This is a genomic window from Burkholderia sp. HI2761 (assembly GCF_002223355.1).
Classification (GTDB): Bacteria; Pseudomonadota; Gammaproteobacteria; order Burkholderiales; family Burkholderiaceae; genus Burkholderia.
The window spans coordinates 340,584-397,991 of record NZ_NKFN01000004.1; the positions used below are offsets into that span (position 1 = coordinate 340,584).

Genomic DNA, 57,408 nt, shown 5'->3' on the forward strand with positions numbered 1-57,408 from the left:
GCGTGATCCATCGTGGCCAGTATTGAAGCGGCGCAGCATGTCGCTTCTCCGCGAAACTGCGCGCCGGAGCTCATTGGCGCGGGCGATGGTGTTTTGGGTGCGGGATCGCCACCCGCGACTTTGGGCGAGGCTCGCGCCGCTGGCGGCCCCTCGCTTTGCCGCAGCGCAGTCCATTTCGGTTACACGTTGGAAGGAAGGGAGCGTCTCTCGCCGGAACTACGCTGAACTCGTTGCTGCGCGCGCGCCGCAATGTGATCGAGCCGCCATCGAGAGCTTTCTTGACTCAGACATGAGAGGCGTCGACTCCCGAAAGCTCGCCGGACGGCTGGCCGAAATCTGTGCCGCTACCGTGGCGGGGCGCGACGGCGGACCGACTGCGCTGTGATGGCGACGGAATCAGATAGCAGTTCTTACATCATGCACAACGGAGTAACACGCGCAGTGGGTTCATCAAACACCGGATTGGAAATCATGGCCGACATCGAGGGTAAGTCGTTCCCTGCATACTCACAGCGAACGGGCGCCATCCATCAGTTTCATTCCGGAAGTGCGGTTGCGGATGCTGTGACCAACAGCATGTTCATGATCCAGGCGCTGCTGCGTGAGTTGGGTTTCGAGTCCGATATCTTTGCCGAACACGTTGCACCGGAACTGACCGGCAGTATCCGCTATTTCAGGGAGTACGCCGGATCCAAAGAAGACGTGATGCTGTTGCATCATTCGATGGGGCATGATCAGGACGAGTGGGTCACGAATCTGCCGTGCACGACCATTTTGGTCTACCACAACATTACGCCCGAATCGTTTTTCGATGAGCGCTCTCCTTTCCGACATTATGCTGCCAAGGGTCGCGCCCAACTGGACGCGTTTCGTGAGCACTTCGCGGCAGCAATCGCGGTGTCCGATCTCAATGCGCGAGAACTTGCAGAGTGCGGCTACGGAAAGGTTACGACGATTCCACTCCTGATCGATGCGGCAGCGATTCGCTCGGCAGAATGGAACGACATGCTCGTTCAAGAACAGTCACAGGTGATGACGGTCTTGTTCGTCGGCCGCATTTCGCCGAACAAGGCGCATCGCGACCTCGTCGAAGCAGCGGCCCAGCTTCGGGCAATGATGCCCCGGCCGTTCCAGTTCGTGTTTGTCGGAGGGTACGGAGAAGATGAGCCATACTATCTCGAACTGCGGCAACTAATCGATGAGCTTGAACTGGGCGAGATCGTCCGGTTTGCGGGGAAGGTGTCTGATGCCGATCTCTATGGCTGGTACCGGGCGGCAAGTGCGTTCCTGTGTCTCAGCGATCATGAGGGTTTTGGCGTTCCACTAATCGAGGCGATGACTTTCGATGTGCCGGTGATCGCGTATGCGAGTAGCAATATCGAATCGACCCTCGGCGGTGCCGGATTGCTCATTCACGACAAGCACCCGCAAGCTGTAGCAGCGCTCTTGCGCGCCGTATCCGAAGACCGCGCGCTGCGTCGCGCCATAGTTGTCGAGCAGCGCAAGCGGGTTCGACAATTCGAGCGCCCGGCGCTGCTGGAGCAATTGCAGCAGTTCCTCCGCCAGCAAGGTATCGAGATTCCGCAGCCGGTCGACACATGCACTCGTACCGATGTGGAGCGTTCGCCACACTATCAAGTCGAGGGGCCGTTCGAGACGTCATACAGTCTCGCGCTGACCAATCGCGAACTTGCTTTCGCACTTGATCGTGCAAACCCAGGTGAAGTCGGCTTGTTTGCAACCGAGGGGCCGGGCGACTATGCGCCTGACGTTCAAAAAATCAGTGCGATACGCGGGCTTCCCCAGCTTGCGGCGCGTGGCAGCAAGCGCAGTGGTGCGGACGTCGTTGTCCGCGACCTCTATCCGCCGCGTGTTCACGACATGGACGGCCTGTACAATTTCCTGCACTTCGCATGGGAAGAGTCAGAACTGCCCGCTGCCTGGATCGGTGCATTCAATGAGCATCTCGATGGAGTGGCCGCGATCTCGACGTTCGTCGCAAAGGTCATGCGAGACAACGGCTATGCCGGGTTGCTTGCTCCGGTGGGCAACGGTGTCGATCATGTCGCCCGAGCCGAGCGGCTCGAGTATCGCGGCCCGCTCGGAAAGGGCTTTCGTTTTCTGCACATCTCGTCGTGCTTTCCGCGCAAGGGTGTCGACGTATTGCTCGACGCGTTCGCGAAGGCCTTCACCGCTCGTGACGATGTATCGCTGATTATCAAGACGTTTCCTAATCCGCACAACACGGTTTCAGCCCAGATCCAGGCTTTGCGCCGGCGCTACCCCGAATGTCCGGAGATCATCCTCATCGAGGAAGACCTGGACGCGGGCGTGATCGTGGACCTCTACCATCGGTGCCACGCGTTCGTTGCGCCGTCTCGAGGAGAGGGTTTTGGTTTGCCCATGGGCGAGGCGATGTGGTTCGGTCTCCCCGTGATCACCACGGCATTTGGCGGCCAAGCCGACTTCTGCACAGACGAGACTGCGTGGCCGGTCGACTTTACGTTCGAGCGCGCCAAGACGCACCTTGGGTTGTTCGACTCCGTCTGGGCGGAGCCCAATGTCGACAGTCTCGTCGCGCAACTGAAAGCGGTGCGCGAAGCGACGGCCGAAGCACGTGCCGAAAAAGCGGAGCGCGGCCGTGCGCTGCTCGAATCGCGCTTCACGTGGGACCGTTGTGCCGAACGACTGATCGCGCTGGAAGCGTCGGCCCAGCGTCTGGAGCCTGCGTCCGCGCGGCGAGTGCGGCTCGCATGGATTTCGTCGTGGAACACGAAATGCGGAATCGCGACCTATTCATCATTCCTGGTCGGTAGTCTCGATCCGGCATGGTTCGATGTCAGGATTCTCGCATCGCGTGATCCTGCCGTCATCATCGAGGACGGTCCGGAAGTAACGCGGTGCTGGACGGATCAGCGTGGCCGCATCGACGACTTGCTGGCAGAACTCGATCGGTGTCGGCCGGACGCGATCATGTTGCAGCACAACTTCGGCTTCTTCAGCATGCCTTCGACGGCCCGAATCGTCGAGTATGCGAACGCACATGACATTCCCATCGTGATTACGTTTCACTCGACCAAGGATGTCGATGCGTCGGACTATCGAGCCTCGCTGTCGGAAATCGCCGACGCGCTGCGTGGCGCAGACCGCCTGCTAGTGCATAGCATCGACGACCTGAATCGGCTGCGGATGCTGGGTCTAATTGATAACGCGACGCTGTTTCCGCATGGTGTGCATGCACGCGATTCGTCCGACCGGCTTGCATGTAGGGCGGCGCTGAACATTCCCATCGATGCTCCGGTGATTGCTACATACGGCTTCCTGCTTCCGCACAAGGGCTTGGAAGAGATCATCGAAGCGTTCTCGACGATGTCAAAAGAACTACCGCAGGCACGTCTGTTAATGGTCAACGCGCTGTACCCGGTTCGCGACTCGGAATTGACGGCAGAGCGATGCAGAAGCCTCATCAAGACGTTCAATCTCGAAGAGCGGGTGCAGATGATTACCGACTTCCTTCCCGATCGCGAGAGCTTCGCGTATCTGGACGCGGCCGACCTTATCGTGTTCGCGTATCAAGATACGGCCGAATCGGCGAGTGGCGCCGTGCGTTACGGATTGGCTGCCAATCGACCGGTTGCCTGCACCCCGATCCCGATTTTCGATGATCTCGGTGAGCTTGTGCATCGGTTTTCCGGCACCGATGCGCGCGCGATTTCTGCTGATTTGGCGACATTGCTCGGCGATTCCGCGCTACTGCGAAGCAAGGCCGATGCTCAGGCAGCGTGGATCCACGCTCGGTCGTGGGACGAGATGTCCTTGCGGCTGGGCGGAATTGTCCGCGGGCTCGTCGGCGAGCGGTCGTCTGTCCGCCGAGGCGGCTGATAAAATGGCGGGTTTGCCAAGCGGGAGCGGGGGCGCGGGAGGTGAGTCACCGCTGTTGATCGCCGTCCCAACGGGCGCGATGTAAACGGGCTAAAAGGTGCCTGAGTTCGTCGCGTAACAGGGATGGCCAGGGCGTGTCATTCGAGTCCGCCGTCGAAGGGACTCTAATTATTTGGGTATCGAAAACCGATGCAGGACAAAGCACATCACTCCGTTGGGAGTTCACTGAGGTTGGCGTGGATGCTCGCGAAGCGAGATCTGAAGAATCGCTACGCCAGCTCGTACGCGGGTACGGCATGGAACGTGGGCGTACCGCTTCTTTATTCGCTCATCAACGTGGTCGTGTTCTCGATCCTGATGCGGGGACGAATGGGGGCGCAATACGGTGACATTCCGTTTGCACTTTTCTATTTCGTGCCGTTCTCGCTTTGGACAGTCTTCACCGAAGTGACGGGACGAAGCACTGGCATCCTGCGGGAATACAGCTATCTCATCAGCAAGATTGCGTTTCCGGTCTGGGTCTTGCCGTTGATTCCGCTCACGTCGGCGTTGATCAGCCAGGGCATCATTTTCGTTTTCGTAATCGGCCTGTTGATCATCAAAGGCGTCGTGCCGGGAACCATGATCTGGATGTTTCCCGTTATCTGGGCGCTCTCGCTCGCGATCTCGATTGGTTTTGCCTATGGCATCTCGGCCATTTCGGTCTATGTCCCAGATATGGTGCCGGTTGTTCCGTTGTGCACGAATATTATTTTTTGGCTCACGCCGATCCTGTATCCGGCGACGATGGTAGAAGCATCACGCATGATATGGATGCGCAACATCGTCATGACGCTTAATCCGTTCTACTACATGGTGGAGACGTCACGGCAGGCCGTATTTCCAGGGATCCCGTTTAATTGGGAATACATCGGGATTCTAATTGTTGTGGCGGCAGGTACCGTTGCGATCGGTGCATATATTTTTCGCAAGCTGAAGCCCGGCTTCGCAGACGTCCTTTAAGGGTTAGAGTTAGTTCATGTCGACACAAGATCGCTCCAAGGTTATCGAGCTAAGCAATATCAGCAAGATCTACCGTTCGTATTCTTCGCCGCGACATCGCTTGCTCGAGCTGATGTCGGCAGGCAAGAGGCAATATTTTCGCGAAACCCGTGCGCTGGACGACGTTTCCTTCTCGCTTGAGAAAGGCGACCGATTTGGTGTGGTGGGGGAAAACGGCAGCGGCAAGAGTACGCTCCTGAAGATCCTGGCAGGCGTACTCAATCCGAGTACCGGTCTGGTTAATGTCTCCGGGCGCGTATCGGCGTTGCTGGAACTGGGAGCAGGGTTTAATCCGGAACTGTCGGGCCGTGAAAACATTGTCCAGTTCTGCATGCTGCATGGCATGCTGCAGGAGCAGGCGATTGCCGCTCAGCCGGAAATCATCAGGTTTAGTGAACTGGGCGATGCCGTCGATCATCCCGTCAAGACATACAGCAGCGGGATGGCGGTGCGGCTCGGGTTTGCGTGCGCAGTCTACGTGCAACCGGACATTCTGATCGTTGACGAGGCATTGAGCGTCGGCGATGCGTACTTTCAGAACAAGTGCCTGCACAAAATTCGCACGATGCTTGATGAAGGGACGACGTTCATTTATGTGACGCACGCGGCGGATTCGGTACGCGCACTTTGCAATCGAGGTCTCTGGCTCGAGAAAGGGCGCGTTCGCCTGCTCGGCAATTCGAAACAGGTCGGCGCTGCATACCAGAGCGAAGTGTTCAGCAGGATGGTGCGAGCTGGCATCGACGTTACCGAAGTCGATGACGACGAAGAAGTTCCGGCGGATACGCAAACCACGGCCGGCGAAACGGTGACCGCGCATACGCGTGTGCGCCCTGACAAGGCCCGTACCCGCGCATTTTCCTCGCGTGTCGAGCCGTTGCGTACCGGCACCGGCGAGATCCGGATTGACGATATCAGCGTGATCGATCCGGAGGGCAATGAGTGCGACACAGTCGACATCGAGAAGAAGATGCGGGTTCGCGTTTTCTTTCACGTCGTATCGCCGCCTCCCGAGCGTAGTTCGCTTGCGCTTGGCATCACCGATTCATCGGGGCGACAAATCCTGCATTTCAGTTCCGCCGTACAGGACGTGTTTCCGTCGGAGGCGACACCGCATATCCAGCATATGCTGGAATTCACCTTCGCGAATCCGCTGTGTCCTGGCGAATATGGACTGATCGCGGGGGTTGGGGTGACTACGGAGCATCCCGAAAATCGTGGGCAGAGTCTCGTCACGAACGTGATCGATTACTGCGTAGGTGGCGCACGGTTCGCAGTGCGATTCCCCGATGAAGTAGTGAAGCGGGATTTGTGGGGTGTTGTGCATGTGGACTACGATGTTTCGATGCATTCGCTCGATTGAGCGATCGCGTCGTTTTCAGTCGGATATGCACATGTTCCAGCGCCTTAGAACAAGAATCCGGGAACGACTGATTGAGGCCGTGACCGGTCGCGTGGTCTCGCGTCTTGCTGAATCGGAGGACTTCATGACCCAGGTTGCTCGACGCGTGGCGGCGGAGCGGTCGTCCAACACGCCGCAATCCGGGTCATGGGAGTCGGATTCTGCCGTCGAGCGGCTCATTGAGCGCATCACGCCGGGAATCGCGCAGCGGCTCGTCATGACACCGGTGCTGTTCGGCGGTGAATGGGACCGCGTGTCGCTCGGAGAGGGCGTGCAATTGGTGAACACGCTGATGAATGTGTCGTCGGGACACATCGTCATTGGCGATCAGACGTTCTTCGGTCACAACGTCAGCCTGATTACGGGCACGCATCCGTTGACCGAGCAGATGTCCGCCCGGCACGACTACCCGCGGGAAGGGCGCGATATCGTGATTGGACGGGGGGTTTGGATTGCATCCAACGCGATCGTCACGGGCCCCTGTACGATCGGCGACCACGCAGTGATCGCTGCAGGCGCAATCGTGACGTGCGATGAAGTCGAGGCGGGATGGCTGTACGGTGGCGTTCCCGCGCGCAAGATCCGGAAGTTGATTTGAGTGTACGCACGGAGCATCAGAGCGACCTCGATACTGCAGGGCTATCGCACTGTCGAGCGGAAGTCGAGGACGAAAGCTTCGTGAGCACCGCGCCTAGATCGCGGCAGAGAATCATTGAGCGTATTTTGAGAGTTGATTGAATATGAAGGCTGAAATTAGAAAGGTGGTGCGAGTCGTTGCGAACTGGCCGGTAGTGGGCCGACTCGTACGTATCGTGGTAGCCGCGATACGGCTCCCCGAGTTCCGCGCCGACGTCATGCACCGTCAGAGCGTATACGAACGAGATCAACTGCCGATGCTCTTGCGCACGTTGTCGGAGCTGAACGATCGTCAACGACTGATCGATAACGACCAGGACAATCTCGTGCGTTCGGTGCCCGTTGCGTTGCGACGGCTTCATGGGGACATCAAACAACTGAAGGTCGTGCTCGAAGAACGCAAGGCGTCGGAGCATGAGGCATTGGCGAAGCAGCGCGAACACACGGACGGCCGCCTGTCGGAAATCGAGGAGCTTGCACGTCGTTTGGATGAGCGTTTGGGCGGCATGGACGACTCTGTCCAGTATCTGCTTGGCCGCGTGGAATTCGTTCGCCGGGAACTGATGTTCGAAATGCGCTACGGCGCTTCGTCGCCGGGCGAAAAGGAAGACACGCTCAAGGCGAAAACAGAAATCATCGCGAAGGAGAAAGTAGCCGCGGCAGCCAGTAACGGTCAATTGCGGCTTAACCTGGGTTGCGGCCATATCGCGCTGGACGGCTATTTGAATGTCGACCGTCGAGCGTTGCCAGGTGTCGATATCGTCTCGGAGGTCGACGAACTGCCGTTCAAGAATGGCGAGTTGGCTGAAATTTTCTCTGCGCACTTGCTCGAGCACTTTCCCCAAGAGCAGATGGCTCGCGAGTTGTTGCCGTACTGGTTCAGTCTTCTGAAGCCTGGTGGCGAGTTCCACGCGGTCGTACCCGATGCACAGGCGATGATGAAGAACTACATCGACGGTGACTATCCATACGCGTATCTACGCGAGGTGACATTTGGTGGCCAGGATTACGACGGTGATTTTCACTTCAACATGTTCACTCCTGAATCGTTGTCGGCCGTTCTGAAAGAGGCGGGGTTTGTCGATATTTCGGTGATCGAGACCGGGCGACGCAACGGAAACTGCTACGAATTCGAGATCGTGGCGAAACGCGCGATGCTGGCCTAATGCAACGTCTGCGATGGAGCGCCGTCGTTGCTCGCCCTTCGTTCGGTCAGGCCCTCGATGGCCGTCACGAAAAGAAACGGAAAGCATTCGAGCCCTCGAATGTGCGAACCGCGTCGCTTTGTCGAGTATCACCATCAAACACAGTACCGAAAGATCGAGGTAACCCATGTTGAGCTTTTCGATTGTCATAAATACGCTCAATCGCGCCGCATTGCTGCAGAAGACGTTAGAGAGTTTTCGCTGGATTCGGTACGCCGGTGACTTCGAAGTCATCGTAGTCAATGGACCATCGACTGACGGGTCGGCGGAAGTGATTTCGTCCTGGTCGTCATTCATCCGCGCCGGGACTTGCCCGGTCGCGAATCTGTCGGTTTCTCGAAACGTCGGCATCTGCATGGCGGAAGGTGACGTGGTTGCTTTTATCGATGATGATGCGATTCCCGAGCCGGAATGGCTCACGCAACTAGCGGCAGCTTACGACTCGCCGGAAATCGGCGGTGCGGGCGGGCTCGTGTTCGATCAGACGGGTTACACGTTCCAGTATGAGTACAGTACTGCCAATCGCCTTGGAAATTCGAACTGGGCTGCGAAGAAGAGCGCCGAGCATTTGTGCTTTCCGGGGTCCTATGAATTTCCTTACCTTCAGGGGACAAACGCATCGTTTCGTCGGTCGGCCCTGATGGAGGTGGGCGGTTTCGACGAAGAGATCGAGTACTACCTCGATGAAACGGAGCTGTGCTGCCGATTGGTCGACGCCGGATACGTCATTCGCCAGTTGCCGAATGCGTACGTGCACCACAAATTTGCGCCGAGCCATGTTCGCGACGACCACAAAATCACGCGTTACCGGTATCCGGTGATCAAGAACAAGGTCTATTTCTCGCTCAAACACGCACGCAAATATCTGCCGCTGGACGAAATCTTCGACGACAACCGGAAGTTTTCGCAAGGACACGAAAACGATATTCGTTTCCATATAGACGGCGGCCGTCTCGACAAGTCGGAACTCGATAAATTCAAGGAAGAGAATGCTCGCGCCTGGGATACCGGCGTTGCTCATGGGTTGAGCGGCCACGCGGAACTGATCACCGCCGAAAAGAAGGCAAGTGTCGCCGGTGAATTCAAAAAATTTCAGACGTTCGGCGATTCGAGTCAGGCCGCAATCGTGCTGATCGCGCGCGATTATCCGCCGGCGCAAGCAGGTGGAATTGCCACGTTCAACAAGGATCTCGCCGAAGGGCTTGGCTCGGAAGGCCGAATCGTTCACGTGATCACACAGAGCCCCGATTTCAATCGCGTCGATTTCGAAAATGGGGCATGGATTCACCGTATCGTAACGAAAGAGATGGCGCGATCCAGCGAGGCCATCGAGCGGAATATTCCAGCCCACATCTGGAACTGGTCGGCAACGGCACTCGAGGAAGTGGAACGCATTGCCTCGCATCGCAAGATTGGTGTGGTCGAAGCGCCGATCTGGGACTGCGAGGGATGCGCATTCCTGTTCGACGGCCGTTGGCCGGTGGTGACGAGTTTGCATACCACGCTGCACTTCTGGATTCAGACGCATCCTGAGTACGCCGCTGATGCAGCATGGATGAAGTCGTTCGGCAAGCAGATGCTCGCGCTGGAGCAGGAAATGATGACGCGCGTGAATGCGGTTCGCGCCAATAGTCGCGCGATCGTGACCGAGATCGAGACAGCATACGGATTCAAATTCGATCAACGGAAAACGATTGTCGTGCCGCATGGCCTCGCGGCAAATGTGACCGTGTCGGAAGGGCGGCCCACGTCGAACTCCGACGATGTCACTCTGCTGTTTGTCGGCCGGCTTGAGCCGCGTAAAGGAATCGACGTGTTGTTGGAGGCGCTTCCTGAGGTATTCGCAGCAACACCCAACCTGAAGGTGCGCGTGATCGGTGATGACACACTGCCGGGCCCGACAGGACGTTCCTTCAAGGACGTTTTTATCGATTCGGAAGCTGGGCGCAAGTGGGGCGATCGTTTATCGTTCGAAGGCCGTGTGCCGGATGGCGTGGTCCGCGCAGCTTATGCGGAATGTGATGTCTTTGTCGCCCCGAGTCGATTCGAATCGTTTGGTCTCGTGTTCCTGGAGGCCATGCGAGAAGGAAAACCGGTTATCGGATGTGCCGCGGGCGGGATGCCGGAGGTGGTTTCGCACGATGTCACTGGATTGCTGGTGGCGCCGGGCGATGCGAAGTCACTGGCGCGAGCAATTCGGCGGCTTGTCGAATCGCCCGAACTGCGTGAGCGTATGGGGGCTGCCGGAAAACAGTTGTTCGCGGAGCGATTTACCGCAAAGCGCATGGCATCCGAGAGCTCCGCACTTTATTCGCTGGCGATCAACAACCATCTCAATTCGGTTGCGCAATGAAAGTCTCATACGTGAACGGAATTTGCGTGAAGAATGACGCGATTTCCAACAGCATCCGAGACGAAGTACGCGCGCTGCGCAAGAGCGGTGTCGATGACGTTCGCTTGTACGCGTACGCATGCGAGTATGACGACATTCCCTCCACGGTGGTATGTGATGTCAGGGATATTGCGTTCGATCCGCATTTTTTGGCGAGTGATCTCGTCATCTTTCACTTCGGCATCTACTACCCGCTGTTCGACCTGTTATCGATCGTTCCGGCGAACGCGCGACGTTTGGTTGTGTTTCACAACGTCACACCGCGAGAGTTCGTCAAGCCAGAAAGTCGTGCACTGATTGACAAGTCCTTTTCGCAGATGTCGAATATTGCGTGGGCAGATCATGTCATCTGCGTGAGTGATACGAATCTCGAGGTGCTCCGCAAGGCCGGTATCAGCACACCTGCCACGGTGTTGCCGCTTGCCATTCACTCGATGTCGCACCCCCCATCAAGAAAGCCGAGCGTCGTGGACAACATCGTGCGCGTCGCGTTCATCGGCAGGTTTGTGAAGTCGAAAGGACCACATGAGTTGCTGATGGCGCTTAGCAACGTGTTGGCATCGAGCCGGACATGCAGACTCAAGGTCGATATGGTCGGCAATCTGTTGTTTTCGGATCCCGAGCTTCTGGCGCAGATCGATGCCATTATTGCCGCGCTGGCGCGACAGTATGGCCGACGCATCGACGTCAAAATTCATGGCAACGCTTCGGAAGAGCAGAAGCACGAGATACTGCGGGATGCGGATCTGTTCGTCTTGCCGACCTATCACGAGGGATTCGGCGTACCGATTGTCGAGGCGATCTCCAACGGATGCTACGTTATCGCCTACGACAACTCGAACGTACCATCGGTAACGAATGGCTTCGGCCGACTGGTCGATACGGGCTGCATTGACAGTCTTTCCGCAGAGCTTGCTCAGGCCGCGGAGAAAGTCGTGTCGGCTGCATGGCGCGGGCAGGGTGACGAGAGTTATGAGACGTTTGTCAGACACGCGATCAAGTATGCGGAGCAGTTTTCTCCGAACACGGTGGCCCGGAATTTCGTCAATCTCGTAAGCAAGATCCAATAATCCAAGGCGGCCTGCTCGGGCGGGATATCGCTCGGGTAGTGATAATGGCCCTACTTTTAAGATAAATAGCAATGGCGAGTGCGAAGACAGCCTATTTTCCGTATATCGACGGCCTGCGTGCATTGGCGGTGTTGTCCGTCATGCTTTTCCATCTGAACGCACATTGGCTTCCCGGCGGTTTTTCGGGGGTCGATATCTTTTTCGTCATCTCCGGTTTCGTCGTCAGCTCTTCGGTCGCAAATCTCGGCTCGATCTCGATCGGGCGATTTCTGCTGCTGTTCTACGCACGACGGATGCGGCGAATTTTGCCTGCGCTGATCATCGTGCTGCTTGTGACGGGGCTCGTTTCCGCATTGTTCATCCCGTCGTCGTATCTGAGTGATAAGAGCCAAAAGACCGGACTCTATGCGTTTTTCGGCCTGAGCAATTTCATTTTGGGCTCGGTGGGCAACGATTACTTTTCTCCGACCGCCGAATTCAACCCCTACACGCATACTTGGTCGCTTGGCGTTGAGGAACAGTTCTATTTGGCCTTTCCGTTTTTGTTCTGGGCTTGGCTCGCCCGAAAGAACTGGCGCCATCTGTCAGTGATTCTGATTGCTGCCGGGTTCGGTGCATCCTTCGTTTGGGGGCACTGGCTCGGACAGGCAAACCAAACGCAAGCGTTCTACTTCATTTTTGGTCGATTTTGGGAGTTGGCCGCCGGCGTTTTGCTGTACCAATGTTTCGTGCTCTCTGGATTCGTCACGAATGAATCGACCCGAGCGCCCGCGACAGCGGGCATCAAGATCGGGGCATGGTTATCGTTGGCGATCGTGGTGGTCGGGCTCGTGATTTCGAAGTCGGATCATTATCCGTTCCCGGGCGCGATCATTCCCGTGATCGGCACTGTCGGCCTGCTGGGATTCTTATATCGCCGTGAGCACGCAGGTTTCATCTCGACGATCCTTGAAAGTGGTCCAGCTCGTTTTGTCGGGCGAATTTCCTATTCGCTCTACTTGTGGCACTGGCCAATTTACGTGGTGCTGCGTTGGACGACGGGGCTTGAGTCGCCGGTTGCAATCGTTTGTGCCGTCGTGATGACGTTCGCGTTGGCGATGGCGTCGTACCGTTTCATTGAGGAACCATTCCGCCACGGCTTGTCGACAACCCGGATTCCGCGGCTCGTCATCGTTGGATGCGGGCTTTGCTTGATGATTGGCGGCGCGGGGCTGTCGTCGATGATGGCTGAAGCTCAACCCAAATTTTCACTGAGCACCGTGACGAGACACGGAGACGATTGGTATCCGTACGGAACCGATACGAATCCTGCTTTCCCCGGTTGTCATACCGACGTCGCGCCTCAGGACGTGCAAGGCGGGCAGCTCTGGGTCTATTCGCGCAAGAGTTGCGATCTGCCGGTGAAGAGTTCGCATCGGATTTTCGTGATTGGCGATTCTCATGCGATGGCCTATTCGGGCATGTTCAAGCAGTTCGTCGTGCAAACAGGTGTCACGGTCTATGCTTACAACAATGCCGGTTGTCCATTTCTTAGTTTGCAGCCGTGGCGCGAGGAAGGTAACCCGGTTTGTCATCAGTACGGCGATTCGGCGTTGAAGGATATGCTGACGAAGCTACAGCCTGGTGACGTGGTTTTCTTGCCCTCATTACGTTTGCCCCGAATGATCGATCAATGGGCTTACTTTGGCGACGAGACTGCGCGGAATCAGTTGTTTGGTGACGAGGCAGTCAAAGGCCGGACTCGATCAGTTGAAGAGGCCATCCCGATATTGCTGGATATAGAGAAGCATGGTGCCAAAGTCGTACTGGAAGCGCCGAAGCCGATTTTCCGCATGGTTCCATATCGTTGCTCGGACTGGTTCAATCGGCACAATCCGATTTGCGAGCGCGGGCCGTTGATGAATCGCAGTGAAATCGACGAGATGCGAGCGCCGATTCTGCAGTCATATGCGCAGATGGAAGCAAAAGTGCCGAATGTATATACTTGGGATCCGTTGCCAGGGCTATGTTCGGATAAAACGTGCTCAGCATATGACGGCAAACGACCGCTGTTCTTCGATGGTGATCACATTAGCGGATATGGCAATTTGCGCGTACTGCCTGGCTTCGAATCGCTTATGTTGAAGTTGCTGTAATAAAATCGAGGCAGCGAATTTGGGCCACGCGTCGCGCGTATCGGAGGTGCTGGCAATACGCGCGACGTGGCGGTAAAGGGTGATCGACGGAAATTATGGCCACTGTTTCTGAGCGCGGAGCTCGCATTTCTCGCCTTGCTGAGATCAACGGACTGCGCGGAATTGCCATTCTTGCAGTCGTCTGGCATCACTTGAGTTTTGTTCTTGTTCCGACGCCACCGCGCCTTTGGGGCATGCCTACCGAGCCGATATTGTGGAGTGGTTGGATAGGCGTGAACCTGTTCTTCATCCTTTCGGGTTTCGTGCTCTATTTGCCGTATGCGGCGGGCAAACGAAGCTTCGCCGGGTGCGAAGAGGTCGTTCAGTTCTACAGGCATCGCTTTCTTCGTCTGATGCCCCTTTATTTTTTTGTCGTGGTGGCGACGTTCGCTCTGAGCGGACAAGGCGTTAATGCAAATGAACGGACAATCCGCGAGATCGTCCGCTGCCTGACTTTTACATTCCCGTTTTTTCCGACTACGTACTCGCCGTCTTCCAATTGGGCGCTCTGGTCCGTAGGAACGGAAGTACTCTTCAGCCTGATATTTCCGCTCTTGGTTACGCTTGCGGAGCGGATCGGTTTGACACGGCTGCTTGGCTTCACAATTGTCTTTTCGTTGTGTGTCCGGCTACTCCGGAGAATTTACTATCCGGTGTTTTTCGGACCAGATTGGGTCATCGACGCGCTTCTCATCGGCCGACTCGATGAGTTCGTTATTGGCATGTGGCTTGCGCGTTCTTATGTGGCCGGACAATGGCCGCACGGTCGCCGCGTTCTGCCTCTTGTGGCGACGGCGCTGCTCGTCGTGGCCTCTTGCGGTTTTGCCGGGTGTCTCGACAAACAGATTCGGGCCGAATGGACTGCCGTCCTGAACAACGTGCTCGATATTGCGTTGGTGTTGTTTGTGGTCGCTGCCCTTAGCAACGGGTCTCTGTTTGGAAGGTTATTGCGTTTTCGCGTGCTGCAGGTATTCGGCATGGGGTGCTACAGCGTATATCTCTGGCATCTGCCGGTATTGCGCGCGTTGCAGATCGATCTCGGCGGAGCAGGAGTCATACGGATCGCCTGCTTCATTGGGGCGACGGTATTTCTTTCCGCGATGACGTATCGTTTCGTGGAGTTCAGGAATGTCAATTCGTGGCGACAGCTCTTTCTTGCTGAGCCGCGCAAAGATCAAATGCGCTCATTGATCAAGGGCGCGGGAGGGTGAACGCACTATTGCGCCGGTCACAGCGTACCCGCGTACCGGTGGATATCTCGCTTATTGAGGATCGTCGATTCTCCAGCGCTGGTTGCCGAAGAAATCGACCCAGCGCTCTAGGCCTGCACCGAGCCTTGCACGGTTATCACGCCGTCCGATGCCGAGAAAATCTTCCGTAAAGCGTTCACGAATGTCTCGATAAACGTCGCTCATTCGGTCGGATATCTTGTCCAGACCACCGCTGCTGCTCAAATGTGTACTGGTGATTTCGTGCGTAGGAACGTTCAGATGATCTGCCATCGCCGTAAAGAACTTGGACGGCGAAGCTGTCAGCGATTCATATGTCATGCGCAACGGTTTGATACCGGTCTTGTCGAAATAGGCGTCCCAGTTAGCTTCATGTGACAAAAGCATCATCAGCTTCGTCAGAATTGCGAAGAAGTCGTATCGAATCTCCGGGGGAGACGTGCCTGAATCATCGCCTGCCGGCATGTGCCATACACCGGTTTCGTCTGCAATGTAGAGAGATACAGCTTGCTTGATCGAATTTTCTCGCCGGATATAAACCCATCGGTGATTGGGCAAGATGTCGTCCAGCGTTACGTAGCCGTTAACGCTGCTTGCCAACCAGTCATCAAGGTGTGCACGATGATCGTGCATGATCTTTGAACCAAAAACACCATTGGCGCTTCGATCAAGTACCAGCGCTTCAAAATTTTCTTCGAATCGCTCCGTGGGCGTTACCCCAAATGGCGACTGCTCGGAGTAGGGATACTGGAAGTACTCGGTGGGACGCCCAAGGCCCGCTCCGGTCAGCGCATTGGATAAGACGGTGCTGCCACAGCGAGGGGTAAATGCAATCGTAAAGGTCCTCTTTATGCCGGCTTCTTGCAGTCGGCTCAGGAGCGTTGTTTTATCAATGCGCTGCGACATCGTTTGCTTGCAAGGGTAATGATTGTCATGAGTCGACTCGGCCTCACGGGTGCCCCCGGCGTCGCCTGCCGCACCCCTTTACCGAGACAATTGATGGTAAAGATCGACGTAGCGGTCAATCATCTGTCCGGAAGTCAAATTTTGCTCGAATCGCTCACGCGCGTGTTTACCAAGTGTTGCAGCCAGCTCTGAATCGCTCCACAGCCTCGTCATCGCAACGCGTAGGGCGGCGGGATCGTTTGGGGGAACAACGAGTCCCGTTCTGTCCGCGATATTCACGTACGAGGTACCCGTACCAATCTCGGCGGAAATCAACGCTTTGCCGAACATGGCCCCTTCGACCAGCGAAATGCCGAATGCCTCGGCGCGGAGATGCGACGGAAACGTGAGGCCGTGGCACGTGCTGAGAAGGGCAACCTTGTCTTCGTCGGACACGGCACCGACGAATATCGCACGATCACCTAGCCCGAGGCGTGCGGCCTGCGCCTTGAGTTCGCTCTCGACCGGCCCGGCGCCGACGATTACCACCTTCATCGACGTGTCGACGAGCGCATCCAACAGGATGTGCAGGCCTTTGTAGTAGCGCAAATTGCCGACGAACAGAAAAAATTTCGAACCTACCTGGTTGTGCCAATACGCCACTCGCTTTGGGTCGACTGCAGGGTAGCGAGTTTCATCGAGACCAATCGGAATAACATCAACCTTGTCCTTGAATTGACGCAATACGGGACTTGTCTCAAGGTAGTTGGGTGATGTCGTGACGATTCGATCGACGTCGCGTAGAAAGAGGCGCTGCAGGGGTTTGTAAGCCTGAAGCAGGACCTTCTGCCGCGTGATGTCGGCATGGTATGTGACGACCGACGGTTTCCGACAACGCGTTGCGAAATGGACGACATCCATGAAAGGCCACGGGAAGTGGTAATGGATGACATCGGCCTGTCGGGCCAGTTCGGCAAAGCGCCGGAACGCCGCAACCGAGAATGGAGAAGACGCAATTTGGATGTTCACCTTGGCTCGATGGTGAACATGGTCACCAAAGTCCACAGAAGTCGTGTCCGTGCTTACGGTCAGGACTTCACTGGTGATTCCGTGCTTGCTGGCGCCTGAGCATACCTGGCCGATCAGTTCTTCTACCCCTCCCATCGAGTCCGGGCGGTAGGTTTTGTAGAAATGTAAAACGTGCATATCGCTTCAGGTCACCAAAGAAGCGCAAACGGCAGGGGGCGATATCGTATCGCCCCCTTGAGTATCGCGCCGCTTGGTGTCAGGTTGCAGGCGCCCGCCCGTAGACGTCCTCGAAGCGGACGATATCGTCTTCCCCGAGATATTCGCCGCACTGTACTTCGATGAGTACGAGGTCGACGACACCCGGATTAAGCAGACGATGTTTGTGCCCAGCAGGAATATATGTCGACTCGTTCGGTTGTAGCGAAATGATGCGTTCACCATTGACGACGTCTGCACATCCGCGCACGACAATCCAATGTTCACTTCGATGGTGGTGCATCTGCAACGACAACGACGCGCCGGGCTTGACGACGATGCGCTTCATCTTGAAGCGATCGCCCTCTTCGAGCACCGTATACGTGCCCCACGGACGATGAACCGTGCGATGGATCCGATAGGCGTCGTGGTTCGATTGCTTCAACTGCGAGACAATTTGCTTGACGTCCTGCGCGCGGTCGCGCCGGGCGATCAACAGCGCGTCCGGGGTGTCCACGACCACCAGGTCCTCTACGCCCACGGCACCGATCATCCGGTCTTCGGAACGGAAATAGCAATTCGATGTGTCGTGCAGAAGGGCGGCGCCCTCAATCCGGTTTCCCTGGTCGTCGGGCTGGATCAGATCACTGATAGCGAGCCAGGAGCCGATGTCGCTCCACCCGATGTCGCAGGGTACGACTGCCGCCTTGTTCGTGCGCTCCATCACGGCGTAGTCGATCGAGATGTCTTTTGCCATTTCGAATGCTGCACGCGTTAGTTCCACGACGTAATCCTCGCCGGCCGAGGTCCAGCTTCCGTCAGGAATGGCTTGCTTGACCGGCTCGGCAACGTCGGTCGCCAGCGTTTCCATTTCGTCGAGCATCGTCTGGGCAGCGAAACAGAAAATACCGGCATTCCACGCATGCTGACCGTCAGTCGCGAGCTTTGCAGCCACTTCGGCGTTCGGTTTCTCGACGAAGCTGACGATGTCGCAAGCGCCACTTTCTTCATGCGTGCCGCCTTCGTACTGGATATAGCCGAAGCCGGTTTCAGCGCGGGTCGGCTTCACGCCGAACGCCACCACCTTGCCGGCGTTGGCTGCGTCCGATGCCTTCAAGACCGCCGCATTGAATGCTGCGAGATCGTTGATCAAATGGTCCGCTGGCATGACGAGCATGACCGCTTCCGGACCATGGCGCTCACGCACGACCAGTGCAGCGGCTTCGATCGCTGCCGCGGTATTGCGCGATGCCGGTTCGAGTACGAACCCCATCTTGACGCCGTCTTGGCGAATTTCAGTGCATTCGTCCTTGGTCAGGAAATATGTTTCGCGATTCGTGACGAACACGATTTCCTCGATGCCAGGAATGCCGCACGCGCGAAGATAAGTCTTTTGCAGGAGTGATTGACCGTCCGCCAGCTTGAGCAGAGGTTTCGGAAACGCTTCACGCGAGACCGGCCAAAGGCGGGTGCCCGCGCCACCGCAGATAATGATGGGAACAATGCTCATGTGAACTTAAGCGGCAGGAATCTATGGTGCAATAAGTGATTCTAGCCGAGATTCGTGCGGTCCCCGCCTCATCCAACGCAATAGGTTACAAATTTTTATGGCTCGCCGCCAGGGGTGGCGCTTGGACCAGCGCCACAGGGCTATGCCGGATTACTTCGGCGGCTTCAGTGTTGGCGCAGAACCAGGATGCACGGGCTCGCACGATCTTGGCGACATAAGAGTGCCACTTCGAGCCTGAACCCGCGCCGCGCGTACGTGCGCGGGTCCACAGCTCCAGAAATGGGGGCGTGGCGCAGTACGCGGCAGTGGGGCACGCAAGCGGACTGTCGCGCGGGCGCTTCACGGCAGGCGAGTGTTAAGCTATTGCCCCCTGTCCGTGGCTGACATGACATCCGTATTCCGCGTGTTCCAGTTCCTACCGGCTGAATCCGTTGCGGGGTGCGGCGCGACGAGGGTCTCGCGATCGAAGCAAACGCGTGGTCGATGTCCAAGTGCCGCCCCGGAAAGAATCCAACAGTCTTACCAATCAGTCGTTAGTGGACCGCATGAAGCTCGTTTTTGATCTCAATTCGCTGCGGCCTCCGAGGAGCGGCGTCGGCTACTACACCCAGCATTTGCTGGAAGGACTGCGAACTCAACGGGATATCGAAGCTTTGGCAGGATGGGTCGGCCAGGCAGTCTACGAAGGCGCTAGCCTCGGCGAATTGATGTGCGACAACGCCGCACTGAGAAGGGCAGCTCGGGTTACCCGCGGGCCGCTAGCGTCTGCAGTTCGTGCGGCTCGGAATGTTCCAGGGGCCTATGAGGCGCGCACATTGCTCAGAGGATTGGCTTCGGCGCGGCCGCGCAATGATTTTGCCGCTCGCGGCTATATTTACCACGAAACGAATTTCATCGCGTCCCCGTATCGCGGGCCGACGATCGTTACGATTCACGATCTATCGCATCGCCGCCACCCGGAATTTCATCCGAAAGTCGCCATTAAATACCTGAACGACGGACTACCCCGGACTCTGGAGCAGGCGCGGGCCGTGATTGCGGTGAGCCACTACACGAAGCAGGCTATTCACGAGATCTACGGTTTGCCGGATGACAAGGTGTTCGCGATCCATCTTGGCGTGGAGTCCTGTTTTAGGCCTCAGGCCCAAGACGAATGCGAGCCGATGCTATCGCGTTTCGGATTGCGCTACGGGGGCTTCGTGCTGTCGGTATGCACGCTTCAGCCCCGGAAAAACCTACGCCGCCTAGTGGAGGCGTTCTCTCGCCTGCCGATTGCAGTCCGCCAGGCGTTTCCCCTCGTTTTGATCGGCGCTGACGGTTGGATGAATTCGGCTCTGATGCGGGAAATCGAACCGCTGGCAAAGGCCGGTCAATTGATCGCGCCCGGATATGTGTCTCGTAACGAGCTAGTGCAGTTGTTCGCATCGGCGGCGGTATTTGCGTACCCCTCGCTTTACGAAGGATTTGGTCTGCCGGTCGCGGAGGCGATGGCGAGCGGCGTGCCGGTGCTGACCTCAAACGTCACTTCGTTGCCCGAGGTGGCCGGAGGGGCGGCATGGGAGGTCGATCCGTATGCGGTCGACGCCATCTCGGATGGTCTTGAACGCATGCTGAACGATGAGTCGCTGCGTGGCGAACTGGTTGCGAAGGGCTTGCGTCGGGCCGCCGAGTTTACGTGGTCCGCAACGGTCGAGAAAACTTGCGACGTGTACCGTTCGGTGGCGGCGTGAATACTGCAATGGCGCGACATGCAGTCGCGCCGTTCATTGAAAGGTACGCATGATGCGAATTGCGATTAGCGGTGCAAACGGATTCGTGGGCCGCGTTGTCAGTTTACGTGCACACGTACAAGGCAATCACGTGATTGGACTGGTGCGCCGGCCCGGCGTATGCGAATCCTACATTCATGAATGTGTGGTTGGTGACGACAACTTCGCCGGTGTTGCGAACGGCTTCCCCAAACTCGGCCCTTGCGATGTTGTTATTCATCTGGCGGCTCGCGTCCATGTCATGCGGGATCGGGTGGCGGACCCGCTTGCCGCCTTCCGGGCGGTAAATGCCGAAGGTTCCTTGAACGTCGCAAGGGCAGCGTTGCGAGCTGGTGCTCGTCGCTTGGTATTGGTAAGTAGTATCAAGGCGCTGGGGGAAGGGGAGCCGGGACGGCCATGGCGCGAGGACGACGAGCCAATGCCGACGGATCCGTACGGCAGGTCCAAACTCGAGTCCGAACTGGCGATCCGGAAGTTCGGGCAAACGGAGGGTCTTGAAGTGGTCATTGTAAGACCGCCCCTCGTCTACGGCCCGGGCGTTGGCGCCAATTTCCTGGGGCTGATGAAAGCCGTCGACATGGGGATTCCGCTTCCGCTGGGGAGCGTCACTGCTCGCCGCAGTCTCGTGTATATCGAAAATCTGGCCGACAGCCTGCTGCGGTGCGCAAGTGATCCACGCGCTGCGGGTGAGTGCTTTCACGTCGCCGATGACGACGCCCTTTCAATCGTGGAGCTATTGCGCTCGGTCGGCGCGGGGCTCGGCAGGCCGGCGAGGTTATTTCCAGTGCCGGTTGCGGTGTTGCAGGTACTTGGCACACTGACTGGTCGACGTGCTGCAGTCGACCGTCTAACGGGAAGCTTGCGGCTCGATACCACCCACGTGAAACGTCTGTTGGACTGGAAACCTCCATTTACGGTACAGCAAGGACTCGAAGCTACCGCCACATGGTATCGTTCGCGCGATACCCGAAAATAAACACATGCTTCTCGCAACTCCGTCCTGGATCACTGCAGCTGTGGTGGCGTTGGCCGCTGTACTTGCGTCGTCGGCCATCCTGCGCGTGCTGCTCGCGACCGGACTTGCGTGGCGCCTTGCCACCGACATTCCGAACGACCGTTCGCTCCATACACTGCCGACGCCGCGCGTCGGCGGATGGGGCATCGTGCCCGTCTGCGTCGTCGCGCTGCTGGCGCTGGCGCCGCACTTGTGGCTGGTTGCCATCGCCGTTGCCGGGCTCGCCGCAATTTCCCAGATTGATGACAGGCGTGGGCTGCCCGCCCGCGTACGGTTCTCGGCTCATCTCGCGGCGGTGGTCGCGCTGATCGTCATGTTTCCGGCCGCCGCACCGTGGTGGCTGCTGGTCGGCATCGGTTTCGTGATGGTCTGGCTGACGAATCTATATAACTTCATGGACGGCGCCGACGGCCTCGCGGGCGGCATGGCGCTATTCGGCTTTGGCGCATACGCGATCGCGGCACTCACTGGCCCGACACCCTCGCCGGACCTGATTGTGGCCGGCTCGGCTGTCGCCGGCGCCGCGTTCGGCTTCCTGCTACTGAATTTCCATCCGGCCCGGCTGTTTCTCGGCGATGCCGGTTCGATTCCGCTTGGATTTCTGGCCGGAGCGCTCGGCTATTGGGGCTGGCGAGCCGACATCTGGCCGATCTGGTTCCCTGCGCTAGTGTTCGCGCCCTTTATTGCCGATGCATCTGTAACACTTTTGAGACGTCTGTTACGTGGCGAACAGTTCTGGCAGGCGCACCGGGAGCACTATTATCAGAGAATGGTCCGGGCCGGTGTAGGTCACCGACGGACCGCTCTTTATTGGTACCTCATCATGCTCGCAGGCATAATCGTCGCCGTGTGGGCAAGGGGCCGCCCCGAGCTGCAGCAGTGGCTGTCGTTCTTCGCCTGGTACGGCGTCCTGGCATGTATTGGATTGGTAATCGACATGCGTTGGCGCCGGTTTCAGTCGGACGCCGAAAACAACTCTTGAGGTTTCCTGCCGATGTTGCGATCCAAAGCATCATGGCTTTCGCTAAGCGCTTTCCTGTTCGACCTGACGGGGGTTACCGCCGCCTGGTTGTTCGCCTATCTCGTCCGATTCAACGGTAGCGTCCCGTCTGACTTCATGGGCGGCGCGCTGATTGCGCTCATGTGGGTGCTGCCCGTCTACGCGTTGATGTTCCACGTGTTCGGCCTGTATCGCGGCCTGTGGGTGTTCGCGAGCCTCCCCGACTTGGTTCGGATCTCGAAGGCAGTGATCGGCGGCGGCGTGATCGTGATGATCGGTGCCGTGATGTTCCAGCCGTCACCTATCATCCCGCGCTCGGTATTGCTTTTATCACCGCTGATGCTGTTCCTCGCGATGGGCGGCGCTCGCGCGCTCTACCGCGCGACGAAGGAGTTCTACCTTTATGGCGGGCTGGTTGGCCAGGGCAAACCGGTACTCGTGCTTGGTGCCGGCACGGCTGGCGCGAGTCTTGCGCGTGAGCTGTCGCGTTCGGGTGAATGGCGCCTAGTCGGCCTCCTCGACGACGACCCGACCAAGCAAGGACGCGAGATCTACGGCTACAAGGTGCTCGGCTCGTTCAACGACTTGAAGCACTGGACCGACGCGATGAAGGTGGAGTACGCGATCATCGCGATTCCGACGGCATCCGTTGAAACGCAGCGCCGCGTCGCGACGCTGTGCGTGCGTGCCGGCGTCAAGGCGATGGTGTTGCCATCGCTGACCGCGCTGATGCCAGGGCAGGGGTTCCTGTCGCAGGTGCGGAACATCGACCTCGAGGACTTGCTCGGCCGCGATGCCGTGACGATCGATACACCGCACGTCGAGGCGCTGCTGCGCGGGCGCGTCGTGATGGTGACCGGTGCGGGCGGTTCGATCGGTTCCGAGCTGTGCCGGCAAATCCTCCGTTTCAAGCCGGCGCAACTGATCGCGTTCGATCTGTCCGAATACGCGATGTATCGCCTCGCCGAAGAATTGCGCGAGCGCTTTCCCGACCAGCCCGTCGTGCCGATCATCGGCGACGCCAAGGATTCACTGCTGCTCGACCAGGTGATGTCGCGCTATGCGCCGCATATCGTCTTCCACGCGGCCGCATACAAGCACGTGCCGCTGATGGAAGAACACAACGCGTGGCAGGCGCTGCGCAACAACGTGCTTGGCACCTACCGCGTCGCACGCTCGGCGATTCGCCACGACGTGCGCCATTTCGTGTTGATCTCCACCGACAAAGCGGTCAATCCGACCAACGTGATGGGTGCGAGCAAGCGTCTTGCCGAGATGGCGTGTCAGGCGCTGCAGCAGACGAGCCACGGCACGCAATTCGAGACTGTGCGCTTCGGCAACGTCCTTGGTAGCGCCGGCAGTGTGATTCCGAAGTTCCAGCAGCAGATCGCGAAGGGCGGCCCGGTGACGGTCACGCACCCCGAGATCACGCGCTTTTTTATGACGATTCCGGAAGCATCGCAACTCGTGCTGCAGGCGTCGAGCATGGGGCGCGGTGGCGAGATTTTTATTCTGGACATGGGTGAACCGGTCAAGATCGTCGATCTCGCGCGCGACCTGATTCGCCTTTACGGCTTTTCCGAAGGGCAGATTCGGATCGATTTCACGGGGCTGCGCCCGGGCGAGAAACTGTACGAGGAACTGCTTGCGGACGACGAAACGACGACGCGCACGCCGCATCCGAAGCTGCGGATCGCCCGCGCCCGGGAAGTGCCGGACCATCTGCTGGATGAACTGTTGCCGTGGCTGATGCAGCACCGTGTGCTGAGTGACGATGAGGTGCGGCGCGATCTGCGGCGCTGGGTGCCCGAATATCAGACGACCGTTGCGCCGGTGCTGCAAAGCGTGCCAACGGCGCGAGCCGTATCGAACGAGTGAGCGCCGGCAGGCGCCGCCGTGCGTTCGCCAGAACAAGAAAAAGCGCCCTGCGGGGCGCTTTGTTGTTTCAAGTGTGTCGGGCTCAGTGCCCCCGCTTCTCCTTCCTCACCACCATCCACCTAGGCGCCCTGAACCTTACGATGCTGAGATAGAGCCACACATACGTCAGCGCGAACAGCACGACAAAAACGAACAGATGCACGGTATGCCGCCAGAACAGTGTCGCTGGAATCACGGCAACGAGGCACAGGAGCCAAAGATAAGGCGAAGTGAGTGAATTCCGTCGCGTCAGATCGTGCGCATGCTTCGTCCCCACCGCCCACCGCATCAACCGCTTGTACACGAGCATGTGCAGATGCACACCGTCCGGAATCCCCGGCGACATCCCGCGGATGAACTTCTTCCGATAGATCGAGAAGCAGGTCTCGAAGATCGGATACATGAACAGCAGCACCGGATACCAAGCGGACACTTCGCGATTACGCATCACGAGCATGATCGCAAGCTCGGCCAGCATGAACCCGATGAAATACGCGCCGCCGTCACCGAGAAAGATCAGCCCGGCCGGGAAATTCCACAGGAAAAACCCGAGCACCGCGCCCATCATGATGATCGACGCGGACATCACCACCGGGTCGTTGACGTGGAACGCGACGTACGCGAGCGACGCGAACATCATGAAGCTGACCATCGACGCGAGCCCGTTGAAGCCGTCGATGATGTTGATCGCGTTCGCGAGCGCCGCAACCGCGAGCACCGTGATGAACGCCGAGATAGCGACGTAGTGGAGCAGGAAATCGAGCGGCGGCACGCTGATGCGCGTGACGGCGATGCCCATCAGCCAGAACGCCAGCGCGGCCGCGCCCATCGTGCAGAGCAGCCGTGCGCGCGGCGACACGCGCTTGGTCAGGTCCTCGACGAGGCCGGACAGGAATGCGGGCAACCCGCAGGCGGCGATCCCGAGAATGCTGCCGGCGATCGTCGGGTAGCGCCGCGACAGGAGCAGCGCGGCAACGACGACCCCGGCGAGGATCCCGATGCCCCCGACCCGCGGCACGGGCCGCACGTGGAATTTCTGCACGCCGGCCAGATCGCTGTCGACCGAGAATTTCTCGTGAAGGTGCGCGTAGCGCACGATGAACAGCGTGACGAGCAGGGAGACGATGAAGCCGGACGCGAAGCTGAGCATGGGATCGCTCGAAAAATGGACAGCGGATTATACAAAACCGCGCGGGTTGCCCTCCTGCCATCGCCAGTGGTCGGCACACATTTCCTCGATGCCGAGCGTTGCACGCCAGCCGATGATGTCGGCCGCGGCCTGCGGGTTCGCATAGCACTCGGCGATGTCGCCCGGCCGGCGCGCGACGAGCTCGTACGGCACCGGCCGGCCCGATGCCTTCTCGAACGCGCGCAAGACTTCCAGCACGCTGTAGCCCTGGCCCGTGCCGAGGTTCACGACGAAGCTCGCGTCGCGCTTCGCCAGCGCGTCGAGCGCAGCGATGTGCCCCTTCGCGAGATCGACGACGTGGATGTAGTCGCGCACGCCCGTGCCGTCCGGCGTCGGGTAATCCGAACCGAATACGCGCAGCTTCTCCAGCTTGCCGACCGCGACCTGCGCGACGTAAGGCATCAGGTTGTTCGGAATGCCGGCCGGATCCTCGCCGATCAGCCCGCTCGCATGCGCGCCGACCGGGTTGAAGTAACGCAGCGTCGCGATCCGCCACGACGGGTCCGATACCTCGAGATCGCGCAGGATCTGCTCGGCGATCAGCTTCGACTGGCCGTACGGGTTGGTCGCGGACAGCGGGAACGATTCGTCGATCGGCGAGCGCTCGGGCACGCCGTACACGGTCGCGGACGAACTGAACACGAACTGCCTGACGTTGCGCTCGCGCATGACCTTGAGCACGGCGAGCAGGCCGCCGATGTTGTTCTGGTAGTACTCGAGCGGCTTCGCGACCGATTCGCCGACGGCCTTGAGCGCCGCGAAGTGAATCGTGCCGGTGATCGGGTGCGCGTCGAACACCTTCGCGAGCGCGGCTTCGTCGCACACGTCGACCTGGTGGAACGCGGGCGTCTTGCCCGTGATCCGCTCGATGCGTCGCACGGACTCGGCCTTGCTGTTGACGAGGTTGTCGACGATCACGACGTCGTAGCCGTTGTCGAGCAGCTCGACGGCCGTGTGCGAGCCGATATAGCCCGCGCCGCCGGTGACGAGGATGGTGCCTTTAGCGGTCATTGCTGTTGCGCTCCTTAGAGTGTGAATCCTGTCAACGAATGGATGGTCTCCCGGTAGCGTTCGACGACCTGCTGTTCGTCGAATTCCGCCGCGACCTTGTGCCGGCCGCGTGCGCCCATCGCCGCACGGCCTTGCGGCCCGAGCGCGATCATGCGATTCAGTTGTTCGGCGAGGCTCGCGCCGTCGCGCACGCGGCACAGAAAGCCCGTTTCGCCGTCGGCGACGACGTCGCGGCAGCCCGGCACGTCGGTCGCCACGATCGGCCGGCCCATCGCCGATGCCTCCATCAGCGTGCGCGGCACGCCTTCGCGGTACGACGGCAGCACGACGCAATCGGCCGCCGCGATGTGCGGGCGCACGTCGTGCGCTTCGCCGAGATACTCGACGATGCCTTCGTCGACCCACGCATCGACATCCGCGCGACCGATCGCGCTCGGATTGTCGACGCCGAGCGGCCCGAGCAGCTGGAAGCGCGCGTTCGGGAAGCGCTCGCGCACGACGCGCGCGGCCTCGACGTATTCGCGCACGCCCTTGTCCCACAGCAGCCGGCCGATCAGGACGAACACGGGCGCGTCGCCGGCCGGCAGCGGCACGGGCGCGAACTGTTCGAGATCGACGCCTTCGCCGTGCAGCAGCCGCGCGCGGTCGGGATGCGCGAGCAACCGCTCGTCGGTGAAGGTCGCGAGATCGTCGCGGTTCAGGAACCACACTTCACGCGGGAAGCGGAACGCGAACCGGTACAGGCGCTTCGCGACGCTCGCCGCGCGGCTCTTCTGGATGAACACGTAGCCGAGGCCGGTCGTCACCGCGATCGACGGCACGCGCGCGAGCCATGCGGCCACCGAGCCGTAGATGTTCGGCTTGATCGTGTAATGGAACACGAGATCGGGCCGCAGCGCGCGGTAGTGGCGCACCAGCGCGGCGAGCGTGCCGAGATCCTCGCGCGGGCTCGTGCCTTTCGACGCGACGGCGAGCGCCACGTAGCGGCAACCCATCTGCTCGAGCAACGGCACCGTGCGGTCGTGCGGCGCGATCACGACGACCTCGGCGCCGCGCGCGACGAGCGCACGGATCAAACCGTGGCGGTACGTGTAGATCGCCCAGGCTGTGTTGCAGACGAGCGCGATGCGCAGCGGGGAGGTGGCGGACATGAAAAAAGAAAAAAATAAAGCGTCGAAAATGCCGAAGGGGCCGGATCCGCGCTCAAGCGGACGGCCGCGCGGCGAACAGCGTCTGCTTGATCCGCTGCAGCGTGCGGTACGGCGTCACGAAATGCAGCAGGTTCTTGGCGAGGCCGGCCCAGTCGTACGGGTTCAGCACGTTGAAGTGGCGCAGCAGCAGCGTGAGCGTCGACACCAGCTGGCGCCGGCGTTTGGTCGCACTGATCCCGCCCTCGTTAAGCTCGTAATACAGGCCGAGTTCCGGCAGGTTCGCGCAATCGTAGCGTTGCATTAACCGTAAAAAAAGATCGAGATCCTCGGCCGCGCGGTACTTCGCACGATAGTTGCCCACTTCGCGCACGGCGTCGATGCGCAACATGACCGACGGATGCACGAGCGGCGAGCGCAGGAAGCGCGTGCGGCGCAGCGTGCGCGGATCGGCGGGCGGCGTCAGCATGAAGCGCGGCTCGCCGGCGCGCGACACGACCTGCGTCCACATGCCGACGCAGGCCACGCGCGGGTGGGCGCCGAGATAGGCGCGCTCTTTCGCGAGGCGCTGCGGCGCGGCGAGATCGCCCGCATCGATGCGGGCCGCGTAGCGGAAACCGCGCGCCGCGAGCGCGTCGATGCCGGCCGCCAGCGCGCGTTCGATGCCGCCGTTTTGCGGCATGCGCAGGACGTCGATCGACAGGCCCGGCAAGTCGGGCGCGACGATCGGCGGCGTGCTGCCGTCGTCGACGATCAGCACGTGCACGGGCGCATCCTCGCGAAACGACGCGAGGGTCCGGACGACGTCGTCGTGCCCGTTGTAGGCCGGCATCAGCACGGCCACGTCGTCGAGCGGGGGCGGGCAGTCAGGGGGCGTCATGTTCGCAGCTTGAAACGGATGTAATAAAAGTTGACGGCGGCCGCTGCCAGATAGCCGGCCGCCAGCCCGACGAGCGCGCCGTACAGGCCGAGCCGCGGGATCGCGAACAGGTTGACGAGCGCGGCGATCGCCAGCGCGAGCAGCCATTTCGTCAGCAACACGAATTTTGCTTGATATTTGAGAACGATAAGATTGCCTATCGCCTCGATGCCGGCCGGCACGGACAGCCAGACGGCCCAGCGGAAGATGTCGACCGACGCCTCGTAGCCGCGGCCGAACACCTTGCCGACGATCAGCGGGGCGGCCGCGTCGAGCACGAGCGCGCCGGCCGTCATCAGGCAGGCCGTCATCGCGATCAACCGGACGATGTTGCGGCGCAGCCGGGCGACGTCCTGCACGCGGTAGACGAAGGCGGGCGCGATCGTCTGCGCGAGCATCAGCGCGAGCGTGATCCAGTTCTCGTTGAGCTGCTGCGCGGCCGAATAGCGGCCGAGATCGGCGAACGACACGTGACGCTCGAGCATCAGGCGGTCGAGCTTCAGGAACAGGTACATGCAGATGAGACCGAGCCAGAACACGGTGCCGGCCGTCGCAAAGTGCCGGAACAGCGGTGTGTCGAACGTCCAGCCGAGCGCACCGCCGTTACGATGGCGGTAGTACAGCAGCAGGGCGAATCCGATCGCGGCGGCTTCCAGCGCCCACAGCCATGCGAAGCGGGCGGGGCCGGCGGCCGCGCGGACCAGCAGCCAGACGAACAGCGCCTTGGCGAGCGCGGTGACCATGCTGGTGACGAGCTGCGGCTTGCTGTAGGTCATGCTCTGCAGCCACGCGTTGATCACGCCGACGAACGGCTCGCGGAACACCATGGTGACCGCGAGGCCCGCGAGCATCGCGCCGACCAGCGGGTCGAAGGCGCCCGCGGCGATCGCGATCCAGGTCGCGACGAGCGCGGCGACCGACACGGCGATGCGCAGCACGAACGCGCTGCCGAGCACCGCGCCGAGCTGGGCGGGCGGGCGCTGGACGATGGTCGGAACGAGGATTTCCGCGCCGCACACCCAGGTGAGCGGCGCCAGTACGAGGAGAAGCGTATTCGCATACTGCCATTTGCCGAACACATCTGGCCCGAAATAACGGGCCAGCAGTCCGCTGATCGCGATCGCGACGCCGATCTGCGTGAGCCGTTCGAGCCCCAGCCAGACGAGGTTCGCGACGGCCTTCGCGACGTCCGGGTTGCCGAAGCGCTTCAGCATGCGCGGCAGCGGCGGCGCGCGCGGAGGGCGGCCGGAAGCGGCGGGTGGGCGGCGGCGGAGCGGCTAGGCATTAAAATGGGCGATATGCGCGTCATCAAAACCCGCGATTATAAGTGGGATCGCGGCCGCTCCAGCCGTTGCTCGCCGTGTTGTGCCGGCCGGCAAGTATCATGCACGGCACCCGCGAGCGGTGGCCGCGCAAGCCAGACAATTTTCCATGCACGCAACCGAGAGAAGAGAATCGATGATCTCCCAATCCATCTTCAAGGCATATGACATTCGTGGCGTGGTCGGCAAGACACTCGACGTCGACACGGCGCGCGGGATCGGCCGGGCATTCGGCAGCGAAGTGCGTGCGCAGGGCGGCGATGCGGTCGTCGTCGCGCGCGACGGCCGCCTGTCCGGGCCGGAACTGGTCGGCGCGCTGGCCGACGGCCTGCGTGCGGCCGGTGTCGACGTCGTCGACGTCGGCATGGTGCCGACGCCGGTCGGTTATTTCGCGGCGAACGTGCCGCTGGCGCTGAAGGGCGGCGAGCGCCGCGTCGATTCGTGCATCGTCGTCACGGGCAGCCACAACCCGCCCGACTACAACGGCTTCAAGATGGTGCTGCGCGGCGCCGCGATCTACGGCGAGCAGATCCAGGCGCTGTACCGCCGCATCGTCGACGAGCGGTTCGAGACGGGCAGCGGCACGTATGAAGAAATCGACGTCGCGGATCAATACATCGCACGCATCGTCGGCGACGTGAAGCTCGCGCGGCCGCTGAAGCTCGTGGTCGACGCCGGCAACGGCGTCGCGGGCCCGCTCGCGACGCGGCTGTTCAAGGCGCTCGGCTGCGAACTCGTCGAGCGCTTCACCGACATCGACGGCACGTTCCCGAACCACCACCCCGATCCCGCTCACCCGGAAAACCTGCAGGACGTGATCCAGGCGCTGAAGGACACCGATGCGGAGCTCGGCTTCGCGTTCGACGGCGACGGCGACCGCCTGGGTGTCGTCACGAAGGACGGTCAGATCATCTATCCGGACCGCCAGCTGATGCTGTTCGCGGAAGAAGTGCTGTCGCGCAACCCGGGCGCCCAGATCATCTACGACGTGAAGTGCACGCGCCATCTCGCGCAGTGGGTGAAATCGAAGGGCGGCGAGCCGCTGATGTGGAAGACGGGCCACTCGCTCGTGAAGGCGAAGCTGCGCGAGACGGGTGCGCCGCTCGCCGGCGAAATGAGCGGCCACGTGTTCTTCAAGGATCGCTGGTACGGCTTCGACGACGGCCTGTACACCGGCGCACGGCTGCTCGAGATCCTCGCGAAGACGGCCGATCCGAGCGCACTGCTCAACGGCTTGCCGGACGCGATGAGCACGCCCGAACTGCAGCTCTGGCTCGACGAAGGCGAGAATTTCCGCCTGATCGACAAGCTGCAGAAAGAGGCGAAGTTCGACGGCGCCGAGGAAGTCGTGACGATCGACGGCCTGCGTGTCGAGTATCCGGACGGCTTCGGCCTCGCGCGTTCGTCGAACACGACGCCGGTCGTCGTGATGCGTTTCGAGGCCGAGACGCAGGAAGGGCTCGAGCGCATCCAGGAGGACTTCCGCCGCGTGCTGACGGCCGCGAAGCCGGACGTCAAGCTGCCGTTCTGAGCGCCGGCGGCCGGTGGGCCGCCAATGGCGCGACGGCCGATACACCGGTCGCGCCATCCCCGAAAAGCGGCGCGCGCCCCAGGCGCGCGGCCGCTTTTTGTCTGTCCGGCCCTCCGGGCGGGATAAAATCCCTCCTTTATGTCTGTCGCCGGCTGCCAGCCGGCGTTTTTTCAGCGTGCAAAAGATCCTGATCGTGCGCGTGTCGTCGCTGGGCGACGTCGTGCACAACATGCCGGTGATCGCCGATATCCGGCGCCGCCACCCCGATGCGCAGATCGACTGGCTCGTCGAGGAAAGCTTCGTCGACCTCGTGCGGCTCGTCGACGGCGTGCGCAACGTGCTGCCGTTCTCGCTGCGCCGCTGGCGCAAGAAACCGTTCTCGGGCGCGACGTGGCGCGAGATCCGCACATTCCGCAAGCGCCTCGCGGCCGAGCAGTACGACCTCGTGATCGACTGCCAGGGCCTCATCAAGACGGCGTGGGTCGCGAGCTGGGCGCGCGGCCCGCTCGTCGGGCTCGGCAACCGCACCGACGGCGCCGGCTACGAATGGCCGGTGCGTTTCTTCTACCGCAAGCGTGTGCCGATCGCGCCGCGCACGCACGTGGTCGAGCGCTCGCGCCAGCTCGTCGCGGCCGCGCTGGACGACCCGGCGCCGACCCCGGCCGATCCGGTCGAATTCGGCCTCGACACGCGTGCGGCGGCGCTCGCGGTGGCCGCGCTCGGCCTGAACCTGCCGGTGCCGTACGTCGTGTTCGTCCATGCGACGTCGCGCGCCGACAAGCAGTGGCCGGACGCCGCCTGGATCGAGCTCGGCCAGGCGCTCGTGCGGCGCGGTGCGTCGCTCGTGCTGCCGTGGGGCAACGATGCGGAACGGGCGACCAGCGAGCGGCTCGCGAAGGAATTCGGCGCGGCGGCGATCGTGCCGCCGAAGCTGTCGCTGCCGGCCGTGGTCGGGCTGATCGACGGCGCGGCCGCGACGGTGGGGGTTGATACAGGTCTGGTTCACATCGCGGCCGCGCTGAAGCGTCCGACGATCGAACTGTACAATTTCGCGACGGCCTGGCGCACCGGCGGCTACTGGTCGCCGAACGTCGTCAATCTCGGCACGGCGGGGCAGCCCCCGTCGATCGCGCAGGTGAAGTCGGCGCTCGCGGGCTTCGGTCTCCTGTAACGCTGTCCACACGCGAACCGATCATGAGCGAATCCCAGATCATCGAAGTCCCGTCCGCCGACTGGAGCGGACACAACCTGTCGGCGCCGCGCGAGCAGTTGCTGGCCGCGGTCGAGGAAGGCAAGGTGCTGTATTTCCCGCACCTGCGCTTCGCGATCGAAGGCGGCGAGGAAGCGCTGCTCGATCCGGCGCTCGCCGATCCGAAACGCAAGAACATCAGCCTCGCGCCGAATGGCGGCGCGCTCGCCGGCGTGCTCGGCGACAGCGTCACGCAATCGGCCGTGCGCGCGCTGGTCGCGCGCTTCCAGCAGCAGGCCGGCACGCTCGTCGACGGCCTTTTTCCCGAATACCGCGGCAAGCTGCGCGTCGCGCCGACGAGCCTGCGGCTGATGCAGGTCGAGACGCGCCAGACGTCGTGGCGCAAGGACGACAGCCGGCTGCACGTCGACGCGTTCCCGTCGCGGCCGAACTACGGCGAGCGCATCCTGCGCGTGTTCACGAACGTGAATCCGGCCGGCGTGCCGCGCGTGTGGCGTGTCGGCGAGCCGTTCGAGGACGTCGCGAAGCGTTTCCTGCCGACGATCCGGCCGCAGTTCCCGGGCTCGGCGTGGCTGCTGAACCTGCTGCACGTGACGAAATCGCCGCGCAGCGCGTACGACCACCTGATGCTGAACCTGCACGACGGGATGAAGGCCGATCTCGACTACCAGAAGACTTGTCCACAGCAAACGATGCCGTTTCCGCCGGGCAGCGTGTGGATATGTTTCTCGGATCAGACTTCGCACGCTGTGATGTCCGGCCAGTTCATGCTCGAGCAGACCTTCTTCCTGCCGGTCGATGCGATGGTTCGCCGCGAATGCGCGCCGCTCGGCATTCTCGAACGCCTGACGGGCAGGGCGCTGGTTTGAGCGCGCACCTGCTTCGACGCAACCTCCGGGCGGCCGCATGCTGAGGGCGATCTATCGCGCGCTGTGGTGGCTCGTCGCGCCGGCCGCTGTCATCCGGCTCTACGTGCGCTCGCGCAAGGAGCGCGGCTATCGCGAGCATATCGGCGAGCGCTTCGGTCACGTCGCGGGCCGCTCGCGCGACGACCGCGCGCCGCTGATCTGGGTGCATGCGGTGTCGGTCGGCGAGACGCGCGCCGCGCAGCCGCTGATCGATGCGCTGCTGCGCGCGCGCCCCGATGCGCGCATCCTGCTCACGCACATGACGCCGAGCGGCCGTGCGACCGGCGAACAGATCTTCGGCGATCGCGTGCTGCGCTGCTACCTGCCGTACGACATGCCGGGCACGGTGCGGCGCTTCCTGCACGCATGGCGGCCGACGCTCGGCCTCGTGATGGAAACCGAGGTGTGGCCGACGCTGATCGACGAGTGCCGCCGCGCGGACGTGCCGCTCGTGCTGACCAATGCGCGGATGTCCGCGCGTTCGTTTCGGCGCGCGGCGAAGTTCGGCGCGGCGACGCGCGACGTGTTCGGCGGCTTCTCGCGCGTGCTCGCGCAGAGCCCGGCCGATGCGGAGCGGCTGACGTCGCTCGGCGCACGCAACGTGACCGTGCTCGGCAACCTGAAGTTCGACATGACGACGCCGCCGGAACTCGCGGCGCGCGGCCATGCGTGGCGCGATGCGATCGGCGCGCGGCCGGTGTGGGTCGCCGCCAGCACGCGCGAGAACGAAGAGGCGCTGGTGCTGCAGGCGTTCGCGGAAATGCGCACGCCCGGCGCGCTGCTGGTGCTCGTGCCGCGTCATCCGCAGCGCTTCGCCGAAGTCGAGGCGCTCGTCGCGCGCAGCGGGCTCAAGTGCGTGCGACGCTCCGTCTGGGCCGCCGATGCGGCCGCGCTCGCGGCGGGCCGCCCGGCCGCCGAGCCGCTACCGGACGACGTGACGGTGTTGCTCGGCGATTCGATGGGCGAGCTCGGCGCGTACTACGCGGCGGCCGATATCGCGTTCATCGGCGGCAGCTTGCTGCCGCTCGGCGGGCAGAACCTGATCGAGGCATGCGCGGTCGGCGTGCCGGTGCTGATCGGGCCGCATGTGTTCAACTTCACGCAGGCGACCGCCGATGCGGTCGCGGCGGGGGCCACGATGCAGGTCGAGGATCCGCTCGATCTCGCGCACGTGCTCGACGCGCTGTTCGCCGACAAGGCGCGGCGCATCGCGATGGGCGCGGCCGGTGCGGCCTTCGCGTCGCGTCACCGCGGCGCGACCGCGCGCACGGTCGACGTGCTCGCCGCGCTGCTGCCGTCCGCCGAGGCCGGCGCGCGTGCGTTGCCGGACGCTGCCGACGACGCATAGACGGGACGGGCGGCGCGATGCCGCCCGCAACACGCGCGGCGGCGTCGTAGGGCGCCGCCACGCCGCTCACACCCTCACACCGTCAGCAGGCCCTTCTTCTCGATGAATGCGATCACGTCCGCGACGCCGTCGAGCGCCTTCAGGTTCGTCATCACATAGGGCCGCTCGCCGCGCATCTTCTTCGTATCGGACGCCATCACGTCGAGGTTCGCGCCGACCAGCGGCGCGAGGTCGGTCTTGTTGATCACGAGCAGGTCGGACTTCGTGATGCCGGGGCCGCCCTTGCGCGGAATCTTCTCGCCGCCGGCGACGTCGATCACGTAGATCGTCAGGTCCGACAGCTCGGGGCTGAAGGTCGCCGCGAGATTGTCGCCGCCCGACTCGATGAACACGATGTCGGCATCGGGAAAGCGCGCGAGCATCCGGTCGACGGCTTCGAGGTTGATCGACGCATCCTCGCGGATCGCCGTGTGCGGGCAGCCGCCCGTCTCGACACCCATGATGCGTTCCTCGGGCAGCGCGCCCGCGACCGTCAGCAGCCGCTGGTCTTCCTTCGTATAGATGTCGTTCGTGATCGCGACGAGGTCGTACCGGTCGCGCATCGCCTTGCACAGCATTTCGAGTAGCGTGGTCTTGCCGGAGCCGACGGGGCCGCCGATGCCGACGCGCAGCGGCGGCAGTTTCTTCGTGCGGCGGGCGGAGGAGGGGGCAGGTGCGTTCATGGTCTGGCGATGAGGTTCAGGAGCGGAACAACCGCGAATACTGGGTTTCGTGCCGCGCGGACAGGATGCCGAGCTGGGGCGCGAACGTGTTGACGGCGTCGGGCGGTGTCGCGAGCGCGCGGCGCACGGCGGCGTCGATCGCGCCGCGCAGCGCGACGATGATGCGTTGCCCGGCGAGCTGGCCGAGCGGCACGGCCTTCAGCGCGGCGGACGTCTGGTTCTCGACCCAGCCGAACGCGTACGCGGCGAGCGTCGCGTCGGCGCCGGCATCGTGCGCGGCGGCCGCATACGCGAAAGCGGTCGGCAGCGCGACCGGCGATAGCGACGCGAGCGTCGCGCGGCGTGCGGCGTCGCCCCATTCGAGCGACGCGCACAGCTGCGCGAGCGACCAGCCCATCTGTTCGGTTTCGCGGCGCAGTTCGGCCGATTCCCGGCTCGCGACGAACCAGGCGTTTTCCACGGCGAGCGCGTGCGTGTCGTGCGTCTGCCAGCGGGCGAGCTGGTGCGCGAGGAACGGCAATTCGCCGTGCGCGAGCACGTCGGTCAGGCCGCTGGCGATCCAGTCGCGCGCGGAATCTGCATCGCGGATCAGGTTCGCGTCGAGCGCGGCCTCGAGGCCCTGCGAATAGCTGTACGCGCCGATCGGCAGCGCGGGCGACGCCAGGTGCAGCAGCGCGACGAGTTCAGTGGTGGTCATGGCCGTGGCCGTGCGTGCATCCGGGACCATGTTGATGATCGTGATCGTGATCGTGATCGTGATCGTGATCGTGCGAATGCGAATGCGAATGCCCGTGGTGTTCGCCGAACACCTGCTGCGCGAGCGCGTAGTCCTCGGCGAACGTCGCGTCGTGCCCGTGCTTGTGGCCGCCGCCGTACGCGCCGGCTTCCGGCTGGAACGGCGCGCGTGCCTCTTCGACCTGCGTGCCGAGCCGGCGCAGCATGTCCGCGAGCACCGGATCGGCCTCGAGCTTCAGGTAGCCGTCGCCGATCTCGACCGGCGTGTGGCGGTTGCCGAGATGGTACGCGGCGCGCATCAGCGTGAGCGGGTCGGCCGCGCGCACGAGCAGCACGGTTTCGGGCGCCGCGGCGATGCGCACGAGCGCGCCGTCGTCGGCGACGAGCACGTCGCCGTCGCGCAGCACGGTGCCGCGCGGCAGCAGGACCGCGACGTCCTCGCCGGTGTCGAGCGTCGCCGCGAGGCGGCTCTTGCAGCGGGCGTCATAGGCGAGCGTGAGCGTCGGCGCGCGTGCGACGAGCGACGCGGCGAGTTTCACGTTCGGGGCAATGCGTTTGTCGAGGGTGCGCATGAAACGAAGGATTCCGAATCAGAACAGGAAGTAGCGCTGCGCCATCGGCAGCACCGTCGCCGGTTCGCAGGTGAGCAACTGGCCGTCGGCGATCACGTCGTAGGTTTCCGGATCGACGCTGATCGACGGACGCCAGGCGTTGTGGATCATGTCGGCTTTCGTCACGTTGCGGCAGTTGCGCACGGGCACGATTTGCTTCGAGAGGCCGTAGCGTTGCGCGATGCCCGCATCGGCCGCCATCTGCGACACGAAGGTCAGCGACGTGCGCGCGAGCGCACCGCCGCGCGTCGCGAACATCTCGCGATAGTGAACCGGCTGCGGCGTCGGGATCGACGCGTTCGGGTCGCCCATCTGCGCGACGGCGATCATCCCGCCCTTCAGGATCATCGACGGCTTGATCCCGAAGAACGCCGGTTCCCACAGCACGAGATCGGCCCACTTGCCGGGCTCGATCGAGCCGACTTCGTGCGCGATGCCGTGCGTGAGCGCCGGGTTGATCGTGTACTTCGCGACGTAGCGCTTCGCTCGGAAGTTGTCGTTGCGCGCACCGTCTTCCGGCAGCGCGCCGCGCTGCACCTTCATCTTGTGCGCGGTCTGCCACGTGCGGATGATCACTTCGCCGACGCGGCCCATCGCCTGCGAATCGGACGACAGCATCGACAGCGCGCCGAGATCGTGCAGGATGTCCTCGGCCGCGATCGTCTCGCGGCGAATGCGCGATTCGGCGAACGCGAGATCCTCCGCGATCGACGGATCGAGGTGATGGCACACCATCAGCATGTCGAGGTGCTCGTCGAGCGTGTTGATCGTGTACGGGCGCGTCGGGTTGGTCGACGACGGCAGCACGTTCGCCTCGCCGCACACCTTCAGGATGTCGGGTGCATGGCCGCCGCCCGCGCCTTCGGTGTGGTACGTGTGGATCGTGCGGCCCTTGAACGCGGCGACCGTCGATTCGACGAAACCGGCTTCGTTCAGCGTGTCGGTGTGGATCGCCACCTGCGTATCGGTGTCGTCCGCCACGGAAAGACAGTTGTCGATCGCGGCGGGCGTCGTGCCCCAGTCCTCGTGCAGCTTCAGCCCGATCGCGCCGGCCGCGATCTGCTCGACGAGCGGCTGCGGCAGGCTCGCATTGCCCTTGCCGAGAAAGCCGAGGTTGATCGGCCAGCCGTCCGCGGCCTGCAGCATCCGCTCCATGTGCCACGGGCCTGGCGTGCAGGTCGTCGCGTTGGTGCCGGTGGCCGGCCCCGTGCCGCCGCCGAGCATCGTCGTGACGCCCGATGCGAGCGCCTCGTCGATCTGCTGCGGGCTGATGAAGTGGATGTGCGTATCGATGCCGCCCGCCGTCACGATCAGCCCTTCGCCGGCGATCACTTCGGTCGCAGCGCCGATCGCGATCGTCACGCCCGGCTGGATGTCCGGGTTGCCGGCCTTGCCGATCGCGGCGATGCGGCCGTGCTTGATCGCGATGTCGGCCTTCACGATGCCCCAGTGATCGAGGATCACCGCGTTCGTGATCACCGTGTCGGGCACCTCGGCAGACACACGCTGCGACTGGCCCATCCCGTCGCGAATCACTTTCCCGCCGCCGAATTTCACTTCCTCGCCGTAGGTCGTGAAGTCGCGCTCGATCTCGATCAGCAGTTCGGTATCGGCGAGCCGGACGCGGTCGCCCGTCGTCGGCCCGAACATTTCCGCGTACGCGCGGCGGCTCAAGCGTAGTGTCATGTCGTGCTGTTCCTGAAGAGACGGACGTGAGGCGTCGCTCAGAGCGGCCCCATCACCTTGCCCTGAAAACCGTAGACGGCGCGCTCGCCCGCGAGGGCGACGAGCTCGACGGTGCGCGTCTGGCCCGGCTCGAAGCGCACGGCCGTGCCGGCCGCGATGTTGAGGCGGAAGCCGCGCGCGGCCGCGCGGTCGAACGACAGTGCGTCGTTGACTTCGAAGAAGTGGTAATGCGAGCCGACCTGCACCGGGCGGTCGCCGGTGTTCGCGACGACGAGCGTCACTGTTTCGCGGCCCGCGTTCAGTTCGTGCTCGCCGTCGTCGGTGAGGATTTCGCCGGGGATCATGCGTGGCCTCACGGAATCGGGTGGTGGACGGTCACGAGCTTCGTGCCGTCGGGGAAGGTCGCTTCGACCTGGATGTCGGGAATCATCTCCGGTACGCCGTCCATCACGTCGTCGCGCGTGAGCAGCGTCGTGCCGTAGTGCATCACCTCGGCAACCGTCTTGCCGTCGCGTGCGGCTTCCATCAGCGCGGCGGTGATGAATGCGACCGCCTCCGGATAGTTGAGCTTCAGGCCGCGCGCGCGACGGCGCTCGGCCAGCAGCGCCGCCGTGAAAATCAGCAGCTTGTCTTTTTCTCGGGGAGTCAGTTTCATGAAGGCAAACGTTCAGGAAAGCGTAATTTTTATCGGTGCACCCATAACCGGGCGGACGTGCGGGTCATCGTAGCACCGCGTTGTTCTGCGCGCGCCGTGTATCGGTTATGTAAGCAGCAAGGCGCGTGCCATGTGCATGAAATGCAGCGCGATGCGCGCTTGTGGTGCGCGATGCATGGGGAATGTGCGTCGCCCGATGTGGGGATGCGCCGAAACGGTGCGCGGCGCGAACGTGCTCAGGTTTGCCAGAGGCGCAGCGGCCGTGCGTCGACGCCGTGCACGATCGGCCGCAACTGCAGCCAGCAATCGGTGAAGTGGCGCTGCAGCCCTTCCATCGACGTCGACAGCGCACGCACGAGCACGACGCCGGGCGTCACGCAGGTCGCGCCGGCGCGCAGCGTGTCGTCGAACGGCATCCGCGCGGCGAGCGATTCGGCGAGCGCGGCGTCGCATGCGGCGCCGGCGGCCCACAGCGTGCCGTATGCGGGAAAACCTGCGAGGCCCTGCAGCGCGCCGCGTAGCGGATCGGGCGCGTCGAGCCGCGCGCGTTCGGTCCAAAGCGGCCGGCCGTCGGCATCGACGAGCGCGGCGGTCGATGCGATACGGCCCGCCGACCAGGTTTCGCCGGCCGCTTGCCGGCCGAGCTGTGTGGCGTCCCAGCCGATCGCGCTCGCGCCTGCGCCGAGCGTGACCGTGAAGTCGAGTGACGCGTGCGCCGAGTCGAAGAACAGGTTGTTCTGCGGCAGCCAGTCGAGCTTCGCGTCGCGGCCGACCGCGATGCCGATGCGCTGCGTCGCATCGAGGCCGTTCGACTTGTACCACTTGGTCGCGCCAGGCGTCGTCAGCACCGCGTGCGTGCCGTCGCCAAGCGCGATATCGATGTCGAGCCGGTCGCCGCCCGCGACGCCGCCCGGCGGGTGAACGATCACCGCATGGCAGATTGCGTCCCCTTCCGGGTACAGCGGCCGCTGCACACGCAGCGGGCCATCGTGCAGCCGGTGCGCCAGTGTCGTGCGCGCGCCGTGTCGCTCGAAGCCGAGTTCGAGGCGGCCGCGCCACGACTTGGCGACGGCGGGGCGGGATAGCGGGGCGTGCGAATCGGGGGCGGACATCGGCGGCGGACGGGAAACGAAAGAGACGGGCGCGAAAAACGTCGATGCTACAGGAACAATAATGCCGATACCGCGTTCGTTGAAAGCGCCAGGTTTGGCCGAATCGCAAATTCTCTGCGTGACCGACATGTCCGATGGCGCGCCATGCTATGGAGTGTCAGAGCAGAGCGATGGGCTCGAGCGATACGAAAACGGTGGCACGCTGCTGGCGCGTTTATTCGTGGCTCGATGGCGTGGTGCCGGTCTTGGTGTCAGCCGACGCATATTTGTTGTCCAACATGGCGAATTTTTCGCGGAGCGCCGACTCCTGCTGTGCGAACACTTCTGGTTTTTTCTTTTTGAGATTTTCGAGGTTGATGAGCTTCCATCTCAGGGCCGGCAACTCGCGCAGGTGCGCGTATGGCATCAAGGACCAGTCTGGCTCGGCCCGAACCAGCGATATCAGGAATCGACGATGATTCGCCGTGAGCGATGCGGGTAGTTCCCGATGGAGCCGTTCTTGTGTTGTTTCGAGCACCGCTAGGTCGACAGGTTCGGCCGTCATGCCGACGAAATCGGAATCATAGGCCTCTGCCATCGAATGCTTCGGACCAAACAACACCTCGTGAATCGGTCTGTTATGCCCGGACAGGTAGCCCACGAACGCATCCACGATATCCGGGCGCAACCCTTGGTGCAAGTACATATGCATCACATCGAAAAGATCGCGCGGATGCTGACGGTCCAATGCGGCCACGAGCTTGCTACCGTAGAGCTCTGCGTCGTGAAGCGTTGGGACTTCGATGCTCGTGCTGAACGTGTCCTCGGCTTGCTTCGTGAGGAGGCGCTGGACAGGGGCAAGCAACGTGCCTCGGAATATGTAGTTGACCTCGACCTTGACGGCGGTCGCGCCGGAAATGACCACGAGCTTCACGTCGTCGCCCTTCGCTTTCCCGGATGAGGACGCGGCCGAGAATTCCGTCGCATGTCCTTCGGCCTCGATTTGCTTCCGGGTTCGATCGAGCTCTTGGTTGATCGCATCGAGTGCTTCTTCGCGGTTCAGGCCTCGATTGGTGAACACGACATCGATATCGACCGACAGACGTGGCATGTCATGGAGAAAGAGGTTTAGCGCAGTACCGCCCTTCATTGCGAAGCGCGGCGTGTCGAAGACGATCGGTGCGATCGACAGCATGAGCCGGACGGTGTCTACGTAGGTCTGGTTCATGACGGTTTGAGTGTGAGTCGCTTGCCGTTTTTCATCTTGTTCGACCATCGCGTACCTTCGCCGAGACGGTTGACGTGCTTCTGGAGTTCTCGTGCCCATGGAAAGTCGGCACCCTGTCCAAGATCCCGCACCAGTCGAACTACCTTTACGCTCGTACAGTGATGTAGAAGCACGTCCAGCGTTTTGACGCGCAGGTTGCGCAATCCGATCATCAGGTTGGACGCTTCCTCTAACGACTGTCCCTTTCCGATGTCGCTTGCAAGCTCCAATATGGCTCGCTCCGGCACGGAAACAAGCACGTCGGGGCCTCCGACGGGAAGTTGCGTTAGCCCGAAGGAGTAGGGCAACGATTCGTCGAACAACGCGGTGGTCTGGTACGTGTAGTGCATGTGCTCCGCGACCCATGAGGGGATGCGATAGGGTCTTGGACCCCAGAGAATGACTTTCTCCTTGAATGCGATGTTGTGGCGAACACCTTGCCAGGCGAGGGCTGTTTTGCCGCCGACGTGGATGCCGGGAACTCGTCGGCCAAGATGAGCGATGATTCCGTCCCGCGAGGGCGTGTCCCCGGTCAGCAGGTAGGTACCTTTTGAAAGGCGTTGCAGCCAGCCGGACTTGACCATATGGGATGCCAAAGCCGCGCTCACGCCCATGTTCCGAAGCATTTCGGAATCGATGGGGTAGCCGCGCAGGGTCTCCTGCATCAACCGCTGGACTGTTTTATTGCTCATCGTGACGTGACTAAGGCGTTTTCTGATTGCAGTATATATAGAATATATTTGATTATCTGCAATTTTTTAACGCTATGGTACTGGATCCCGTCGCACCTTAAACTACTCCACGGGAAGAACATGGTCCGGGATGATGCGTTGAACGAGTGCGAGAAATTGGCAGTCTATTTGATAATTTGAAAATATTTAACGCAAACAGCATGAGGGTCGGAATCGGTTTGCCGACGGCAGGATGGTCACTCGTGCCACCTGTCACACCGCGATCAGCCCCCGTACGCCGTTCGTCTCCATGTCCCGCGCCTCGCCACCTGCGACGATTTCGCCACGGCTCATCACCCAGTAACGGTCGGCGATCGATTGCGCGAAATCGTAATACTGCTCGACGAGCAGCACCGTCATCTTCGATTCGTCGACGAGTTGCCGCAGCGTGCGGCCGATGTCCTGGATGATCGACGGCTGGATGCCTTCGGTCGGCTCGTCGAGGATCAGCAACTGCGGCTCGCTCATCAACGCACGGCCGATCGCGAGCTGCTGCTGCTGGCCGCCCGACAGGTCGCCGCCGCGCCGCGCGCGCATGTCCTTCAGCACCGGGAACAGGTCGTAGATGCGGTCGGGCACCTTCGACGGCGCCTTGCGGCTCGCCGCGCCGACGAGCAGGTTCTCCTCGACGGTCAGCCGCGGAAAGATGTCGCGGCCCTGCGGCACGTACGCGAGCCCGGCCGCGACGCGCGCATACGGCGGCAGTGCGCCGAGCGCGGTGCCGCGCCACGACACGCTGCCGCTCTTCGCGGCGACCACCCCCATCAGGCAGCGCAGCAGCGTGCTCTTGCCGACGCCGTTGCGGCCGAGCAGCACGGTGAGCTTGCCGTCGTCGGCGGAAAGGTTCACGTTGCGCAGGATATGGCTGCCGCCGTAGTACTGGTTCAGTGCATCGATCTTCAGCATCGCATCATCGTCCGAGGTAAGACTCGATCACCGCGTCGTCGCGCTTGACCTGGTCGAGCGTGCCGTGCGCGAGCACCGCGCCTTCGGCCATCACCGTCACGCGGCCCGTGTCGCCCGCGAGCGCCGCGACGAATTCCATGTCGTGCTCGACGACCATCATCGAGCAGGTGCCGCGCAGCGTGTTCAGCAACTCGGCGAGTTCCATCGTCTCGTGGTCGGTCATCCCGGCCGCCGGTTCGTCGAGCAGCAGCAGCGCGGGGCGCTGCATCAGCAGCATGCCGATTTCGAGCCGCTGCTTCTGCCCGTGCGACAGCTCGCCGGCCGCGCGATACGCATGGCTTTCGAGGCCGATCAGCGCGAGCGTCTCCTCGATCTTCGCCTGCGCGGTTCGGTCGAGCCGCGCGCGCAGCGACGCGAGCCAGCCCTTGTCGGTCTGCATCGCGAGTTCGAGGTTTTCCCACACCGGATGCTGTTCGAATACGGTCGGCTTCTGAAACTTGCGGCCGATGCCCGCACGAGCGATCTCGGGCTCGCTCATCCGCGCGAGATCGATCGTCTGGCCGAGAAACACGTTGCCCGCATCGGGCCGCGTCTTGCCGGTGATCACGTCCATCATCGTCGTCTTGCCCGCGCCGTTCGGGCCGATCACGCAGCGCAACTCGCCCGCGTCGATCGCGAGCGACAGCTTCTTCAGCGCGCGAAAGCCGTCGAAGCTCACCTCGATATCCTCGAGATACAGGATCGTGCCGTGCGACGTGTCGATGCCGGGCGGCACGACCCGCCCCATCGAAGCCGTGCCGCTGACGGCGAGCAATTCGTCTTCCGGCGGCGGCGTGAACTGATAGAGAGCCGTTCCGTTCATGCACGTTTCCCCTTCGCGAGCACGGTTTCGACGAGGCCCATGATTCCGCGCGGCAGCAGCAGCGGCACGAGCACGAAGATCAGGCCGAGGAAGAACAGCCAGTATTCGGCGAAGTACGCGGTGAAGAAACTCTTCGTGCCGTTCACCGCGAACGCGCCGACGATCGGTCCGATCAGCGTGCCGCGCCCGCCCACCGCGACCCAGATCGCCATTTCGATCGAGTTGCCCGGCGACATCTCGCCGGGATTGATGATGCCGACCTGCGGCACGTACAGCGCGCCGGCGATGCCGCACAGCACGGCCGACACGGTCCACACGAACAGCTTGTACGCGAGCGGGCTGTAGCCGAGGAACATCAGCCGCGTCTCGCCGTCGCGCACCGCGGTCACCACGCGCCCGAGCTTGCTCGTGACGATCGCGCGCGCGGCGATGAACGCGAGCACGAGGGTCGCGAACGTCAGCAGCAACAGCACCGTGCGCGTGCCTGGCGACGTGATCGCGAAGCCGGCGATGCGCTTGAAATCGGTGAAGCCGTTGTTTCCGCCGAAGCCCGTCTCGTTCCGATAGAACAGCAGCATCGCGGCGAACGTCAGCGCCTGCGTGATGATCGACAGGTACACGCCTTTCACGCGCGAGCGGAACGTGAAGAAGCCGAGCACCCACGCGAGCACGGCCGGCACGAGCACGACGAGCGCGAGCGCCCACGCGAGATGCTGCGTGCCGCTCCAGTACCACGGCAACTGGTGCCAGTCGAGAAACACCATGAAGTCGGGCAGGTCGCTGCCGTACTTGCCGTCGCGGCCGATCTCGCGCATCAGGTACATGCCGATCGCATAGCCGCCGAGCGCGAAGAACAATCCGTGGCCGAGGCTCAGGATGCCGCAGTAGCCCCACACGAGATCGAGCGCGAGCGCGGCGATCGCGTAGCACATCAGCTTGCCGGCGAGCGTCATCGTGTACGCGGACAGATGGAACGCGCTGGCTTCCGGCGTGACGAGCGCGGCGAGCGGCACGCCGATGCCGATCGCCACGCACAGCGCGACGAGCGCGAGCCACGCGCGGCGCGACAGCAGCGCAGGGCGGGGCGGCAGGCCGAGCGCGAAACCGTCGGCCGCGCGCACGCCGGCGGCGGGCTTCGACGTATCGGCGACCGGGTTCGAGATCGAATTGGTGAATGAAGTCACGTCAAGCCTCCGCGCTGCGGCCCTTCGGGGCGAACATGCCCTGCGGGCGTTTCTGGATGAACAGCACGATCATCACGAGCACCGCGATCTTCGCGAGCACGGCGCCCCAGAACGGCTCGATCGCCTTGCTCGCGAGGCCGAGCCCGAAGCCGCCGAGCACGGTGCCGGCGATCTGCCCGACGCCGCCGAGCACGACCGCCATGAACGAATCGATGATGTAGTTCTGGCCGAGGTCGGGGCCCACGTTGCCGATCTGCGACAGCGCGCAGCCGCCGAGGCCCGCGATGCCCGCGCCGAACGCGAACGCATACGCGTCGACGCGTGCGGTCTTCACGCCGACGCACGCGGCCATCCGGCGGTTCTGCGTGACCGCGCGCACGAACAGGCCGAGCCGCGTCTTCGTCAGCACGGCCCACGCAACGAACACCACGGCGAGCGCGAACGCGAGGATCGCGAGCCGGTTGTACGGCAGGATCAGGCTCTGCATCACCGTCACGCCGCCGCTCATCCACGATGGGTTCACGACCTGCACGTTCTGCGCGCCGAACAGCATGCGCGTCGCCTGGATCAGGATCAGGCTCACGCCGAAGGTCGCGAGCAGCGTTTCGAGGGGGCGGCCGTACAGGTGCCGCAGCACGAGCCGCTCGAGCACGATGCCGACGAGCGCGGCCACCGCGAACGAAACGGGCACGGCGACGAGCGGATACCAGTCGAATGCGGCCGGCGCGTAGCGCTGGATCAGCGTCTGCACGACATAGGTTGCGTACGCACCGATCATCAGGAATTCGCCGTGCGCCATGTTGATCACGCCGATCAGCCCGTATGTGATCGCGAGGCCGAGCGCGGCGAGCAGCAGCACGCTGCCGAGCGATAGGCCCGCGAACAACGTGCCGACGATTTCCCCGCGGCGCTGCAGCGCATGGAGCGCGTCGAGCCCTTGTTGCGCGGCGGCGCGCACGCGCGCATCGGGTTCCGCGTAGCTACCGTCGGCGTTCTTCGCGACGAGCGGGCGCAGTGGTTCGATCATGTCGAGATCGCTGCGGGCGGCCACCACCTGCACGGCTTCGAGACGCTTCGCCGGATCGGCGTCGTGCAGCGCGGCGATCGCCCACAGCGCGTCGAGACGACGTTTCAATGACGGATCGGTTTCCTTGGCACGGGCGCGGTCGATCATCGGCTTGAGCGCCGGGTCGGGCGATTTCAGCAGCGCGTCGATCGCGTCGCGTCGCGCGGCCACGTCGGGCGACGCGAGCGCGAGGCCCGACAGCGCGCCGGCGATCTTCGTGCGCAGCAGGTTGTTCAGCATCACCGGCTGCGCGTCGCCGGCCGGCGTCGCGGCCTGCGTGAGCGCGTCGTGCGCGGTATCGCCGGTCTGGATCAGCAGGCGGCCGTCGCCGGTCGCGAGCGCATCGCCGCTCGACAGCGCGTTGAGCACCGCAACGGCGCGCGGATCGGTGTCGGCGGCGAGCCGTTCGATCGCGGCCGTCTTCGCGTCGAAGTCGTCGCCGGCGAGCGCGGCGGTATCGGCCGCCGTCAGCGCGAACGCGGCGTGCGGCAGCATGCCCGCGAGGGCGGCGCATGCCGCGATCGCGCGGGCGACTCGGCGAAAGCGTGTAGGCATCGGGAAGTCCTGTCGGGCGTGGGGAAGCGGATTCAGGCAGTGCTGCACCGGCGCGTGGGGATCGTTACGGCACGCTCGGCCAGGGCGGCGGGTGCATCGGCGTGCTTGGCGGCACGTCGCACACGAAGCGCGCCGTGCCGCGGGGCATCAGGCCAGCGCCGCGCGCTGCCGGCGCAGGAACGCCGGGATCGACGTGACGATGTCCGGCTTACTCTGATTTCCCGCGATGAACGGGCTCCACGGCTGCGCGCGCACGGCCGTCTTCGTCTTCCACACGACGTTGAACTGCCCGTCGCCGCGGATCTCGCCGATCATCACCGGCTTGTGCAGGTGATGGTTGCCGTCCATCGCGAGCGTGAAGCCCGACGGCGCGGCAACCGTCTGGCCGATCATCGCGACGCGCACCTTGTCGACGTCGGTGCTCTTCGCTTTCTCGACGGCCTGCTTCCACATGTGGATGCCGACGTAGGTCGCTTCCATCGGATCGTTGGTCACGCGCTTCGCACCGCCCGGCAGGTTGTTCGCCTTCACCCACGCGGCGAACTGGTCCTTGAACTTCGTGTTGGTCGGGTTCTTCACCGACATGAAGTAGTTCCACGCGGCGAGGTGGCCGACGAGCGGCTTCGTGTCGATCCCGCGCAGCTCTTCCTCGCCGACCGAGAACGCGACGACCGGCACGTCGGTCGCCTTGATCCCCTGGTTGCCCAGCTCCTTGTAGAACGGCACGTTCGAGTCGCCGTTGATCGTCGAGATCACGGTCGTCTTGCCGCCCTGCGAGAAGGTCTTGATGTTCGCGACGATGGTCTGGTAATCGCTGTGGCCGAACGGCGTGTAGACCTCCTGAATGTCGGCGTCCTTCACGCCCTTCGATTTCAGGAACGCGCGCAGGATCTTGTTGGTCGTGCGCGGATACACGTAGTCGGTGCCGAGCAGGAAGAAGCGCTTCGCGCCGCCGCCTTCCGCGCTCATCAGGTACTCGACGGCCGGAATCGCCTGCTGGTTCGGCGCCGCGCCCGTGTAGAACACGTTGCGCGACATTTCCTCGCCTTCGTACTGCACCGGGTAATAGAGCAGTCCGTTCAGTTCCTCGAACACCGGCAGCACGGACTTGCGCGACACCGACGTCCAGCAGCCGAACACGCACGCGACCTTGTCCTGCGTGAGCAGCTGGCGCGCCTTCTCGGCGAACAGCGGCCAGTTCGACGCGGGATCGACCACCACCGGTTCGAGCTTGCGGCCCATCACGCCGCCGCTCTTGTTGATGTCGGCGATCGTCATCAGCGCGGTGTCCTTCAGCGACGTCTCCGAGATGGCCATCGTGCCCGACAGCGAATGCAGGATGCCGACCTTGATCGGGCCGGTGCCCGCATCGGCCGCTTGCGCGAACGGGCTCTTGCCCGCCAGCGCGAGCGCGCCGGCCATCGAACCGAACTTCAACAGACTGCGACGTTTCATCGGGATCCCCTTGTCGTGTTGGATGCGCGTGCGCCGTGGCGGCGCCGGCCATCGTGTAACGCAAGGCATGTGCCAGTCGCGCGGATGCACGCCCGGCGTGCCTGTGCGGGTCGCCGGCGGGCATCGGGGTGGTGCGGATGACGCGACGTGCAGCATGCGCGGTCCGTTGCGGTGCACACGCGCGGGCGCAAATGGTGCACGGCGGTGCCGCGGCGTCGCAACGCAGGAAACGGGAGGGGAAAAGAGAAACGGGCGCGCAGTGCGCGCCCGTTCGGCGGATCGGTGTGGCCGGCGGCAGGGTGCCGGGCGGCGCAGCGGCGCATGACGCGCCGCCGGGAGGATCGATCAGTAGCGCGGCACGGACGGATCGACGTCGCGCGACCACGCGTCGATCCCGCCTTGCAGGTTGTACAGCTTCGTGAAGCCGCGCGATTCGAGGAACATCGCGACCTGCGCGCTGCGCATCCCGTGATGGCACACGCAGACGATTTCCGCTTCGTCGTCGAGCTCTTCGCTACGCGCGGGAATCTGCTGCATCGGAATCGCCACGCTGCCGGCGATCTGCGCGGTCGCGATTTCCCACGGCTCGCGCACATCGAGCACGACCGGTGCGGGGCGCGCCGTATCGCCGAGCCATTGCGCGAGCATTGCGGGCGTCAGGATCTGCATGGAGGCTCCGCCGCTCAGAATTTGAAGCGCGACGGCTCGATCGCGTTGACGAGGTGGCTGATGTAGGTTTCGAACACGTCGGCGACGCGGTACTGCTTGTCGTCGATGCGCGTGATGATCTGCGCCTTCATCACCGGACGGCCGCCGACGAACGCCGACAGGCGGCCGCCGATCTTCAGCTGTTCGAGCATTTCCTGCGGCACGACCGGCAGGCCGCCCGCGGCGCAGATCACGTCGTACGGCGCCTTCGCGGCCCAGCCGCGCGAACCGTCGCCGAGCACGACTTCGGCGTTGGTCACGCCGTCGTTGCGCAGGTTGTCTTCCGCGAACTTCGCGATCGTCGGATCGATCTCGACGGCCGTCACGTGCTGCGCGCGATGCGCGAACAGCGCGGCCAGGTAACCCGAGCCCGCGCCGATCAGGAGCACGTTCTCGTGCTTCTTGACCGTCAGTTCCTGCAGCACGCGCGCTTCGACGCGCGGGAACAGCATCTTGCTGGCGCCGCCGGGCAGCGGCAGTTCGAGATCGGCGAACGCGAGATCGCGGTATTCGGCCGGCACGTAGTTTTCACGCTTGACGATCGACAGCAGGCCCAGGACATCCAGATCCAGCACGTCCCACGGACGGATCTGCTGTTCGATCATGTTGAAACGCGCGTTTTCGATATTCATGGTGTGGTCACGCAGCCTGGTCGGCCATCAGCGGGGATAGAGAAACTTCGTGATTGTACCAAACGGCACGGCCGCGAGGCCTTCAGGCGGCCTGCAACAGACCTTTACCCTTTGCTCTTCTTGATCTGCGCCTCGAATGCGAGGTCGAGCTTGCTCGCCTTGCGCGGCTTTTGGGGGCCGAATGCATCGACGAACTTGACGAATTCGTCGAGCGGCAGCGGCTCGCAGCGCTTCTCGGCGGTGCCGCCCGAGCGGTCGACGAGATAGAACAGGCCGCCCGCCATTGAGACGGCCGCGAATTGCGGGTTGCCGGAGCGGGTCTTCAGGCGTTCGACCGCGTAGGTCGCTTTGGTGGTGCGCATCTTTGGGGGCTGGCGAAGCGGATGTAAGCCTCACACTCTATCAAACCGGCCGGGCCGGCGCCCGCCCGGTGCCCGCGCGAACCGCCCCTAGACCGTGCGCGAGTAGCGCTGCCGCGTCGTCTGGCCGAGGTACGCGTCGAACGCCATCGCGATGTTGCGCACGACCATCCGGCCGGCCGGATGGATTGTCAGCCGGTCGCGCGTGATCGTCAGCAGCCCGTCGCGCTCGAACGGGCGCAGCGCGTCGAGCTCGCGCGCGAAATGATCGGCGAAGCGGATGCCGTGCGCGGCCTCGACATGCGAGAACGGCAGTTCGAGGTTGCACATCAGTTGCGTGATCACGTCGCGGCGCAGCCGGTCGTCCGGCGTGAGCCGTACGCCGCGCGCGATCGGCAGCCGGCCCGCGTCGAGCGCGGCGCCGTATGCGGGCAGGTCCTTCGCGTTCTGCGCGTAGACGTCGCCGACCTTGCCGATCGACGAGACGCCGAAGCCGATCAGGTCGGTATCCGCGCGCGTGCTGTAGCCCTGGAAATTACGCTGCAGCGTGCCGTTGCGCTGCGCGCGCACGAGTTCGTCGGACGGCCGCGCGAAGTGGTCCATCCCGATGTACACGTAGCCGGCCGACGTCAGCATGTCGATCGCGAGGTCGAGCAGCGCGATGCGCGTTTCCGGCGGCGGCAGCGCCGCATCGTCGATCTGCCGCTGCATCTTGAACAGATGCGGCATGTGCGCGTAGCCGAACACCGACAGGCGATCGGGCGCAAGCTCGATCATCGTCTCGAGCGTGCGCGCGAACACGGCGACCGTCTGGTGCGGCAGCCCGTAGATCAGGTCGACGCTCACCGAATGGAAGCCCGTCGCGCGCGCGGCGGCGAGCAGGTCGGCCGTCATCGCGCGCGGCTGGATGCGATTGATCGCCTGCTGCACGACCGGGTCGAAATCCTGCACGCCGAGGCTCAGCCGGTTGAAGCCGATCGTGCGCAGATGGACGAGCGTCGCCGGCGTGACCGTGCGCGGATCGATCTCGATCGAGAATTCGGCGTCGGTGTCCGGCGCGAGCGCGAAATGCTCGCGCGTGGCCGCCATCAGCTCGGCCGTTTCGTCGTCGGAAAGAAAGGTCGGCGTGCCGCCGCCCCAGTGCAGTTGCGTGACCGGGCGGGACGGATCGAACAGTGCGGCCTGCAGCGCCATTTCGCGCTTGAGCTGGTCGAGATACGGGCGCGCGCGGCGGCGGTTGTTGGTCGCGATCTTGTTGCAGCCGCAGTAGAAGCACGCGGTGTTGCAGAACGGGATGTGGAAGTACAGCGACAGGTCGCTCGACGATGCGCCGGGGTCGCCGGCCGCGCGTACGTAGTCGGCCGGATCGAAATCGTCGCGGAATTGCAGCGCGGTCGGGTACGACGTATAGCGCGGCCCGTTCGCGCCGTATTTCGCGAGCAAATCGGGACGGAACATCGAGTCGGCAGAACCAGAACGCATGACGGTCTCGCGCGTTTTTAGATGCTTTCGAGTATATGGACGCGCGATCGGGCTGCATTGTGTAATAACGTCGCAGCCGGCGATGGCACAATGCGGGGTGGGGCTGCCGGACGCCGCGTCCGGTTGCCGCACCGTTTTTCGTTGTTCGTCGAGAGAGCCGAGTGTCCGTCGAAATGCCTGTCTGCCCGGCGCCCGCCGAAGTCCCGCCGCCGCACGCGTGCCGCGAGGGCTGCGGCGCGTGCTGCATCGCGCCGTCGATTTCCAGCCCGATTCCGGGCATGCCCGACGGCAAGCCGGCCGGCGTGCGCTGCGTGCAGCTCGGGGACGACCTGCGCTGCATGATTTTCGGCCGGCCCGAGCGCCCCGCGTGCTGTTCCGGGCTGCAGCCGTCCGCCGACATGTGCGGCGCGTCGCGCGACGACGCGCTCGCGTGGCTCACGCGCCTCGAGGCCGCGACGCGGCCGGCGCATCCAGGAGAGAGTTCAGCATGACCGTCCCTCGCGCGCCCGGCCGGCGCCGTTTTCTCGCTGGCGCGATCGGCGCCGTCGGCGTGTGCGTATCGCTTGCCGCGTGCGCGTCGACCTTCCCGTTCATCCCCGATCACTACACGTTCTCGCGCGGCGACGTGCAGAAGGCCGTCGCGCGCAAGTTTCCTTACCAGAAGACGGTCGCGCAGGTGGTCGACGTGTCGCTCGCGAACCCGGCCGTCAACCTGCTGCCCGACCAGAACCGCGTCGCCGTGCAGCTCGACGCCCATTTCGCGAGCCCGTTCCTGCGCGGGCCCGTCAGCGGCAAGTTCACCGTGTCGGGCCAGCTCGCGTACGACGCGCCGAGCCGCTCGGTCGTGCTGAAGGCGCCGGCCGTCGACAGCCTCGTGCTCGACGGCGACGCGCAGATGTACGCGCAGCAGGTCGGCGCGGCCGCCGGCCTGCTCGCGACGCAGCTGCTGACCAACTATCCGATCTACACGTTCAAGCCGGAACAACTGCAATTTGCCGGGGTGAACTACGAACCCGGTACAATTACGATCCTTACAAACGGCATACGCGTGGCGATCGTCGAAAAGTGACGACGGGGCGCGCACGGCCGGGCGGGCCGCGCGCGCAAGAGTGGCCTTTTCTTTCGACCATTTCGGAGTTGGGCCACGGATGGACTGGATCCTGATCTGCAAGGCATTGATCCTCGGCGTCGTCGAGGGGCTGACGGAATTCCTGCCGGTGTCGAGCACCGGTCACCTGATCGTCGCGGGCAGCTTCCTGAATTTCAACGATTCGCACGCGAAGACGTTCGACGTCGTGATCCAGTTCGGCGCGATCCTCGCGGTCTGCTGGGAATACCGGCAACGGATCGTGTCCGTCGTGTCCGGGCTGCCGAGCCGGCCCGACGCGCAACGCTTCACGCTGAACGTCGTGATCGCGACGATTCCCGCGATCGCGCTCGGCCTCCTGTTCGAGAAGAAGATCAAGGCCGTGCTGTTCTCGCCGGTGCCCGTCGCGTTCGCGCTCGTCGTCGGCGGTGCGATCATCCTGTGGGCCGAGGCGCGGCAGCGCGAACGCAGCGAGCCGCCGCGCGTGATGTCGGTCGATGCGCTGACGCCGCTCGACGCGCTCAAGGTCGGCATCGCGCAGTGCTTCGCGCTCGTGCCCGGCATGTCGCGTTCGGGCTCGACGATCATCGGCGGGATGCTGTTCGGTCTCGACCGGCGCGTGGCCACCGAATTCTCGTTCTTCCTCGCGATTCCGATCATCTTCGGCGCGACGCTCTATGAAACCGTCAAGGACTGGCAGGCGTTCACCGTCGATTCGCTCGGGCTGTTCGCGCTAGGGCTCGTCGCGGCGTTCGTCAGCGCGTTCGTGTGCGTGCGCTGGCTGCTGCGCTACGTCGCGACGCACGACTTCACGGTGTTCGCGTGGTACCGGATCGCGTTCGGGCTGTTCGTGCTGCTGGTGGGTTACAGCGGGTGGCTGAACTGGGCGTGATGCCGGGCAGACACGCCGGGTGGGCCCGGCGAGCATCGCGGGCATCATGAAAAACGGCTTGATCGGCATTTGCCGATCAGGCCGTTTTATTTGGCGGGGCCGCCGAGTAGGGCGCCGGCCGGGCTCAGCTTGCGCGCTTGCGGAACACCAGGTCCCACACGCCGTGGCCGAGCCGCAGCCCGCGTCGCTCGAACTTCGTCACCGGGCGGTAGTCGGGGCGCGGCGCGTAGTCGGCGGCCGTGTTTTCGAGCGTCGGTTCCGCGCCGAGCACTTCCAGCATCTGTTCCGCGTAGTTCTGCCAGTCGGTCGCGCAGTGAATGTACGCACCGGGTTTCAGGCGCGACGCGAGATGCGCGACGAGCGGCGGCTGGATCAGCCGGCGCTTGTGGTGGCGCGCCTTGTGCCACGGATCGGGGAAGAAGATGTGCACGCCGTCGAGGCTTTCCGGCGCGAGCATGTGCTCGAGCACCTCGACCGCGTCGTGCTGGATGATGCGGATGTTCGTCAGATCCTGCTCGCCGATCAGCTTCAGCAGCGCGCCGACACCCGGTTCGTGCACTTCGACGCCGAGGAAATCGTCGCCGGGGCGGTTCGCGGCGATTTCCGCGGTCGATGCGCCCATCCCGAAGCCGATCTCGAGGATGCGCGGCGCTCTGCGGCCGAAGATCGCATTCCAGTCGGGCATCTCCGGCGCATACGGGACGACGAAGCGCGGGCCGAATTCATCGAGCGCGCGGCGCTGGCCGGTCGACACGCGGCCGGCGCGCGTGACGAAGCTGCGGATGCGGCGGTGGTGCAGCGGGTTGACTTCGTCGGCGCCTTCGGCCGCTTCGTCGGGAATGGCGTCGTCGTGCGGCGGCAGGCCGGCTTCGTTCGGATCGTCGTGCATCATCGGTACAGAGAAAGGCGTTGTTGCGGGCGAGGGGCCCGTTGCGCGCAACAGTGCGCCGGGAACCGGCACATGGTACAAAAAAGCCGCCTTCGACGAGGCGGCTTTTGCGCAGGCTGCCGTGCAGCCGGAAAGTGGAGCGGGCGATGGGAATCGAACCCACGTCATCAGCTTGGGAAGCTGAGGTAATGGCCATTATACGACGCCCGCAGAACGGGTGATTGTACAGGGGTTTCGGGCGGGATGGCAAGCGGCGGATTCTGGCCGGTGGGGGTGAAACTGGCATGGCTCGGCGGCTGCGATATAACCGGGGAGCCGTCCCCGTGAGAGCGCGAGCCACCGTGGGCTTGCAACTAATGAGAAGATGGATAACGCATGAACATGACCGCATTAGCTCAGGCAAGGCTATGCGCGGCGAGCCCTCGCCGATGTCGGAAAACAAGCGGCGGAAGGACAGAATCAATGGTGCTGAATACTCTGACCATGACTCCTGAGCAGGAGTTGGATGCGCGCGCCAAAGCGTTTTATCTGCTCAAGAAATGGACAAGCGTTACGTTCCTGGATCATGCAGTTAGTCAGTTCAGGGATTTCCTTCACGCGTACGCCAAGCAATTGGACACGCCGAGCCCAAATCAGGTGGAGTTGGAGGCGGCGTATTCGCATGATTTCTTGGGGGCGCTAGTGCAAATGGATCTGGGCGTTGACGCATTACGCCGAGGTCTTGATAAACGAGCAGCATACGACGCGCTGGTTATGGGAAGTCAGCAAGGTGGCGACTTGTTGTTCGGACGGAGTGCACTTGAAATCGGTCGGAAACACGATCCGTTTTTCCATTCGCTGGGACTGAGGGACACCAACTTCAGGGACCCGATGTATGCCACCGGGTTCGTAGAGGGCGTGTGGATCGAGAGATTGATTTGCTACACGCTCGCGTGCACGGTCGGATCCGGTTTTACCGGGACGCTTGCATACGGGACACGTGCAGATGGAGGAGACCGTGTATTTGAGCATTGGACCTATGAATCAATGTTCCAAGATGCCCTCCTTCCTGCATGGCGATATTGGCCGCCCGGTCGCAGCTATCCCGCAGAACTTCCTCCCTGTCCGCCCAAGAACGAATCCGGAAGCGGCGAGATTTACAGTGATCAGGAGATCCCTGTCGAGGGTATCTGGGAGCCATGGTTTCCGGCTGGCGAGGTTGGATGTCCGAACTACTTCCTCAAGGGCAGTATTGCCCACAAGTACCTGTTGGAAGGTACCAACGACGAGCATGTGGTGCGCTGGCGGCTGCTGTGGGAAGACAAGCGTTATCGGGATGGCAGTATTCCGCCAGAGGAGGAAACCTACCTCCTGGCACGCCAGCCGATGTCGAAAATAGACGAGTCGGTGTCGGAAGCATACAAGCCCCGGTAACGCATCCGAACTAACGTGACGGATCACTTACCCGATCGTTAGCTTGGAGCCGACATGTCCGATTTCATCACCGTTCTGCGCAAAACCTGCCCGACGCCTGTCCTTGACGCGACCAAGTGGAAGCGCATTGGCGGCGATCCGCACACCGTGAACCTCAACGCGTACGTCTCGAAGGACGGCAGCAAGATCATGGGCACCTGGATCTGCACGCCGGGCAAGTTCGAGGTGAATTACGAAAAATGGGAGTACTGCCACTTCCTCGACGGTTACTGCATCATCACGCCGGAAGGCGAGGAGCCGGTGCACCTGAAAGCCGGCGACGTGTTCGTGATCGAACCCGGCATGAAAGGGACGTGGGAAGTGGTGGAGACGGTGCGCAAGTACTTCGTCTTCGCCTGAGCGGGCGGTCGATTCGATCCGATCCGCACCAGGCATACCGTCATCACCCCGCATCCTTCCGGTTCATGAAGCCACGAGGCACAAACGAGGATTCCGGTTCAACAAAAGTCGACCGGTTCGGAAGTAGCGCGCCGAGCGTGGTTACTAGCTCGGCGCGCTCCGCTATCCGCCTGCAACCCGTGACGTAACGTAAGTGACACGCGGTTGTTCGGTGACAACCGGATGACGTTCGCCGCCGGTCCTGCACGCTGTCACGCAAACCCCTAAGATGCAGCGATCCGCCGCTGCAGCGCACGAACCTTCCGCCTGCGCCGGACGCCCATCCGGAGTCGACCATGCGCATCACCGCGATCCACGAACGCGCGATTCCCGTGTCCCGCTATGCCGATTCGGCGATTCCGTCCGGTGGCCTGACGACGAGCGCTGTCGCGGTCGTCACCGACGTCGTGCGCGACGGCCGCCTGGTGACGGGCTACGGCTACGCGTCGATCGGCCGTTTCGCGCAGGGCGGCCTGATCCGCGAACGGTTCGCGCCGCGTTTGTTGGCCGCTGCCGACACGCTCGCCGACGAAGCCGGCACGAATCTCGACCCGTTCCGCGCATGGCACGCGATGATGGCCGGCGAGAAGCCAGGCGGACACGGCGAACGCTGCGTTGCGGTCGGCACGCTCGACATGGCGATCTGGGACGCCGCCGCGAAAATCGCCGACCAGCCGCTGCACCGCTTTCTCGCCGACCGCCTCCAACGCACGGCAGCCCCACGCGTGCGCGTGTACGCGGGCGGCGGCTACCGCTATCCGCATGACGATCTCGCGCGGCTGTCCGACGAGGTGCGTCGGATCGTCGATCTCGGCTACACACACGCGAAGATCAAGATCGGCGGCGCGAATCTCGATCAGGACCGGCGCCGTATCGAAGCCGCAGCCGCGCATCTTGCCGGTTCATCGCATCTCGCGGTCGACGCGATGAACACGTACGACGCGACGACCGCCTACCAGGCCGTCGACATGCTCGCGCCGTTCGGTCTCTGGTGGTTCGAGGACATCTGCGACCCGCTCGATCTGCCGCTCCAGGCCGACGTCGC

51 protein-coding genes and 1 tRNA gene (2 of these 52 running past the window's edge) are annotated in these 57,408 nt (G+C 62.9%); 24 read left to right on the top strand and 28 right to left on the bottom strand.

The annotated features are described in order from the left end of the window. The 10 genes from CFB46_RS35140 to CFB46_RS08215 form a co-directional block, all read left to right on the top strand. Positions 1-385, top strand: partial view of a hypothetical protein gene (locus CFB46_RS35140; protein WP_143751596.1) — the 3' portion only. 311 nt of this gene lie to the left of the window's left edge; the window shows 385 of its 696 coding nt (coding positions 312-696); its start codon lies beyond the left edge, outside the window; it ends in the stop codon at positions 383-385. 86 nt (positions 386-471) lie between these two features. Beyond that, entirely contained in the window at positions 472-3,882 is a 3,411-nt protein-coding gene (locus CFB46_RS08175; protein ID WP_179235050.1) for a glycosyltransferase, read from the top strand. A gap of 189 nt (positions 3,883-4,071) precedes the next feature. Continuing rightward, complete coding sequence (locus CFB46_RS08180; protein ID WP_089499717.1) at positions 4,072-4,884, top strand: ABC transporter permease; 813 nt, start codon at positions 4,072-4,074, stop codon at positions 4,882-4,884. Positions 4,885-4,900: 16 nt separating this feature from the next. After that, positions 4,901-6,286, top strand: coding sequence for an ABC transporter ATP-binding protein (locus tag CFB46_RS08185; RefSeq protein ID WP_089499718.1), 1,386 nt, complete (start codon positions 4,901-4,903; stop codon positions 6,284-6,286). Positions 6,287-6,317: 31 nt separating this feature from the next. Then, a complete protein-coding gene (locus tag CFB46_RS36350) occupies positions 6,318-6,923 on the top strand; it encodes an acyltransferase (RefSeq protein WP_179235051.1) in 606 nt (201 codons plus the stop codon). Between the two features lie 136 nt (positions 6,924-7,059). Then, positions 7,060-8,127 (top strand): class I SAM-dependent methyltransferase, encoded by a 1,068-nt coding sequence (locus CFB46_RS08195; RefSeq protein WP_143751597.1) that lies wholly within the window; start codon positions 7,060-7,062, stop codon positions 8,125-8,127. A gap of 166 nt (positions 8,128-8,293) precedes the next feature. Further along, positions 8,294-10,519 (top strand): glycosyltransferase, encoded by a 2,226-nt coding sequence (locus CFB46_RS08200; protein ID WP_089499721.1) that lies wholly within the window; start codon positions 8,294-8,296, stop codon positions 10,517-10,519. A 26-nt stretch (positions 10,520-10,545) separates the two neighbouring features. Continuing rightward, on the top strand, positions 10,546-11,628 hold the full coding sequence (locus CFB46_RS08205; protein ID WP_179235052.1) for a glycosyltransferase family 4 protein: 1,083 nt from the start codon (positions 10,546-10,548) through the stop codon (positions 11,626-11,628). Positions 11,629-11,699: 71 nt separating this feature from the next. Next, positions 11,700-13,763: an acyltransferase family protein gene (locus CFB46_RS08210; protein ID WP_089499723.1), complete on the top strand. Its 2,064-nt coding sequence runs from the start codon at positions 11,700-11,702 to the stop codon at positions 13,761-13,763. Between the two features lie 95 nt (positions 13,764-13,858). Next, a complete protein-coding gene (locus CFB46_RS08215) occupies positions 13,859-15,013 on the top strand; it encodes an acyltransferase family protein (RefSeq protein ID WP_089499724.1) in 1,155 nt (384 codons plus the stop codon). A 51-nt stretch (positions 15,014-15,064) separates the two neighbouring features. On the opposite strand, the gene CFB46_RS08220 is transcribed toward CFB46_RS08215, so the two are convergent. The 3 genes from CFB46_RS08220 to CFB46_RS08230 all read right to left on the bottom strand — a co-directional run bounded on the left by CFB46_RS08220 (position 15,065) and on the right by CFB46_RS08230 (position 18,650). After that, positions 15,065-15,937 (bottom strand): Stf0 family sulfotransferase, encoded by an 873-nt coding sequence (locus CFB46_RS08220; protein ID WP_089499725.1) that lies wholly within the window; start codon positions 15,935-15,937, stop codon positions 15,065-15,067. Positions 15,938-16,015: 78 nt separating this feature from the next. Beyond that, positions 16,016-17,122: a glycosyltransferase family 4 protein gene (locus CFB46_RS08225; protein WP_089499726.1), complete on the bottom strand. Its 1,107-nt coding sequence runs from the start codon at positions 17,120-17,122 to the stop codon at positions 16,016-16,018. A gap of 79 nt (positions 17,123-17,201) precedes the next feature. Continuing rightward, positions 17,202-18,650 carry a mannose-1-phosphate guanylyltransferase/mannose-6-phosphate isomerase gene (locus CFB46_RS08230; protein ID WP_089499727.1) on the bottom strand — a complete coding sequence of 483 codons (1,449 nt, stop codon included), beginning with the start codon at positions 18,648-18,650 and terminating at the stop codon, positions 17,202-17,204. A gap of 545 nt (positions 18,651-19,195) precedes the next feature. Between CFB46_RS08230 and CFB46_RS08235 the strand changes: the two genes are divergently transcribed. From CFB46_RS08235 to CFB46_RS08250, 4 genes are read left to right on the top strand one after another with little or no spacing between them, the layout of a single operon-like run. Beyond that, positions 19,196-20,380, top strand: a complete 1,185-nt coding sequence (locus CFB46_RS08235) for a glycosyltransferase family 4 protein (RefSeq protein ID WP_089499728.1) — start codon at positions 19,196-19,198, stop codon at positions 20,378-20,380. A 49-nt stretch (positions 20,381-20,429) separates the two neighbouring features. After that, positions 20,430-21,395 (top strand): NAD-dependent epimerase/dehydratase family protein, encoded by a 966-nt coding sequence (locus tag CFB46_RS08240; protein WP_089499729.1) that lies wholly within the window; start codon positions 20,430-20,432, stop codon positions 21,393-21,395. A 4-nt stretch (positions 21,396-21,399) separates the two neighbouring features. Further along, positions 21,400-22,416: an MraY family glycosyltransferase gene (locus CFB46_RS08245; RefSeq protein ID WP_089499730.1), complete on the top strand. Its 1,017-nt coding sequence runs from the start codon at positions 21,400-21,402 to the stop codon at positions 22,414-22,416. Positions 22,417-22,428: 12 nt separating this feature from the next. Continuing rightward, positions 22,429-24,312 carry a polysaccharide biosynthesis protein gene (locus tag CFB46_RS08250; protein WP_089499731.1) on the top strand — a complete coding sequence of 628 codons (1,884 nt, stop codon included), beginning with the start codon at positions 22,429-22,431 and terminating at the stop codon, positions 24,310-24,312. Between the two features lie 82 nt (positions 24,313-24,394). On the opposite strand, the gene CFB46_RS08255 is transcribed toward CFB46_RS08250, so the two are convergent. From CFB46_RS08255 to CFB46_RS08275, 5 genes are read right to left on the bottom strand one after another with little or no spacing between them, the layout of a single operon-like run. Further along, positions 24,395-25,501, bottom strand: coding sequence for an MraY family glycosyltransferase (locus CFB46_RS08255; RefSeq protein ID WP_089499732.1), 1,107 nt, complete (start codon positions 25,499-25,501; stop codon positions 24,395-24,397). Between the two features lie 27 nt (positions 25,502-25,528). Beyond that, positions 25,529-26,551 (bottom strand): UDP-glucose 4-epimerase GalE, encoded by a 1,023-nt coding sequence (galE, locus tag CFB46_RS08260; protein ID WP_089499733.1) that lies wholly within the window; start codon positions 26,549-26,551, stop codon positions 25,529-25,531. Positions 26,552-26,565: 14 nt separating this feature from the next. Then, positions 26,566-27,702 carry a glycosyltransferase family 4 protein gene (locus CFB46_RS08265; protein WP_089499734.1) on the bottom strand — a complete coding sequence of 379 codons (1,137 nt, stop codon included), beginning with the start codon at positions 27,700-27,702 and terminating at the stop codon, positions 26,566-26,568. A 52-nt stretch (positions 27,703-27,754) separates the two neighbouring features. Next, positions 27,755-28,579, bottom strand: coding sequence for a glycosyltransferase (locus CFB46_RS08270; protein WP_089499735.1), 825 nt, complete (start codon positions 28,577-28,579; stop codon positions 27,755-27,757). Then, entirely contained in the window at positions 28,576-29,832 is a 1,257-nt protein-coding gene (locus CFB46_RS08275; protein WP_089499736.1) for a lipopolysaccharide biosynthesis protein, read from the bottom strand. Before CFB46_RS08275 ends, CFB46_RS08270 begins: the two co-directional genes overlap by 4 nt. A gap of 244 nt (positions 29,833-30,076) precedes the next feature. Between CFB46_RS08275 and CFB46_RS08280 the strand changes: the two genes are divergently transcribed. The 4 genes from CFB46_RS08280 to waaA all read left to right on the top strand — a co-directional run bounded on the left by CFB46_RS08280 (position 30,077) and on the right by waaA (position 34,937). After that, the gene (locus CFB46_RS08280; RefSeq protein WP_089499737.1) at positions 30,077-31,471 is read left to right on the top strand and encodes a phosphomannomutase/phosphoglucomutase; all 1,395 of its coding nucleotides are present in this window, start codon (positions 30,077-30,079) and stop codon (positions 31,469-31,471) included. 175 nt (positions 31,472-31,646) lie between these two features. Beyond that, entirely contained in the window at positions 31,647-32,642 is a 996-nt protein-coding gene (waaC, locus tag CFB46_RS08285; protein ID WP_089499738.1) for a lipopolysaccharide heptosyltransferase I, read from the top strand. A 23-nt stretch (positions 32,643-32,665) separates the two neighbouring features. Then, positions 32,666-33,550 carry a Kdo hydroxylase family protein gene (locus CFB46_RS08290; RefSeq protein ID WP_027783736.1) on the top strand — a complete coding sequence of 295 codons (885 nt, stop codon included), beginning with the start codon at positions 32,666-32,668 and terminating at the stop codon, positions 33,548-33,550. A gap of 37 nt (positions 33,551-33,587) precedes the next feature. Further along, positions 33,588-34,937, top strand: coding sequence for a lipid IV(A) 3-deoxy-D-manno-octulosonic acid transferase (gene waaA / locus CFB46_RS08295; protein WP_089499739.1), 1,350 nt, complete (start codon positions 33,588-33,590; stop codon positions 34,935-34,937). A 74-nt stretch (positions 34,938-35,011) separates the two neighbouring features. Here waaA and ureG read toward each other — a convergent pair whose 3' ends face one another. The 18 genes from ureG to hemN form a co-directional block, all read right to left on the bottom strand. Further along, positions 35,012-35,659: an urease accessory protein UreG gene (gene ureG / locus CFB46_RS08300; protein WP_089499740.1), complete on the bottom strand. Its 648-nt coding sequence runs from the start codon at positions 35,657-35,659 to the stop codon at positions 35,012-35,014. Between the two features lie 16 nt (positions 35,660-35,675). Continuing rightward, on the bottom strand, positions 35,676-36,356 hold the full coding sequence (locus tag CFB46_RS08305) for an urease accessory protein UreF (RefSeq protein WP_089499741.1): 681 nt from the start codon (positions 36,354-36,356) through the stop codon (positions 35,676-35,678). Further along, positions 36,343-36,966, bottom strand: a complete 624-nt coding sequence (gene ureE, locus CFB46_RS08310) for an urease accessory protein UreE (protein WP_089499742.1) — start codon at positions 36,964-36,966, stop codon at positions 36,343-36,345. The genes CFB46_RS08305 and ureE overlap by 14 nt, the downstream gene beginning before the upstream one ends. An 18-nt stretch (positions 36,967-36,984) precedes the next feature. Further along, positions 36,985-38,691, bottom strand: a complete 1,707-nt coding sequence (gene ureC, locus CFB46_RS08315) for an urease subunit alpha (protein ID WP_089499743.1) — start codon at positions 38,689-38,691, stop codon at positions 36,985-36,987. Between the two features lie 38 nt (positions 38,692-38,729). Then, positions 38,730-39,035, bottom strand: coding sequence for an urease subunit beta (locus tag CFB46_RS08320; protein ID WP_027783742.1), 306 nt, complete (start codon positions 39,033-39,035; stop codon positions 38,730-38,732). Between the two features lie 8 nt (positions 39,036-39,043). Next, on the bottom strand, positions 39,044-39,346 hold the full coding sequence (gene ureA / locus CFB46_RS08325; protein WP_006406310.1) for an urease subunit gamma: 303 nt from the start codon (positions 39,344-39,346) through the stop codon (positions 39,044-39,046). Between the two features lie 236 nt (positions 39,347-39,582). Beyond that, positions 39,583-40,458, bottom strand: coding sequence for an urease accessory protein UreD (locus CFB46_RS08330; protein WP_089499744.1), 876 nt, complete (start codon positions 40,456-40,458; stop codon positions 39,583-39,585). A 214-nt stretch (positions 40,459-40,672) separates the two neighbouring features. Beyond that, positions 40,673-41,665, bottom strand: coding sequence for a nucleotidyl transferase AbiEii/AbiGii toxin family protein (locus CFB46_RS08335; protein WP_089499745.1), 993 nt, complete (start codon positions 41,663-41,665; stop codon positions 40,673-40,675). Next, the gene (locus CFB46_RS08340) at positions 41,662-42,396 is read right to left on the bottom strand and encodes a type IV toxin-antitoxin system AbiEi family antitoxin domain-containing protein (protein WP_089499746.1); all 735 of its coding nucleotides are present in this window, start codon (positions 42,394-42,396) and stop codon (positions 41,662-41,664) included. The genes CFB46_RS08335 and CFB46_RS08340 overlap by 4 nt, the downstream gene beginning before the upstream one ends. Before the next feature lie 252 nt (positions 42,397-42,648). Then, positions 42,649-43,341, bottom strand: coding sequence for an urea ABC transporter ATP-binding subunit UrtE (urtE, locus tag CFB46_RS08345; protein WP_089499747.1), 693 nt, complete (start codon positions 43,339-43,341; stop codon positions 42,649-42,651). Between the two features lie 4 nt (positions 43,342-43,345). Further along, positions 43,346-44,203 carry an urea ABC transporter ATP-binding protein UrtD gene (gene urtD / locus CFB46_RS08350; RefSeq protein WP_027783745.1) on the bottom strand — a complete coding sequence of 286 codons (858 nt, stop codon included), beginning with the start codon at positions 44,201-44,203 and terminating at the stop codon, positions 43,346-43,348. After that, the gene (gene urtC, locus CFB46_RS08355; RefSeq protein ID WP_089499748.1) at positions 44,200-45,387 is read right to left on the bottom strand and encodes an urea ABC transporter permease subunit UrtC; all 1,188 of its coding nucleotides are present in this window, start codon (positions 45,385-45,387) and stop codon (positions 44,200-44,202) included. Before urtC ends, urtD begins: the two co-directional genes overlap by 4 nt. A 1-nt stretch (position 45,388) precedes the next feature. Then, entirely contained in the window at positions 45,389-47,008 is a 1,620-nt protein-coding gene (gene urtB, locus CFB46_RS08360) for an urea ABC transporter permease subunit UrtB (protein ID WP_089499749.1), read from the bottom strand. A 147-nt stretch (positions 47,009-47,155) separates the two neighbouring features. After that, positions 47,156-48,463 (bottom strand): urea ABC transporter substrate-binding protein, encoded by a 1,308-nt coding sequence (urtA, locus tag CFB46_RS08365; protein WP_089499750.1) that lies wholly within the window; start codon positions 48,461-48,463, stop codon positions 47,156-47,158. Positions 48,464-48,808: 345 nt separating this feature from the next. Next, positions 48,809-49,132, bottom strand: coding sequence for a rhodanese-like domain-containing protein (locus tag CFB46_RS08370; protein WP_027783749.1), 324 nt, complete (start codon positions 49,130-49,132; stop codon positions 48,809-48,811). Between the two features lie 14 nt (positions 49,133-49,146). Next, positions 49,147-49,803, bottom strand: a complete 657-nt coding sequence (locus tag CFB46_RS08375; RefSeq protein ID WP_089499751.1) for a protein-L-isoaspartate O-methyltransferase family protein — start codon at positions 49,801-49,803, stop codon at positions 49,147-49,149. Between the two features lie 104 nt (positions 49,804-49,907). Then, positions 49,908-50,165: a hypothetical protein gene (locus tag CFB46_RS08380; protein WP_027783751.1), complete on the bottom strand. Its 258-nt coding sequence runs from the start codon at positions 50,163-50,165 to the stop codon at positions 49,908-49,910. A gap of 87 nt (positions 50,166-50,252) precedes the next feature. Continuing rightward, positions 50,253-51,644 (bottom strand): oxygen-independent coproporphyrinogen III oxidase, encoded by a 1,392-nt coding sequence (hemN, locus tag CFB46_RS08385; RefSeq protein WP_089499752.1) that lies wholly within the window; start codon positions 51,642-51,644, stop codon positions 50,253-50,255. Positions 51,645-51,817: 173 nt separating this feature from the next. Between hemN and CFB46_RS08390 the strand changes: the two genes are divergently transcribed. The 3 genes from CFB46_RS08390 (at position 51,818) to CFB46_RS08400 (ending at position 53,623) form a co-directional block, all read left to right on the top strand. Then, entirely contained in the window at positions 51,818-52,135 is a 318-nt protein-coding gene (locus CFB46_RS08390; protein ID WP_089500376.1) for a YkgJ family cysteine cluster protein, read from the top strand. Beyond that, entirely contained in the window at positions 52,132-52,713 is a 582-nt protein-coding gene (locus CFB46_RS08395) for a DUF1439 domain-containing protein (RefSeq protein WP_027783754.1), read from the top strand. Before CFB46_RS08390 ends, CFB46_RS08395 begins: the two co-directional genes overlap by 4 nt. Before the next feature lie 79 nt (positions 52,714-52,792). Next, positions 52,793-53,623 (top strand): undecaprenyl-diphosphate phosphatase, encoded by an 831-nt coding sequence (locus CFB46_RS08400; protein ID WP_011544783.1) that lies wholly within the window; start codon positions 52,793-52,795, stop codon positions 53,621-53,623. 124 nt (positions 53,624-53,747) lie between these two features. Here the strand turns inward: CFB46_RS08400 and trmB are convergent, their stop codons facing one another. Further along, the gene (gene trmB / locus CFB46_RS08405) at positions 53,748-54,515 is read right to left on the bottom strand and encodes a tRNA (guanosine(46)-N7)-methyltransferase TrmB (RefSeq protein ID WP_089499753.1); all 768 of its coding nucleotides are present in this window, start codon (positions 54,513-54,515) and stop codon (positions 53,748-53,750) included. A gap of 132 nt (positions 54,516-54,647) precedes the next feature. After that, positions 54,648-54,722: transfer RNA gene (locus CFB46_RS08410), tRNA-Gly, on the bottom strand. Between the two features lie 252 nt (positions 54,723-54,974). On the opposite strand from CFB46_RS08410, the gene CFB46_RS08415 reads away from it, so the two are divergent. The 3 genes from CFB46_RS08415 to CFB46_RS08425 form a co-directional block, all read left to right on the top strand. Continuing rightward, positions 54,975-55,925, top strand: coding sequence for an Imm72 family immunity protein (locus tag CFB46_RS08415; protein WP_227789548.1), 951 nt, complete (start codon positions 54,975-54,977; stop codon positions 55,923-55,925). A 54-nt stretch (positions 55,926-55,979) separates the two neighbouring features. Then, positions 55,980-56,324: a cupin domain-containing protein gene (locus CFB46_RS08420; RefSeq protein WP_027783759.1), complete on the top strand. Its 345-nt coding sequence runs from the start codon at positions 55,980-55,982 to the stop codon at positions 56,322-56,324. Positions 56,325-56,659: 335 nt separating this feature from the next. Continuing rightward, on the top strand, positions 56,660-57,408 hold the 5' portion of the coding sequence (locus CFB46_RS08425) for a mandelate racemase/muconate lactonizing enzyme family protein (protein ID WP_089499754.1). It continues 418 nt past the right edge of the window; 749 of the gene's 1,167 nt are visible here — the first part of the coding sequence; the start codon lies at positions 56,660-56,662; the stop codon falls past the right edge of the window.

Excerpts from the sequence above, each read along its gene's own strand:
- CFB46_RS08175 (WP_179235050.1), top strand. The coding sequence starts at position 472 with ATGGCCGACATCGAGGGTAAGTCGTTCCCTGCATACTCACAGCGAACG.
- CFB46_RS08180 (WP_089499717.1), top strand. The coding sequence starts at position 4,072 with ATGCAGGACAAAGCACATCACTCCGTTGGGAGTTCACTGAGGTTGGCG.
- CFB46_RS08185 (WP_089499718.1), top strand. The coding sequence starts at position 4,901 with ATGTCGACACAAGATCGCTCCAAGGTTATCGAGCTAAGCAATATCAGC.
- CFB46_RS36350 (WP_179235051.1), top strand. The coding sequence starts at position 6,318 with ATGTTCCAGCGCCTTAGAACAAGAATCCGGGAACGACTGATTGAGGCC.
- CFB46_RS08200 (WP_089499721.1), top strand. The coding sequence starts at position 8,294 with ATGTTGAGCTTTTCGATTGTCATAAATACGCTCAATCGCGCCGCATTG.
- CFB46_RS08210 (WP_089499723.1), top strand. The coding sequence starts at position 11,700 with ATGGCGAGTGCGAAGACAGCCTATTTTCCGTATATCGACGGCCTGCGT.
- CFB46_RS08215 (WP_089499724.1), top strand. The coding sequence starts at position 13,859 with ATGGCCACTGTTTCTGAGCGCGGAGCTCGCATTTCTCGCCTTGCTGAG.
- CFB46_RS08220 (WP_089499725.1), bottom strand. The coding sequence starts at position 15,937 with ATGTCGCAGCGCATTGATAAAACAACGCTCCTGAGCCGACTGCAAGAA.
- CFB46_RS08225 (WP_089499726.1), bottom strand. The coding sequence starts at position 17,122 with ATGCACGTTTTACATTTCTACAAAACCTACCGCCCGGACTCGATGGGA.
- CFB46_RS08230 (WP_089499727.1), bottom strand. The coding sequence starts at position 18,650 with ATGAGCATTGTTCCCATCATTATCTGCGGTGGCGCGGGCACCCGCCTT.
- CFB46_RS08235 (WP_089499728.1), top strand. The coding sequence starts at position 19,196 with ATGAAGCTCGTTTTTGATCTCAATTCGCTGCGGCCTCCGAGGAGCGGC.
- CFB46_RS08240 (WP_089499729.1), top strand. The coding sequence starts at position 20,430 with ATGATGCGAATTGCGATTAGCGGTGCAAACGGATTCGTGGGCCGCGTT.
- CFB46_RS08245 (WP_089499730.1), top strand. The coding sequence starts at position 21,400 with ATGCTTCTCGCAACTCCGTCCTGGATCACTGCAGCTGTGGTGGCGTTG.
- CFB46_RS08250 (WP_089499731.1), top strand. The coding sequence starts at position 22,429 with ATGTTGCGATCCAAAGCATCATGGCTTTCGCTAAGCGCTTTCCTGTTC.
- CFB46_RS08255 (WP_089499732.1), bottom strand. The coding sequence starts at position 25,501 with ATGCTCAGCTTCGCGTCCGGCTTCATCGTCTCCCTGCTCGTCACGCTG.
- galE (WP_089499733.1), bottom strand. The coding sequence starts at position 26,551 with ATGACCGCTAAAGGCACCATCCTCGTCACCGGCGGCGCGGGCTATATC.
- CFB46_RS08265 (WP_089499734.1), bottom strand. The coding sequence starts at position 27,702 with ATGTCCGCCACCTCCCCGCTGCGCATCGCGCTCGTCTGCAACACAGCC.
- CFB46_RS08270 (WP_089499735.1), bottom strand. The coding sequence starts at position 28,579 with ATGACGCCCCCTGACTGCCCGCCCCCGCTCGACGACGTGGCCGTGCTG.
- CFB46_RS08275 (WP_089499736.1), bottom strand. The coding sequence starts at position 29,832 with ATGCTGAAGCGCTTCGGCAACCCGGACGTCGCGAAGGCCGTCGCGAAC.
- CFB46_RS08280 (WP_089499737.1), top strand. The coding sequence starts at position 30,077 with ATGATCTCCCAATCCATCTTCAAGGCATATGACATTCGTGGCGTGGTC.
- CFB46_RS08290 (WP_027783736.1), top strand. The coding sequence starts at position 32,666 with ATGAGCGAATCCCAGATCATCGAAGTCCCGTCCGCCGACTGGAGCGGA.
- waaA (WP_089499739.1), top strand. The coding sequence starts at position 33,588 with ATGCTGAGGGCGATCTATCGCGCGCTGTGGTGGCTCGTCGCGCCGGCC.
- ureG (WP_089499740.1), bottom strand. The coding sequence starts at position 35,659 with ATGAACGCACCTGCCCCCTCCTCCGCCCGCCGCACGAAGAAACTGCCG.
- CFB46_RS08305 (WP_089499741.1), bottom strand. The coding sequence starts at position 36,356 with ATGACCACCACTGAACTCGTCGCGCTGCTGCACCTGGCGTCGCCCGCG.
- ureE (WP_089499742.1), bottom strand. The coding sequence starts at position 36,966 with ATGCGCACCCTCGACAAACGCATTGCCCCGAACGTGAAACTCGCCGCG.
- ureC (WP_089499743.1), bottom strand. The coding sequence starts at position 38,691 with ATGACACTACGCTTGAGCCGCCGCGCGTACGCGGAAATGTTCGGGCCG.
- CFB46_RS08320 (WP_027783742.1), bottom strand. The coding sequence starts at position 39,035 with ATGATCCCCGGCGAAATCCTCACCGACGACGGCGAGCACGAACTGAAC.
- ureA (WP_006406310.1), bottom strand. The coding sequence starts at position 39,346 with ATGAAACTGACTCCCCGAGAAAAAGACAAGCTGCTGATTTTCACGGCG.
- CFB46_RS08330 (WP_089499744.1), bottom strand. The coding sequence starts at position 40,458 with ATGTCCGCCCCCGATTCGCACGCCCCGCTATCCCGCCCCGCCGTCGCC.
- CFB46_RS08335 (WP_089499745.1), bottom strand. The coding sequence starts at position 41,665 with ATGAACCAGACCTACGTAGACACCGTCCGGCTCATGCTGTCGATCGCA.
- CFB46_RS08340 (WP_089499746.1), bottom strand. The coding sequence starts at position 42,396 with ATGAGCAATAAAACAGTCCAGCGGTTGATGCAGGAGACCCTGCGCGGC.
- urtE (WP_089499747.1), bottom strand. The coding sequence starts at position 43,341 with ATGCTGAAGATCGATGCACTGAACCAGTACTACGGCGGCAGCCATATC.
- urtD (WP_027783745.1), bottom strand. The coding sequence starts at position 44,203 with ATGAACGGAACGGCTCTCTATCAGTTCACGCCGCCGCCGGAAGACGAA.
- urtB (WP_089499749.1), bottom strand. The coding sequence starts at position 47,008 with ATGCCTACACGCTTTCGCCGAGTCGCCCGCGCGATCGCGGCATGCGCC.
- urtA (WP_089499750.1), bottom strand. The coding sequence starts at position 48,463 with ATGAAACGTCGCAGTCTGTTGAAGTTCGGTTCGATGGCCGGCGCGCTC.
- CFB46_RS08370 (WP_027783749.1), bottom strand. The coding sequence starts at position 49,132 with ATGCAGATCCTGACGCCCGCAATGCTCGCGCAATGGCTCGGCGATACG.
- CFB46_RS08375 (WP_089499751.1), bottom strand. The coding sequence starts at position 49,803 with ATGAATATCGAAAACGCGCGTTTCAACATGATCGAACAGCAGATCCGT.
- CFB46_RS08380 (WP_027783751.1), bottom strand. The coding sequence starts at position 50,165 with ATGCGCACCACCAAAGCGACCTACGCGGTCGAACGCCTGAAGACCCGC.
- hemN (WP_089499752.1), bottom strand. The coding sequence starts at position 51,644 with ATGCGTTCTGGTTCTGCCGACTCGATGTTCCGTCCCGATTTGCTCGCG.
- CFB46_RS08390 (WP_089500376.1), top strand. The coding sequence starts at position 51,818 with ATGCCTGTCTGCCCGGCGCCCGCCGAAGTCCCGCCGCCGCACGCGTGC.
- CFB46_RS08395 (WP_027783754.1), top strand. The coding sequence starts at position 52,132 with ATGACCGTCCCTCGCGCGCCCGGCCGGCGCCGTTTTCTCGCTGGCGCG.
- CFB46_RS08400 (WP_011544783.1), top strand. The coding sequence starts at position 52,793 with ATGGACTGGATCCTGATCTGCAAGGCATTGATCCTCGGCGTCGTCGAG.
- trmB (WP_089499753.1), bottom strand. The coding sequence starts at position 54,515 with ATGATGCACGACGATCCGAACGAAGCCGGCCTGCCGCCGCACGACGAC.
- CFB46_RS08415 (WP_227789548.1), top strand. The coding sequence starts at position 54,975 with ATGGTGCTGAATACTCTGACCATGACTCCTGAGCAGGAGTTGGATGCG.
- CFB46_RS08420 (WP_027783759.1), top strand. The coding sequence starts at position 55,980 with ATGTCCGATTTCATCACCGTTCTGCGCAAAACCTGCCCGACGCCTGTC.